Origin of the sequence: Streptococcus australis (genome assembly GCF_901543175.1) — a bacterium.
GTDB lineage: Bacteria > Bacillota > Bacilli > Lactobacillales > Streptococcaceae > Streptococcus > Streptococcus australis_A.
In genome coordinates this window covers 749731-807401 of record NZ_LR594040.1, presented here as the reverse complement: position 1 = coordinate 807401, position 57671 = coordinate 749731, and the positions used below count along the sequence as shown (strand labels likewise).

Below are 57671 nucleotides of genomic sequence, written 5' to 3'. Positions count from 1 at the left end.
TTTAGCTTTCCCATCTTTCGAATCTGGCGCCTTGGACAATTGTTCCTCAAAGAAAGCAATGTCTCGCTCATCTTGAAGATGGATGGAAACTTTTAATAGTTCATAGGTTGATATTAAAAATGTATAGTCTCTTAATCTACCCCAAATTTTTTTCAAATTATACTTGGACATAATTTCCTTGGCAGCTTGAAAATCTCCTTTTAGATAAGCCACTTGACCTTGGATAAATTGGTAATACTCTTGATATGTTGCCCTAAAGGGCTTAATAGATTTTTCTGATTGAACTCTGAACATGTCCACATAGAGCTTAAGATTAATAGAATCGTTTAACACTAGATAAATAACTTTGTTTAGGACAAAACGTAGGTATAAAACTAGACTAGCAATTAGTACTACTACTAATAATAATATTACTCCCCACTTTTTGGTATCACTTTGGAAAATTAAAAACACAGCCAACACATCCAAAACAAGTCCAATAATTGAGCTAATTTGACTAATAGTCTCTATTTGTAGAAGAATATTCTCTGTCGCCCTACTCACTATTTTTTCAATTAATTTCATATGTTACTCTCATTTCACTAATTCTAAATATTTCCTCGCTTCCTTAACATAGAAAAGCTCTGGATTTTCATGAGCAATGCTTTCAAATAAACTACGAGCACGAGTTTCATCTCCTTTTAGCTGAGCATTGAGAGCTCCGTAATATGAGAACTTGATTCGAGCTAGCTTATTTTCTGGTTCAGTTGTATCGAAGTAGTCGTTTGGTTCTTTATTAAACACAATATCTTTTATGGTTTGGGCTTGTGCAACGAATTTAGCCTTACCACCTTTACAATCTGCAGCCTTGGACAATTGTTCCTCAATGAAAGCAATACCTTGCGCATCTTGAAGATGGATAGAAGATAGAAATTCATAATATAATTTCTTAAATTCAAATATTTTTCTATTTTTTTTAGAAATATTAGAAAGATTGATATTTGAATATTGACTAAGTGCTAATAAAAAATCTCCTCTGAGGTAAGATAATTCTCCTGTGATTAATTCAAAACTTACTTCATTAAATTTCTTATTAAACTTATTGGAATGACTAACACTGTGTTCAAAGAAAGATTGATATTTCTTAAAATCAATCAAAGTCTCCTTCCAATATAGAAGAACTTTCCATGTCAATAAACTTAAAAAGATGCCAATAACTATAAATAATACCGACAAAAATAACAGATAACGTACTGCAATAATATTTTGTTTAAACAATAAAAACAAACCCAAAATTGCTATATAAACTGCAACAACTACTAAATATGAAGATAATCGAATACAAATATTATAAAGAAATTTTACATCTTTATTTGCTAATAATTTAATCAAGCTTTTCAATTTTATAAAAATCCTCCAAATAAAATTGTTTACTAAATTCTCTCAGTAAAAAATTTTCAAAATCATCTTCATCTTCAACTATTGTATACATTCCGTTGTTCACTATAAAATAGTCATTATTGATCATGTAGTGTCCATCGGAGAGTCTTGAAAAATCAATGTCATCTAACTTCAATTTGTCACGTTCACTAAGTGTTAAACGTAAACGAAGGGCTCCCTCTTTCATATAGTCTTTAAGAGAAATTGCTGCATATCCTCCAAATGCTTGTTTTTCTGGACTAGATGAGTTTTGATTTTGAACTGCTTTTTCTTTAATAAAAGAAGTGATTCTAAATGAACGTGATATTTGAAAACCTGGACTAGCTAATGGCTGATCTTCAGCATCAAATACAGATAAATCATAACCTTTCTTTTTAATAGCATCTTCCACTACTGACCTAAAATCTTTTAGAACTATTTGAGCTTCATCACTTGAAACAGCATTTTTTATAAATTCCTTTAGGCCATATTGTTCATCAATGAAAGTAACATATTTTAATTTTTGACGCGTGTACTTAGCACCCACTTTTATGGTAACTCCCTTATCGAAAACATCAAAGACACCTACATCGGAAATATTACTATCATAGTATGAAGACTTAAGTGTTAATTCGTAGTTCAAATCCCTAGAATGATAAAACTCTTGTAATTGTTGTACTTTGGTATTATTTCTCAAGTAAGTTTGAATTTCACTACCTAGAAATGGAGAAAAAATTCCCACTAATACTATAATGACTACAATTCTACTCACTTTTTGATTATACTCCCCCTTTTGATAAATCCAATCTATATACGGAAATAAAAATAAAGAAAAAATGAAACTCCAAAGATTAACATCTGTTATAAAATCAAAAGAAACTATCATCTTAAAATTTAATAAAAACATGAGAAATATTGATAAAAAAACATTGCCAATCAATAGGAATGCAATCAGACACTTCATTTGATTTTTTGCTTTTTTTACATAAGTTATACCTACAATAAGATTGGCTAGAAAGCTAAAAATATAGCCAAAAATAGTTGGAAAAAAGCCAACCACTCCAAAAAGCAAATCATATCTAGACCTTTCGTTAGAAACTGTTGAACCTTCGAAGTTCAAAAAACCGTATAAAAAATTGAGCAAAAAAACAACTAATGGTAAATAGGCAATATATATATCCGTAAATTTTAGAGGTTTTTTTATAGTCAAGTTTACTCCCCCTTCAAGGCATCAAACTTTGCTTTCATTGTTGGATTCTTCCGAGTCAATTTTTTAACGGAAACATCTTCCAACTTATTATTTGCGAGACGGAGTTGATTTTCTGATGTTGTTAGAAACTTTTTGACCTCTTCCATCCGTTTGATAGCCTTGTCGATTTCATCGATGGCTTTGCCAAAGTTAGTCGAAGCAGAGTTGTAGTTCTTGGCAAAGGCCAATTTAAAGGCATCCAAGTCTTCCTCAAAATGGGTAATATCGATATTCTGCTCACGAACAAGCGCTAACTCTTGTTTGTATTCTAGGGAATTTAATGCAGCATTTCTTAAGAGTCCAATTAACTGGATAAAGAATTGAGGACGGACGACATACATCTTTTCATACTCGTGGCTGACGTCAACAATCCCAGTGTTAAAGTAGTCATTATCGGCCTCAAGCATGGTCACCAAAACGGCATATTCACAGTTTTTCTCCCGGCGGTCCTTGTCCAACTCCTTGTAAAAATCTGCATTCTTATGCTTCTTCTCTGTTCCGTCCGCTTCATTCTTCATCTCAAACATGATGGAAATAATTTCGACACCATTCTCATCACATTCACGGAAGATAAAGTCACCCTTAGACCCACGCGCAGAAACCTTGTTATCCTTTTCAAAGTAAGCATTTGGAAAGGCAAAACTGCGGACCTTATTGAACTCACTCTCTACATACTGTTCCAAACTTTCACCGATTGCCTTGGTAGATTGTTGAGCCTTAAAATTCTTGTAAAATTCAACCTGCTCACTGGCCGCCTTGAGCTGGGCTTCGTAATTTTGCTTAACTGAAGCAAGAGAAAGTTCGTTCTCCTTTTCTTGCAATAGGAGTTGATTTTTGACCTGATCGCGCTCTTTTTCTAGGTCAGAAAGAGTTTTCTGTAGTTGATTTTCATGCTCTAAACGCAAGGTAGCCAATTGATTTTCCAAGGCCTGTACTTCCTTATCCTTTGCCAATAAAGCCTGATGACTTGTTTGTTCAACCTCTTTCTTAGCCAGTTCTTTCTCTGTATCAAAGTTTTGGATTTGACTCTGTAATTGCGCGATTTCTTGGTCTTTTTGAGCCAGTTTAGTCTGTTGTTCATTCATAGCCTTCTGCTCAGCCAAGGCCAGCTCCTGCTTCATGCGATCGTGCAATTCCTTATCAAACTCAGCCGTTCTCACTTGGGATAAAAGTTCGGCATACTGGCTCTCATTTACTGTAAAGACTTCCCCACAGTTGGGACATTTGATTTCGTTCATAACTTTCCTCTTTCTAGACTTCTTTAACCATTATATCATGCCTGAGGGAAAATCAAAAACAGCGAGTCGAAACCCACTGTTTATATCTGTTGCTTTAAATCTTTTCCAAGGCCAAGCGCAAATCTTCAATCAAATCCTCTACATTTTCAAGACCGATCGACAAGCGGATTTGGTTTGGTGTAACTCCTGCTGCTTCTAGATCTTTTTCTGACAACTGACCGTGAGTGGTTGTCGCTGGATGGACAACAAGCGATTTGGCATCTGCTACGTTTGCAAGGTCAGAGAAGATTTCCAAATTATCAATCACCTTACGAGCCTCTGTCTCTCCACCTTTAACATGGAAGGTAAAGATTGAACCAACACCTTTTGGCAAATATTTCTCAGCCAAGGCATGATATGGACTGTCAGCAAGCTTTGGATAGTTAACTTTTTCAACCTTAGGATGGTTGACAAGGAAATCAACAATTTTCTCTGCATTTTGCACATGGCGTTCCACACGAAGTGAAAGGGTTTCAAGTCCTTGGAGCAAGAGGAAGGCATTGAATGGTGACAAGGCAGCACCTGTATCACGAAGCAATTGAACACGAACAGCGATAATAAAGGCTGCTACCCCAACATCACGAGTATAACTCAAGTTATGGTAACTTGGATCTTCCTCAACAAATTGAGGGAATTTCCCTGATGCTTCCCAATCAAAACGACCACTGTCCACGATGACACCGCCAATAGTCGTACCATGTCCACCGATAAACTTAGTTGCTGAGTGAATGGCAATATCTACACCGTGAGAGAAAACGTTAATCAAATATGGTGTGGCAAAAGTATTGTCCGAAACGAGAGGAATCTGGTGTTTGTGCGCAATCTCAGCCAATTTTTCCAAGTCAGGAATGTTAATCAAGGGATTCCCTAAGGTTTCAATCAAGACAAGCTTGGTATTGTCACCGATAGCTGCTTCAACTTCCTCCAAATTATCCACATCTACAAAGGTAGTTGTGATTCCATAACGAGGAAGGGTTTCTTTCAAGAGATTGAAAGTACCACCGTAAATAGTTGACGCTGCCACCACATGGTCACCAGCGTGAGCAAGCGCCAAAATAGTGTAGGTTACAGCAGCCATACCTGATGCGGTAGCTAGTGCTCCAACGCCACCTTCAAGAGCTGCAATTCTTTCTTCAAATGCTGCTGTTGTAGGATTTGTGATACGAGTATAGATATTGCCTGGTTTTCTCAATGCAAACAGATCTGCACCTTCCTGTGTGTCATCAAAAACGAAGGATGTTGTTTGATAAATAGGTACTGCACGAGATTTGGTCGCTGGATCAACTACTTGTCCAGCATGTAATTGTAGGGTTTCAAATTTAAAATCACGAGTCATAAGACGACCTCCAAATAGCTTCATTAGGGATATTGTATCATCTTGTACCAGTCTTTTCCAATACAGTTTTTCTATATTTTGATATAAGGAACAACTATGACTAGTCTTACATCTCAAACAAAGAAGCACGATTAACTCGTGCCCGTTTTTTAATCTACATAAGTATCTTCGTTTTTGTTGAGGAAAGCGTAAGGCAAGCCCATCAAGAGACCTCCTCCGATAAAGTTCCCGACAAAGGTTACACCCCAGTGACGAAGAATATTAGGTATGTCAAAGTTTGCAATTGAATCCGCTGCAACACTGAATTTAACAATCGCGAAAGAAGCAAAGTTCGCAGCAATGTGTTCGTTTGTTAAGAATACAAACATGTAAATTGCTGATAAAACGAGCCAAAGTTTGGCGCCACCGTCTTTCACCAAAACAAATGAAAGAATGGCAATATTTACAAAAATATTGGCTAAAATACCTTCAAGCAAGACTAGCTCATTGGAACGCCCTAATTTCATCTCAACAACTCCTGAAATGAAACTATCATGTGTTAGATTTGCATAGGCTGCTGAATGGGCAAAGCCCCAACCTGCTATAAGAGCACCAATGAGGTTAAAGAAGGTACAGTATAGTAAAATCTCAGCTGTTTTTCTCCAAGAGATTTTTTTCAAGAAACTACCAGCTGTCAAAAACATCATATTTGAAGTTACTAGCTCAGCATTCAAGAAAACAATGTAGGCCAATCCCCAAGCAAAAACAAATGGGAAAAGGAAACGTCCACTACCAGGTGCGATCTTATTAATCAAGTCAGCACCAACTGCGCCCGCAGCCGTACTAAATGTTAAAAAGGCACCTGCAAACATGGAACGAATTGCATACTTAAACTTGCTTTGGCTATAAAGACTTTCTTTCTTCTTACAAGCAAATTCAATCTTTGAGATAAATTCTGAAGAGACCATAAAAAACTCCTAAAACTTTTATTTGTGAATATTATAACATAAAGCACGCATTTTGAAAAGCCTTTCTTGTATACGTTTTCTACAAAGAAAATCAATGCATTGGGGAATTCCATAAATCTCTCCTTTACCCATTAACAGAAAAACATTCCAATGTTTCAAATTGATCATCCAAAAATTCAAACTCAAATAGGTGCCAGTCATCGAAGGTTTGCTCACAATAACTAACTGTTCCTTGATTGTAGTCAATGATAGGTTTCCCCAGCTTGTTCTTCACATCTTCCTCGCTGACTTCTCCATACATTTTCTTAAGATCAGCTAGCATGAAGTTGATAATTCTATTGAGATTTTCCTGATAATTTTTTGATAACAGTTCAACTTTATCTATAAAGTCACAATCAGGCTCCTCGTCCCAAACAAAGGTCACTCCCTCATGCTCATAAGTGTATTGCTGTAAACTCTCATCAAAATTCATTGTTCACTCTCCAAATCATTATCATTTACTAAAAATTTCTTAACATTAATCAAAATGTTCAAATGATTTCATAAAAATGTCTTCCACACACGCGTACGATAAAATAACAACACTTGCAATGATTAGAAGATATCATCATAATGTTCACTCGCTTGTTTCACAAACTCGAAAATGTTCAAAGATATGGTTTTCATTTCCAATGAACCTAATGCCCCCAAATCATTCATATAAATAGTGTCGTCAGAATCTTTCTTTATAAAAAAAGCGACATCCCCATCTTGCCCAATCAGGAAAAAATCAGGTTCCCACTCTTCTATTTGGTAGGTGGAGTTTCTTTATAGCAAATCTAGTCTTGAGTATAAGGTGATGCCTGTATTCTCTATTATCAACTCTCCGGCTTTGTCGATTTTACTCAAGAATTCTGCGTATAGGTTTGGAAGTACCAAGTCAATCTGATTATTCATTCTCAACTCCTCATCTATTTTTCCTACTGCGAAAGTCCTATATCTCATCTTCACTTAGTTCTCTAAAATGTAAAATATGATATCCAAAATAAGATTTCCCCGATTTTCCTATGAAGATTCCGTGTTCAGTCATATTGGCAATTTCTCCCAAGAATATCATAGGAAGATCCTTGTCAAATGGAAAACTACTTGTTATGTCTTCTTTGAGCGTAACTAAAGACTTTTCTCTTAACTGACTCATTATCTATCCTCTCTTATGCCAAGCATTCTTCGGTTTCTTACGATAAATCTTTCAACCTACTGACCAATTTCCTTTCACATTGAAAAGATACCATTAAAGTTGAATGATCATCTTACAAGCATCATACATTATCAAGTTTTATAGTTTTCGATTTCTTCTCTACTCATTCCTACAAGTTCTGTCGTCCACAAGCCCACAATGTCCGACAAGACTGAATCACAGGTATATTCTTCTTCACCGTCTATATACTTACAGGAAAAGACAGGCTTCCTTGTCGCCGCTTGATAAAATGCCATGGCTACTTTTTCTAGTTTTTGGGGATTGAAATCAAGTGATAGTTTTTGAGCCATATTTCCTCGTACCAGATCCCAATTTTCCTGCTTAACCTGATAGCTTTCTCGTATTTTAGACACATAGCCCCTACAAAATGCTTTCAATAAGTCTGTGTTCTGATAAAGATACCGACAGCTAAAATCCGAAATACAACCTGCGTGAAGTAGGAATGTCAGTAAGTCATCCAGACTTTCTGCTACTCTCCCCACTTGGCCCTCACTTCCGATAAAGCCTATGCTGTTATCTTCGAGAAAAACATATTCTCCCCCACTACCGTCTTGAGCAAAAGCCTTACAGGCAAGAGAGTACTCCTCATTGTTCCCTGAAAACTGGACTTCACTTATCTTGTCATAAAAATAAATATCACATTCAGTCATCAGTAAGGTCCTTAACTGTTCATTTTCTCTGACTTCTTGTAGCTTATCCATGATCATTCCTTTCTTAAACTAAACACTTATCCATCTATTACAATTCTAATATGGTAGTTTTTAGTTTCATTCTTTAGATTCCTCACAAGGAGATCATTCTGTTTTGATTTGCCACAGAAAAACGATAGGGGCTTTCTGTCTTTCTGTTCAATACACACATGATACCTTGCCCCATTCAATTTGATACTTTGAACACATTTGACATCAATCCTTCTGATGTCATTCAGAGGGATGATTCGCTTTGAAAACACATAGGCATTATGGATATAAAACCTGCCTTTGGCGATATGAAATGGGGAGAAAAAATTTCCACCACTACGACGGACAATTATAAAACGACGCCAAAGGATTAGTAAAAGAATAGCTGCCAATAAATAAATGGAAAAACTAAAGACAGGATTTTTCCACAACGTTTTCATTCCAATCCAAAGATATTCGAACATGCATTATTCTCCTTTGACCGACGGTTCTATTTGACAAAAACCAGTGAAAAATACAATTCACTGGTTTTTGAGGTTAATAACGTTGTTTATATGGCTGATTAAAGGCGCTTAGGATATCATCAGATGTTTCAGAATAAGCTTTAACTTCTTTAAAATCACCTTTAACAATAATCCGCTCTGTAGCATTATAGTCCACACAAGTTACCAGCGTAATCTCCTTAACTCCTTCACGATCCTCGATTTCATCTACCCGATCGGGGGTTACGTGCTTCACTTCACGAATCTCATAGGTGTATACTTTATCTTTATCAGTCAGATAAATCTTCATCCCCGCCTTGGCATTGACCAAAGGCGAAAAGAGCATCTGACTTGCATTTTCAGCAGTAAAGATATGGTGACTCGCTAGAGAATAGTTGCCCTCTCCCATTTTCTGATTTGCTTTCATGGTTCCTGCTCCGTAGAACAAGTTTACATTATCCAAACCTTTAAAAATAGGTAGGTTGATCTCTACTTCAGGAATGGCAATCCCTCCGATAACTGGAAGTTGCTGAGCATCCCACTGGGCAGCTAACACCGCTTCCGATGAAATGGATTTGACAGAATCAAAATCGAAATTTCCCTCTGTCTCTTTATTTTCCTCAATCTTTTCCTTAGTCACCTGACTGACTTGGTATTTATTGGTATTCCAAACCATAAAGATATCACGAATTTGAGCATTAAAAATCAAGGCAAGGGATAGAAGAATTAAAAATCCAGCTAAAATATTGATTAGTATATTTTTACGGTTATTCTTCTTCATTTTTCTGTGAGACATTATGCTTCACCCTCTGTTCTCTCTTCTGTTGCTACCTCTTCTTTTTCTGCTGCGGCAACCGTTGTGAAGGTCACAATCTTAGCATCCTGGTCTAGACGCATCACCTTCACTCCCATAGTTGAGCGTCCTGTTTGTGAAATATTGGCAACGTTTGTACGAATCATGACACCTGTATCTGTAATAATCATCAGGTCTTCATCACCTTTTACAGTGAGGAGGCCTGCAAGAGGACCATTCTTCTCAGCTACATTGGCCGTCTTCATCCCTTTACCACCACGGCCTTTAGTTGGGTATTCAGTAGCAAGAGTACGTTTACCATAACCTTTTTCAGTGATGATAAGAACTTCGTCTTGGTTTGTAATCACGCTAGCACCAACTACTGTGTCACCCTCACGAAGATTGACTCCTCGGACACCCGTGGCGATACGACTCATCCCACGAACAGCTGACTGATTAAAGCGAACAGCATAACCAAACTTGGTACCAATGATAATATCCGTGTCTTCTTCTGTCAATAGAACATTAATCAACTCATCTTCATCTTTGAGATTCAAGGCTTTAAGTCCATTTTGACGAATATTGGCAAATTCTTTGACACTGGTTCTCTTCACGACACCGTGACGAGTTGTGAAGAAAAGATAAGCATCATCACTACGCTCAGACTCAACGTTGATGATGGTCTGAATACTCTCGCCTTCGTCTAACTTCAAAAGATTGACAACTGGCAAGCCCTTGGCTGTACGACCATATTCAGGAATTTCGTAGCCTTTAAGGCGATAAACACGTCCTTTATTGGTAAAGAAGAGTAGATGATCATGAGTGCTGGTTGAAACCAACTCACGAACAAAGTCATCATCCTTAACCCCAGTACCTTGGACTCCACGACCACCACGTTTTTGGGCAGTGAACTCACCTTGGTCCAGACGTTTGATGTATCCCTTGTTAGAGAGAGTAATCAAGACATCCGTCTCCTCAATCAAGTCTTCGTCCTCAAGAGTCAATACCTCTCCGACCATTAATTCAGTACGGCGCTTGTCACCAAATTTGCGTTTGACTTCATCTAATTCTTCTTTGATGATTTGAGCCACGCGCTCAGGTTTAGCAAGAATATCTGCCAAATCAGCAATCAAGGCAATCAATTCATCATATTCAGACTGAATCTTATCACGTTCCAATCCTGTCAAACGACGAAGACGCATATCAAGGATAGCTTGACTTTGACGTTCAGAAAGCTTGAACTTGCTCATCAACTCAGCTTGCGCTTCCGCATCGGTTTCACTAGCTCGAATAATTCGAATTACTTCGTCGATGTGATCTAGCGCGATTAAAAGACCTTCTAAGATATGTGCACGCGCTTCTGCTTTTTCCTTGTCAAAACGTGTACGACGAACAACTACTTCTTTTTGGTGCTCAATATAAGCATCCAGAATTTGACGAAGAGACAAGATCTTTGGCACGCCATTCTGAATCGCCAGCATATTGAAACCAAAATTGGTTTGCATCTGGGTCATCTTGAAGAGATTGTTAAGGATAACATTTGCGGAGGCATCGCGTTTGACTTCGATAACGAAACGAACCCCTTCACGGTTGGATTCATCACGGACTGCAGTAATGCCCTCAATCCGTTTTTCCTGAACCAAGCGAACAATATGCTCATGCACCTTGGTTTTATTAACCATGTAAGGAAACTCTGTTACGACAATTCGTTCACGGCCAGTCTTAGTGGTTTCAATCTCTGTACGAGAACGAAGGACAATCGAACCTTTACCAGTTTCATAGGCCTTATGAATACCTGATTTCCCCATAACAAGGGCACCAGTTGGAAAATCTGGACCAGGCAAAACTTCCATCAAGTCCTTAGTAGTCACATCTGGATTGTCCATGACTAGCTTCACAGCATCAATGGTTTCACCGAGGTTGTGAGGAGGAATGTTGGTAGCCATCCCTACGGCAATCCCAGTTGCCCCATTGACCAAAAGGTTTGGAAAACGAGCTGGCAAAACCAAGGGTTCACGTTCATTGGCATCGTAGTTGTCTACAAAATCAACTGTATTTTTATTGATATCACGAAGCATTTCAAGAGCAATCTTGCTCATACGCGCCTCAGTATACCGCTGCGCGGCAGCACCGTCTCCATCCATAGAACCAAAGTTCCCATGCCCATCGACAAGCATGTAACGGTAGCTCCACCACTGGGCCATACGGACCATGGCTTCGTAAATAGAGGAATCCCCGTGTGGGTGGTATTTACCCATAACATCCCCTGTGATACGGGCTGATTTTTTATGAGGTTTGTCTGGAGTAACACCTAGTTCATTCATTCCGTAAAGAATACGGCGGTGAACAGGCTTCAAGCCATCTCGAACATCAGGAAGAGCACGCGCTACGATAACACTCATGGCGTAATCGATAAAACTGGTCTTCATCTCCTTTGTCAGATTGACATTCACTAAATTTTTATCCTGCATTAATAAATGCCTCATTTCACTATTAGTAATTAGATATATTATACCATAAAATGTCCTTTATTTCAGGCTTCTGAAACTACTAAAACGTTTACATCTATAACCGAATAGAATATTCGTGACAAAGCTTTTTAAAAGTGATAGAATGAAAGTGTCTGGGGATTCCCCTAAAAAAAAATGAAGGAGATGTTTAGATAATGACTTCAACTAAACAACACAAAAAAGTGATCCTTGTTGGTGACGGTGCCGTAGGTTCATCTTACGCTTTCGCACTTGTTAACCAAGGAATTGCACAAGAGCTTGGAATTATCGAAATTCCACAATTACACGAAAAAGCTGTTGGTGATGCGCTTGACCTTAGTCACGCCCTTGCCTTCACTTCACCTAAAAAAATCTACGCTGCTCAATACTCTGACTGTGCAGACGCTGACCTTGTTGTTATCACTGCAGGTGCTCCTCAAAAACCAGGTGAAACTCGCCTTGACCTTGTAGGTAAAAACTTGGCTATCAACAAATCAATTGTAACACAAGTTGTTGAATCAGGTTTTGATGGTATCTTCCTTGTTGCTGCTAACCCAGTTGACGTTTTGACTTACTCAACTTGGAAATTCTCTGGATTCCCTAAAGAACGTGTTATCGGTTCAGGTACTTCACTTGACTCAGCTCGTTTCCGTCAAGCACTTGCTGAAAAATTGGATGTTGATGCTCGTTCAGTTCACGCCTACATCATGGGTGAACACGGAGATTCTGAATTTGCGGTTTGGTCACATGCCAACATCGCTGGTGTAAACCTTGAAGAATTCCTTAAAGACACTCAAAACGTTCAAGAAGCTGAATTGATTGAATTGTTCGAAGGTGTTCGTGACGCTGCCTACACAATCATCAACAAAAAAGGAGCTACATACTATGGTATCGCCGTGGCACTTGCTCGTATCACAAAAGCAATCCTTGATGACGAAAATGCAGTACTTCCACTTTCAGTCTTCCAAGAAGGTCAATACGGTGTTAAAAACGTCTTTATCGGTCAACCAGCTGTTGTTGGTGCACACGGTATTGTTCGTCCAGTAAACATCCCATTGAACGACGCTGAAACACAAAAAATGCAAGCATCTGCAAAAGAATTGCAAGCAATTATTGATGAAGCATGGAAAAACCCTGAGTTCCAAGCAGCTTCTAAAAACTAATTAAAAGAAGGTTCTCATCTCATGAGAGCCTTTTTCTTTTTGCACAGAACGATAAAATCATATTTTCCAAAACAAAAAAGCCTATCAACCAAGCAATGAAGCTTGATACAATAGGCTTTTTCTAAATTCATTATTTAACAGCGTCTTTAAGAGCTTTACCAGCTTTGAATGCTGGAACTTTAGAAGCTGCGATTTTGATTTCTTTACCAGTTTGTGGGTTGCGACCTTTACGTGCAGCACGCTCACGAACTTCAAAGTTACCGAAACCGATCAATTGAACTTTTTCACCAGCTGCAAGGTATTCAGTTACTGCTGCGAATACAGCGTCAACTGCAGCTGCTGAATCTTTCTTAGTCAATTCTGTAGCTTCTGCTACTTTAGCGATCAAATCTTGTTTGTTTGCCATGTTAATAATTCCTCCAAATAATTTCTAATTAACAAATATAATCATATCCTAAAATCGCCCACAGGTCAAGTCAAAAACGCTATTTCTACCGATTTTTCTCTATTTTTTTAGGAATGATATCGAACTAAGATAGCCCATGCATTTTCGCCCGTATGCGTCTGAATGATAGAGCCCGTTTCCAGTACTGAGATTGGTTTTTCAACATAAGTTTGTAAAAGATTCTTCATCTCATTAGCCCATTCATTGGTACCAGCGTAGGATATTCCAATTTCTGCAACGGATTTATGAGAGAGGGTCTCTGCTAGTTCATCAAGCCATTTTTTAAATGTCTTAGCACCGCGCCCCTTTACAATAGGTTGCAGTTCATGATTCTTCATTTGCATCACAACTCGAATATTCAAAAGAGAGCTCAGCAAACCTGTCACACGTCCGATACGTCCACCCTTAACTAGGTTTTCTAATGTTGAAACACCGATATAGAGTTCCGTATGATTCTTGACGTCTTCTACATGAGCTAGGATAGTTTCCAAATCTTTTCCTTCTTTAGCAAGTTTAGCAGCTTCAACAACTTGAAACTTCATCGCCTGATCTGTAAAAGAACTATCAATAACCGTTACATCAGCAGTTGAGAGACTTGCCCCTTGGCGAGCAGCTTCAACAGTTCCTGACAAGGCGTGGGACATGTGAATAGCGAGAATCTGACTACCGTCTTTACCTAGTTCTTCAAAAACCTCAGCAAAGACTCCCACTGGGGGCTGACTGGTTTTCGGCAGATTCTTACTCTCTTGCATAAGATGAAGGAACTCCCCTTCTTTCAAATCTGCGTCTGAATAAAGCACACTATCAATCATAACGGATAGTGGAACAACCGTAATATTTAACTCTTTAACTACTTCTGGTTCGATGGTGACAGAAGAATCTGTTACAATTTTTACTTGTGTCATATCTTCAATCTTTCTATTCTTCTCAATAAGATAGTGATTTATCACCTTTATTATACCAAAAAATTGCAAAAAAATCATAAGAGATCCAATTAAAACACCTGAAAATTTGGTATAATCTATCTATAGAAAAAGCGAGGGAGAATCATGATTCGAAAAGTTCAGCCTATTATCACTATCATACTTGGGGCAGCTATTTATGCCTTTGGCCTTACCTACTTTGTAGTTCCCTATCATCTATTTGAGGGTGGTGCGACAGGTATCACACTAATTACCTTCTATCTCTTTAAAATTCCAGTCTCACTGATGAACCTCTTGATCAATATTCCTTTATTTATCCTAGCCTGGAAAATATTTGGTCCTAAAACTCTCTACACCAGTCTCTTGGGGACTATCTCCCTTTCAGTATGGCTTGCTGTCTTTGAAAGAATTCCTTTACAGTTTGACCTACAAGGTGATCTCATTATCGTTTCGCTGGTTTCTGGTGTTTTACTGGGAGTCGGTCTAGGAATTATTTTTAATGCGGGAGGGACTACTGGTGGTTCTGATATTGTTGCCCGTATCCTCAACAAATACACTAATATTTCGATTGGTAAATTGCTCTTTGGGATTGACTTTTTTATCCTAATGTTGATTTTAATTATCTTCCAAGATCTTCGTCTCGTTACCTATACTCTCTTGTTTGACTTTATCATCGCTCGTGTTATCGACTTGATAGGTGAAGGGGGCTATGCTGGTAAAGGATTTATGATTATCACTCAGTATCCTGAGCAATTGGCTGATAAAATCAATGAAGAACTAGGACGTGGTGTGACCTATATCTCTGGTCAGGGCTACTACAGTAAGAAAGATTTGAAAATCATTTATTGTATCGTCGGTCGAAATGAAATCGTTAAAATGAAAGATATGATTCACCATATAGATCCTCGAGCCTTTATTACCATCACAGAAGCTCATGAAATTCTTGGTGAAGGATTCACTTTCAAAAAAGAAAATAAATAAAAGCTGGGAAATCCCAGCTTTTATTTTTCTTCAGAAAGTGTAGAATGACGATAGCCATAAGTAAAGTAAATCACTAGCCCAACCGCCAAAGCAAGGGCAAAGGCAATCCATGTTTCCTTGGTGTACTGAAGCATAAAGGAAAGACAGATAAGAATGGAAAGGATTGGCAAAAGTGGCACTAAAGGAGTTTTGAATTCTCCTTCTTTAGGCATCCCCTTATCTTTTCTGAGCTTGATAATACCGTAGGCTAGTAAGATGAGATAGGCTAGTGTACAGATATTTAGAAAGGCAGCAATACTAGCCAAGGGGAAAATACCCGCAGCAATGGCTGAGGCAACTCCTGTTAAGATGGTCGCATTCTTTGGAACTCGGCTGCTTTTACTTAGTTGTTTAAAACCTCGAGGTAATAGCCCATCACGTGCTAGGCTGTAAATCATTCGAGACAGAGCGTAGGTCATAGAAATACATACGGTTATCAAAGTTAGAATGGCTACCAGTGAAACATAGTTGGCTGCCCAGCCAATTCCGATACTACGCAATGAGAAGGCCACTGCATCGTCCACATTGAGTTGGCTATAGTGAACAACCCCAGTCAATACTAAGGTTACCAAAGCATAGAGAATAGTGACGATTGACAGAGAAAGGACAATTCCTCGAGGAACATTCTTTTGCGGACTTTGAATTTCATCAACTGCCATGGAAATCGACTCAAAACCGAGAAAACCAAAGAACATCAAAGAGGCTCCTGCCATAATCCCAGTACTTCCGCCATAAAGCTGACCAAAGCCAAAGGGCGCAAAATTTGACCAATTTTCAGGTTTGATATGCCAAATCCCAACTAGGATAAACAAAGCGAGAGCAGAGAATTTCAAGACCACTAGCAGCGAATTAAAGCGCAAGGCTGCCTTGGAATTCAATAAGACTACTCCTGTTACCAAAGCAAGCACCAAAATAGGTAAAAGGTCGATATAGGTGCCTTGTTCGGGATTAAAAGTGCCATTTAAGGCTTGGGGCATGGAGATACCATAATTACTGAGTAAGCCCTTAAAGTAAGCTGCCCAGCCAGACGCCACACCCGATATGGCTGTCATGAATTCCATGATGGTCAACCAGCCGGCAATCCAAGCTGGTAATTCTCCTAAGATCGCATAGAGATAACTATAAGCTCCTCCTGTTGCAGGCACACGAGAGGCGAATTCAGCAAAAAAGAGGGCTGATAAAGAAACACATAGGGCAGAAATCACAATGGAAATCACTAGTGATGGACCAGCTAGTGTAGCTGCTGCTGTTCCTGTAATGGTGAAAATTCCCGTTCCCACCATGGCACCAATTCCTAGTAAAATCAAATCCCATAATTTCAAATGGCGACGCATTTCCGTTCGTCCCAGACTAACATCCTTAGTTCTAAAAATATTCATCCTTCATCTCCACTAAATGTAATTGTTTTATTTTACCACATAAAAGTATTTTTGTGAATATTTATTAGGTTCTTTTTTGAAAAAAATTCTGAACAGGAAGACTTCCTGTTCAGATTCTGCATATTTTTACCCAACAGACCCTTCCATTTCATAGCTAATCAAGCGATTGAGCTCAACTGCGTATTCCATTGGAAGTTCTTTTGTGAAGGGCTCGACAAATCCCATGACAATCATCTCGGTTGCCTCAGATTCTGATAAACCACGGCTCATGAGGTAGTAGAGTTGTTCTTCTGAAATCTTAGAAACCTTGGCTTCGTGTTCCAAAGCAACTTGCGAGTTATGAATTTCATTAAATGGAATGGTATCTGACGCTGATAAGTCATCCATGATAATGGTATCACACTCGATGTGAGAAACAGATTTCTTAGAGTTCTTGTTAAAGGTTACTTGTCCACGGTAGTCTACCTTACCACCGCCTTTAGCGATAGACTTAGACACGATAGACGAGCTTGTATGTGGAGCGTTGTGGATCATCTTAGCCCCTGTGTCTTGGTGTTGCCCTGCATTGGCAAAGGCGATAGAGAGCATGGTACCGCGCGCTCCTTCTCCATCAAGATAAACAGATGGGTATTTCATGGTCGTCTTAGCACCCAAGTTTCCATCGATCCACTCAACAGTCGCATCTTTCATTGCTTTAGCACGTTTGGTTACCAAGTTATAGACGTTATCAGACCAGTTTTGGATGGTTGTATAACGCATGTAGGCTCCGTCCAAAGCAAAAATTTCTACAATGGCGGCGTGCAAGCTGTTGCTTGAGTAAGTTGGTGCTGTACATCCTTCTACATAGTGTACACTTGCTCCCTCATCAACGATAATCAAGGTACGTTCAAACTGACCTGTATTCTCGTTGTTGATACGGAAGTAAGTTTGAAGCGGAATATCAACCTTGACCCCTTTTGGTACGTAGATAAAGGTTCCACCTGACCATACTGCTGAGTTGAGGGCTGCCAACTTGTTATCAGTCGGCGGGACCAACTTAGCGAAGTATTGTTTAAACAAGTCTGGGTATTCCTTGAGGGCAGAATCTGTATCTGTAAAGATAATTCCTAACTTCTCAAACTCTTCCTTCATGTTGTGGTATACCACTTCTGACTCGTACTGGGCAGAGGCCCCTGCTAGATAAGCACGTTCAGCTTCTGGAATCCCGATACGTTCAAAGGTTTCTTTGATTTTTTCAGGAACTTCATCCCAAGAACGAGCTGGTTTGTCAGATGGTTTTTGGTAGTAGATCAAATCATCAAAGTCAATCTCTGACAAGTCTGCTCCCCAAGTTTGCATAGGCATTTTCTTGAAGGTTTCATAAGACTTCAAACGGAACTCCAACATCCACTCAGGCTCACCCTTAGCAGCAGATAATTCACGAATAACACCTTCGTTGAGTCCTTTTCCTGTCGATAGGACAGGCTCTACATCATCATGGAAACCAAATTTATATTCACCAAGGTCAATTGGTTTTGGTTCTACTCTTTCTTCAGCCATAATATCCTTTCTTTCTTCATTTCTAATGATTTATAAGACAAAAGAAACTTGTCTTATCAGTTATCTTGATTTTCAATTGTCTTCTTAAGGGCGTTCCAAGCTAGGGTTGCACACTTTATTCTTTGAGGAAATTTGGCAACACCTGATAAGAAGGCCGCGTCTCCAAGTTGGTCTTGACGTTCATCCTTTTGCCCTTGAACCATTTCAGAAAAAATAGTCGCAAGTTCTAAAATTTCTTGTTTGGTTTTTCCTAAAACGGCATCTGTCATCATACTAGCAGAGGCAGTTGAGATGGTACAACCCGAGTTTAGAAAAGCAATATCCTCTAAACGATTCTCTGCATCAAACTTGACAGAGAGGTTGATAACATCTCCACAAGTCGGATTGTTGAGACTGATTTGTTCAGCGTCTTCTAACTTCCCTTGATGATGTGGATTTTTCGAATGGTCTGCTACCACTGCCATATAAAGGCTATCTAGTTTAGAAAGTGCCATTGAAAAACTCCTTTGTCTTTTGTAAGGCATCGACTAGCTTATCGCAATCTGCCTTGGTATTGTAGATATAAAAACTTGCGCGAGCTGTTGCTGGGACTTCTAAATATTGGAGCAAGGGTTGGGCACAATGATGACCCGCACGAACAGCTACTCCTTCATAATCCAGAGCCGTAGCAAGATCGTGAGGATGGAGATCGCCTAGGTTAAAGGCAATGACACCCGAACGTTGAGCCAAGTCCTGAGAACCATAAATGTTCAAACCTTCAATTGCCTGCAGTTTTGGATAGACGTAGGCTATCAGTTCCTGTTCATGAGCTTCAATGGCATCCATACCAATGTTTTCAAGATAATCCACTGCAGCAGCAAGTCCGATGGCACCAGCCATGTTAGGAGTTCCAGCCTCGAATTTCCAAGGCAATTCCTTCCAACTAGCAGATTGTTCATAAACGAAATCAATCATTTCGCCGCCAAATTCTACTGGTGACATTTGTTCCAGATACTTCTCTTTGCCGTAAAGGACACCGATACCAGTCGGACCAGCCATCTTGTGACCTGAAAAGGCAAAGAAATCTACATCCAAGTCATGGACATCAATCTTCATATGTGGCGTAGATTGAGCACCATCCACTACCATGATAGCTCCAACTTGGTGGGCTAATTGAGTGATTTCTTTGATCGGATTGACCACACCAAGAACATTAGAGGCATGAGCTAGCGAAACAAATTTAACCTTGTCCGTCAATTTAGCCTGCAAATCCTCCATATCCAAGACACCGTCCTTGAGATAGACATAGACAAGCTCTGCTCCAGTCTTGCGGCAAGCCTCCTGCCAAGGAATGATATTGGAATGGTGTTCCATGACAGAAATCAAAACTTGATCTCCCTCAGTCAGGATTTCCTCAGCAAAGCGAGCTACCCAGTTAAGACTGGTTGTCGTTCCTCTGGTAAAGAGAACTTCCTTTGTAGAGCCTGCATTGATAAACTTACGAATGGTTTCACGCGCAGCTTCATAAGAAGCTGTTGCTCGCTCAGCCAAGGTATGAACACCACGGTGAACGTTGGCATTGTCTTTCTCATAGTAGCGGTTAATCGTTTCAAGAACTGCTAGTGGTTTTTGTGTCGTCGCAGCATTGTCCAGATAGACCAGAGGTTCATCGTTGACAATCTGGTCCAAAATTGGAAAATCCTTGCGAATCGCTTCTACATCTAACATAGGCTTCCCCTTAGCGTTTTGACAATTTTTCTTCGATAGTTGCTATCATTTCATCACGAACTTCCTTGACTGGAATCTCCACGATAACAGAGCCAAGGAAACCACGAACAACCAAGCGTTCTGCAGTTGCCTTATCCAAGCCACGGCTCATGAGGTAGTACATGTCTTCAGGATCTACCTGACCGATAGAAGCTGCGTGACCTGCAGTTACGTCATTTTCATCAATCAAAAGAATTGGGTTGGCATCTGAACGAGCTTGGTCTGAAAGCATGAGAACGCGACTTTCTTGTTGGGCATCTGCTCCTTTAGCTCCCTTGATGATGTGACCTATACCGTTGAAGGTCAAGGTTGCTTTCTCAAGAATAACCCCGTGTTGGAGAATATTTCCGATAGAGTTACAACCGTAGTTTGTTACGCGAGTGTCAATCCCTTGCACCTGACGGCCACTTGAAAGAGCTACGACCTTGAGGTCAGCATGGCTACCATTCCCAATCAAGTCGCTATCAAAGTCAGCAACGACGTTTCCTTCGTTCATGACACCAATCGCCCAGTCAATGCTTGCATCGTTGCCTAGTTTACCACGACGGCTAATGTAGGCAGTAACATTTTCTCCTAGACGGTCAATCGCAGCAAATTTCACTTGAGCGCCAGAACGTGCAATGACTTCCACTGTGATATTGGCAGTTGCTTTTGCACTACCTTCGCCACGTGACTCTAAACGTTCAAGATAGCTTATTTTAGAGTTTTTACCAGCAATGATGAGGATATGCTTGTTAAATGGCACATCGCTATCGCTATCTTGGTAGAAAATCCCTTCGATTGGCTTTGCAATCTCAACATTATCGGGAATGTAGAGAACAGCACCACTATTGAAATAAGCTGTGTGGTAGGCTGCTAATTTATCATCGTCATATTTGACAGATGACATGAAGAACTCCTCAATAAGTTCTGGAATTTCTTCTAAAGCTGAGTGAAAATCTGTAAAGACAACACCTTGTTCAGCTAACTCAACTGGGATTTGTTCAAAAACAGTTTGGGTTCCTACTTGAACCAATTTCAAGTGATTGTCTAGAGCTGTAAAATCTGGAACATTTGCTGATGGTTCACTTTCTGTAATGGTTCCATCCCCCAGATTCCAACGGTGGAATTTGACACGCTCAATAACTGGTAATTCCAAACTCTCAATCTTATCAAAAGCTTTTTGACGGAGGTCTGACAACCAGCTTGGTTCAGCGTGCATTTCTGAAAAAAGTTTAATAGTTTCTTTAGTCATTTACTTCTCCTAAAAGATACGAGGGAATTACAATTCTTCCTTGTAGTCATAGCCAAGTTCTTCAGCTAGTTTAGCGTATCCTTCACGTTCCAAACGGGCAGCCAATTCTGGGCCACCAGAAAGGACAACACGACCTTCCATCATCACGTGTACCACGTCTGGTGTGATGTAGTTCAAAAGACGTTGGTAGTGAGTGATAATCATAGCACCAAAACCTTCACCACGCATGGCATTGACACCTTTAGAGACAACTTTAAGGGCATCAATGTCAAGACCTGAGTCAATCTCATCCAAAAGGGCAAAAGTTGGTTCCAACATCAAGAGTTGAAGAATTTCATTACGTTTTTTCTCACCACCAGAGAATCCTTCGTTGAGGTAACGCTCTGCCATTTCTTCTTTCATGTTGAGCAATTCCATTTTCTCGTCTAGTTTAGTGATAAACTCACGAACTGAAATCTTTTCATCGTCTTCTTTACCAGCATTCATAGCTGCACGAAGAAATTCAGCGTTGGTAATTCCAGGGATTTCAGATGGGTATTGCATAGCAAGGAAAAGTCCCATACGTGCACGCTCGTCTACTTCCAATTCAAGGATATTTACACCGTCAAACAAGACTTCACCTTTGGTAACTTCATAGTTAGGGTTCCCCATGATAGCGGCTGAAAGAGTCGATTTACCAGTACCATTTGGTCCCATGATAGCTGCGATTTCTCCTGTTTTTAGAGTCAGGTTGACTCCTTTCAAAATTTCTTTTCCTTCAATCTCAACGTGAAGATCTTTGATCTCTAATACTGACATGATAGTTCCTTTCTTTTTCAAACATTTTGCTCAATACTTTAGGAAATTGCTTACAATCCCTAAAAAATAGGACAAAAGGTCAATAAATATACTCTACTAGTATAACAAAAAAAAGCCTAAAAGGCTTTGATTTTGTCTAGAAGCTGAGGACTAATCCTTGCGGTTTAAGTGTTGATCAATAGCGTCTACAATTTTTCCCATCACGTAACTTAACCTAAAGTTTCGAAAGAGTAAAATCGCCCAAAAAGCTGCCATAACATAGCGACCAGCCATTAAAGATTCATTGAAAAAATAGGTCTCAGCAGCCGTGAATAACGCTATTATGATAAATTGTTGTCTATTCATAAGATTATTGTATCATGAAATCCATTTTTAGTCTTCTTCGACCATGACTTTATCAGCTAGAAATTCAAATCCTTCTGGAATCAAGTTCTCTTCTTCTACCTCTTGATCTGCTTGAGAAGACTTGTTTTTAGCTGAAAATGCTGCACGAACCTCTTTCCATTCCTCAAGGGAAATTGCCAGGATTTCAGGTGAAAATCCAGCCGCCTGGCTAAGAATATTGCCAAACATGGTATTGAGGTTATCCCGTTTCATGGTTTGACCAGCATTGAAATTAGACTCAAAGGCTAAAATAGCATGGTGTTCATTAGCCGCAACTGGTTGAGAACCTACGAGAAGAGCCTTATCAGGTCCAGCTAAACTCTCAATCACTTCTCCCCACGCATTCTGGAGGCGAATTAAGTTTTGACGTGCCAAATCAGGACTTTCGACAGCTTCTTGCAGGATAGACTGAACTTTGTTGCGATCCACTCGATAGACTGTCTTGGAAGTGGCTGGACGACTAGGAACTGGCGCAACTTGTTTAGGAGCTGTGCCTACATTAGCAAGTTCTTGTTTGAGACGGGCGACTTCCTGTCTCAGTGCAGAAATTTCACTTTCAACAGCTCCTGAAATCGAAGATTCAGACTTGATTTCCGCTAAACGAATGGTCATCATCTCAGCGTAAATCTTAGGTTGCAAGCTGGCCTTCATATCTGCCAAACTCACTGTCGCTAGACGAATCATTTCAAAGAGTCTTTCCTGAGACAGAGCTAGATTGTCCATAAAAACTGAACTATGATGAGTATTTTCGCCACCTGTCTGAACAACCAGTAGATCACGCAAATACTGCAAGAGATCCGTCACAAAACGAGTCATACTCTTGCCATTTTCAAACAACATGTTCAAAGAATCAAGAGCTTTTGGTACATCCTGCTGGGATAAGGCCGCTACATAATCATCTAGAGCTGATAAACTAATAGTACCTGTAATCTCCTCAGAGATAGCTGTAGTTAAAGCATTCCCTTGTGTCAAACTCAAGGCTTGATCCAGAATAGACAAGGCATCCCGCATCCCACCTTCAGCCCGTCTAGCGATAATTTCCACAGCCTCTGGTTCAGAACTGATATTCTCTTTTTGCAAAATTGTTAGGATATGCTCTTTAATATCTTGCGTTCTAATCGATTTAAACTCAAAACGTTGGACGCGCGATAAAATAGTTGCTGGAATCTTGTGCAATTCAGTAGTCGCCAAAATAAAGACAACGTTCTGGGTTGGTTCTTCTAGGGTCTTCAAAAGCGCATTAAAGGCTCCGGTAGACAGCATATGAACCTCGTCTATGATATAGACCTTATAACGTGCTAAACTAGGAGCGTAGGTAGATTTATCACGAATTTCTCGAATTTCATCGACTCCGTTATTCGAAGCTGCATCCATTTCGATAACATCTTCTAGGCTACCTTCTGTCACTGCCTGGCAAATATAACAGTTATTACATGGTTCTCCGTCCACTTGGTTCGGGCAGTTCATGGCTTTGGCAAAAATCTTGGCTACACTGGTTTTACCAGTTCCACGAGGGCCTGAGAAAAGATAAGCATGACTAATCTTTTCCTGATCGACCGCCTGTTTTAGGGTTTTAGCCACAACCTCTTGTCCGACTAATTGTGAAAAAGTTTGGCTTCTATATTTTCGATAAAGTGCTTGATACATTAGGCTTTCTCCTCAAACATCGTAAAGTCCCATTCTGTCTTCTCAAGCAAAATAGCGACAAATTGTTCCAAGTAATCACGATCAATAGCATTGTAATCATCAATCAGAGAAGAGTCTAAATCTAATACACCGACTAATCTTCCATTCTTAAGCATAGGAACTACGATTTCACTCTTGGCATGACCATCACAAGCAATATAGTTTGGATAGGTGCTCACATCGCCAACTAAAACAGTCTCCTGAAACTCAGCAGCTTCTCCACACACGCCTTTTCCAAGCGGGATTCGAATGCAAGAAACGCCACCCTGAAAAGGACCTAAAACCAACTCACTTCCATCAAACAGATAAAAACCTGCAAATACAGTATTCGGAAAGCGAGATTTTAGAAGGGCACTAGCATTCGAAAGATTGGCAAGAACATTGCTCTCACCTTCAAGTAAATAAGAGAGTTCCTCATTTAACAATTGATATTGTGATTGTTTTTCTGAATCTAACATAGAACTATTATATCAAAAATGAGAAAGAGACAAAAGAAAAATCCCTTGTTTTAAACAAAGGATTTTATGATTATCAATTTGATTAAAGTTCGATATCACCGAACAAGTCAGCCATTGAGAATCCAGTTTGTGTTTCTGGAAGTTCGAAATCACGTTTTTCTTGACGTTTTGGACGACGTGGACGAGCAGCACGTTTTTCTTCTTTTTGTCCTTCTTCTTGAGCTGGACGTTCTTCAAGAGCTTTGATAGAAAGTGATACACGTTCTGCGTCAGCGTTAACATCAAGGACTTTAACAGTAACTTCTTGACCAACAGTAAGAGCTTCTTTTGGATTTTCAATACGTTTGTGTGAAATTTGAGATACGTGAACAAGTCCATCGATACCTGGCAATACTTCAACAAATGCACCAAAGTCAGTCAAACGTTTAACTGTTCCTTCTACTACATCACCTTTAGCCAATTTTTGCTCAACGCCATCCCATGGTCCAGGTGTTGTTGCTTTAAGTGAAAGTGATACGCGTCCTTCTTCTTCGTTAAGATCAAGGATCTTCACTTCGATTTCTTCACCAACAGTTACAACTGATTTAGGTGAAACGTTACGTTCGTGTGACAATTCAGTCAAGTGAACCAATCCGTCAACACCACCAAGGTCGATGAAAGCACCAAAGCTTGTGATACGAGCAACTTTACCAGTTACAACATCACCAACAGCCAATTTACCGAACACTTCAGCACGAGCTGCTGCAGTAGCTGCTTCAACAACTTCACGACGCGAAAGGATGAAGCGGTTTTCTTTAGGATCAACTTCTTTGATTTTAGCATCAAATTCTTGACCTACAAAACGCTCAGTGTTACGTACGAAACGAGTATCCAACATTGAAGCTGGGATGAATCCACGAACACCTTCAAATTCTACTGAAAGTCCACCTTTAACGGCACGAGTTCCTTTAACAGTAACAACTTCTTCTTCGCGTCCTACAAGTTTGTCCCATGCTTTGCGAGCTTCAAGGCGTTTTTTAGATACAAGGTATGTAACTGTATCAGTATCTTTACCAACTACTTGACGAAGTACAAGAACATCCAATACTTCTCCTACTTTCACAAAGTCATTGATATCTGCATCGCGATCGTTTGTCAATTCGCGAAGAGTCAAGACACCTTCAACACCAGTCCCAGAGATTGCAACGTTAGCTTGAGTCGCATCAACTGTCAATACTTCAGCACTAACAACATCACCAGGCTCAACTTGGCTAACGCTATTTAGCAAATCTTCAAATTCGTTCATCTAAAAAATCCTCCAACAATCAAGTCTTTTCCAAAACTTGACATACTTATAATTTTTTTCCTAAGCACCCGCAAGAACATGTTCATATCGTTCACGTCTTTCAATATAAAAATAAAATACCCTAAGATATTTTCTTTTTATCTTGAATTTATTACCTAAGAACTGGGGTAGCTGGATTCGAACCAACGCATGAGGGAGTCAAAGTCCCTTGCCTTACCGCTTGGCTATACCCCATTGATGAATGGAGAGAGAGGGATTCGAACCCCCGAACCCGAAGGAGCGGATTTACAGTCCGCCGCGTTTAGCCTCTTCGCTATCTCTCCAATGTTTAACGATAACTATTATATCATGAAATTTTCAATAAAACAAGTATTATTTTGTCAAATTATAGTTTTCAATCAAAATTTCCACAGCTTTTTCAAGTTTTTTATAAAAACTATCGACATTTCCATTCTTTATGATGGCAAATTGACTATCTAATTCGGCAATTTCACCGATAGCCTTTTTCCCGATCGTCAAAACGTAACCTTCATAACTGTCTTTTCCAACAGTCACTTTTGCATCTGTTAATTGAATTTCAATTTTCTTATCTTTTTTACTCATACTTTACCTCTTTTCACTTTTTCTATTGTACAGGAAAATGCTCAAACTAGCAAGAAAAAACTCCATTTCAGCCCTTACAACTGTATGGAGTTTCTCTTTACTTTGTGTCGTTTAGTCTACTTTGACAATCCATCCCTCTGGTGCTTCAACATCACCGAATTGGATACCAGTCAATTCGTCATAGAGTTTACGTGTAACAGGACCTACTTCTGTTTCACTATAGAAAACATGGAATTCATCATCATGTTGGATGCCCCCAATTGGAGAGATAACTGCTGCTGTTCCACAAGCACCTGCCTCTACAAACCGATCCAAATTGTCAATCGGAACATCACCTTCAATTGGTGTCAAGCCCAAGCGGTGTTCTGCCAAGTAAAGCAATGAGTACTTGGTAATAGATGGCAAGATAGAAGGGCTTAATGGCGTTACAAATTCGTTGTCGGCTGTAATTCCAAAGAAATTGGCTGATCCGACTTCCTCAATCTTGGTGTGGGTAGCTGGATCTAGGTAGATAACATCTGAAAAATTACGTGATTTTGCCATTTTACCTGGTAGAAGACTGGCAGCATAGTTTCCTCCAACCTTAGCCGCACCTGTACCATTTGGCGCTGCACGGTCGTATTCATCTTGAATCAAGAAATTAGTTGGAACCAAGCCACCTTTAAAGTAATTTCCGACTGGCATGGCAAAGATCGTGAAAATATACTCCTCTGCAGGTTTTACCCCGATGATGTCTCCAACACCAATCAAAAGCGGACGGAGATAGAGGGTTCCACCCGTTCCGTATGGTGGTACGTATTCTTCATTCGCACGAACAACTGCCTTACAAGCTTCCACAAACATCTCAGTTGGGACTTGAGGCATCAAAAGACGGTCGCAAGTACGTTGCAAACGCTTGGCATTTTCGTCAGGACGGAACAGTTGAACACTGCCATCCTTGGTACGATAGGCTTTCAAACCTTCAAACGCTTGTTGTCCATAGTGGAGACTTGGAGACGACTCTGAAATATGCAAGGTTGCATCCTCTGTCAATTCTCCTTGATCCCATTGACCATTTTTGTAGTGAGCGATATAACGGTAAGGTAATTTCATATAAGCAAATCCAAGGTTTTCCCAATCAATTGCAACTGTCATGTGTTTCTCCTTTATACTATTCAAACTATGTGTTCTATTCTACACTTTTCTAGTAAAATTTCAAGTATTATTTGTAATTTTCTGAAAATTTTTTCAACACAAAGAAATCAGCCCTCTGGACTGATTCTTTTTATGGATTGTCTTTACCTTCTTTATAGACTTCTTTGAGGTAAGCATCGAAAACTTCTTCATCTGAAATGGTGTCTGATATAAAGCTTCCATTGCTAGTGCGTTCTGACAAGTTCAAATCTTGCAATCGGCTTTCATAGATTGTCCCCTTGTTAGATTGGACAAGCAGAGTTTGGTCGTTTTCTTCTACTTCTGTACTAAAGAGATCACCAATGAAGCCTTGTTCTGCAACTGCTCCTGCCAAGAAGACACGATGTGGTTTGTTTTTTAACTCACGCAAGACTTGTAGTCCTCGTTTGGCACGGCTGGTTGCTGGAATTTCGTCAATAGAAACACGTTTTAAACTACCACGTTGGGTCAAGAGGTAGAAGGATGAGGTGTTACAGATAAAGGCAGCCTGAAGCACATCATCTGCTTTCAGGTTCATGGCCTTGACACCCGCAGCCTTGGCACCGACAACCGGAACCTCTTCGATATTGAAACGAAGGGCATAACCGTTTTGACTAATCAAGAGAACATCATCTAGTTTAATCGGAGCTACTGCTACAATCTGGTCTGTCTCGTCTTTGAGCTTAGCATACTTGACAGACTTAGACTTATAGGTTCTCCATGGAGAGAATTCTTTGCGTTCTACTCTCTTGATTTGACCAAGACGAGTTGCAGCAAAGTAGGTGGTCGCATCTTCAAACTGATCTACCACTTCTGCATAAAGGATTTCTTCGTTAGTTTCAACGTTGGTAATAGACTGGCTCAGATGCTCTCCGATATCCTTCCAGCGAATATCTGCCAATTCGTGGATTGGTCGATAGATGACATTCCCAAGAGTTGTAAACATCAAGAGGTGCTGGGTTGTCTTGGCAGATTGTACAAAAATTAAACGATCATCATCACGTTTGCCAATTTCTTCCAGCGTTGAAGCTGCGAAGGAACGTGGGCTGGTACGTTTGATATAGCCAGCCTTGGTCACACTAACGTAGGTATCTTCCTCAGCAATCAAACTAGCTGTATCAATCTCAATTACATTTGCTGTATCTTCTAAAGCACTCAAACGTGGAGTCGCAAATTTCTTCTTGACCTCACGGAGTTCTTTCTTCATGAGATTGTACATAGTCCGTTCATCACCGATAATGGCCGCAAGCATGGCAATTTTTTCACGAAGTTCTGCTTCTTCTTCCTGCAAGACAACCACGTCTGTATTGGTCAAACGGTACAGTTGCAAGGTAACGATGGCCTCAGCCTGCTCTTCTGTAAAATCATAGCTAACCTTGAGGTTTTCCTTAGCGTCAGCCTTATTCTCAGAAGCTCGGATAAGGGCAATGACTTCATCTAAAATAGAGATGACACGAATCAAACCTTCCACGATATGGAGACGTTTTTCAGCCTTTTCCTTGTCAAAGCGGGAACGCGCCAAAATCACTTCACGGCGGTGGGCAATGTAGCTAGACAAGATTGGAACAATCCCGACCTGACGAGGTGTGAAATTGTCAATCGCCACCATGTTAAAGTTGTAGTTGATTTGCAGGTCAGTGTATTTGAAGAGATAGTTAAGAACCAGCTCGGTATTAGCGTCTTTCTTGAGTTCGATAGCAATGCGAAGACCGTCACGGTCAGATTCATCACGAACTTCGGCAATCCCAGCAACCTTGTTATTGACACGAACATCATCAATTTTCTTGACCAGATTGGCCTTATTGATTTCATAAGGAATCTCAGTGATAACGATTTGCTCCTTACCACCTTTTAACTTTTCAATCTCCGTCTTAGAACGAACGACCACGCGCCCTTTCCCAGTTTCATAGGCCTTCTTGATTTCGTCTCGCCCTTGGATGATTCCTCCCGTTGGGAAGTCTGGTCCAGGCAAGAATTCCATGAGTTTATCAACCTTGGCAGTCGGATGGTCAATCATATAGACTGTGGCATCAATAACCTCAGCCAAATTATGGGGTGGAATATCTGTGGCATATCCAGCCGAAATCCCAGTTGAACCATTGACCAGAAGGTTTGGAAATGCTGCTGGTAAGACAGTTGGCTCTTTCTCGGTATCGTCAAAGTTCCAAGCAAAGGGAACTGTCTTTTTCTCGATATCTTGAAGAAGGTAACCAGCAATCTCAGACAAACGCGCCTCGGTATAACGCATTGCCGCAGGCGGATCTCCATCCATAGAACCGTTATTACCGTGCATTTCAACTAGAATCTCACGGTTCTTCCAGTCCTGTGACATACGAACCATGGCATCATAGATAGAACTATCACCGTGTGGGTGGAAATTCCCCATGATGTTCCCGACAGACTTGGCAGACTTACGGTAACTCTTGTCAAAAGTATTGCCATCCTTATTCATCGAATAAAGAATGCGACGCTGAACCGGCTTCAATCCATCACGAATATCTGGCAAAGCCCGATCTTGAATGATGTACTTGGAGTAGCGACCAAAGCGCTCTCCCATGATGTCCTCCAGGGACATGTTTTGGATATTACTCATATAAGATACAAAGGGACGATTCGGCGTGCCGAAAATTTCTGTAGAAAAATAGGAAATCGATGCAGGGTTCGATGACCCCAAAGCGATTTATCTTTTTTCCTAAGTCTTAGTCCCATGTTCAGTTACCTCTAGTAACCAAACTATCCTTTCTGTAGTTTAAAGTTTTGAATTGTGTTCTTTATTTAGAAGTTTTTCCTTAGCATATATCATCATCTTCTCAGCCACTTCTTTTTCATACTTAAAGCCCATCTTTTGAGCAAGATATTGAGCTTCTTGATGGAAAAGTTGCATGGTAGCAAATAAAGACTGAGTGATTTTGTCTAAACTTGATAAAGCAAGCAGATTTGAGAATTCCTTCTCCTTCTCAGAAGGCAAGTAGTTAAAGAGGTACTTGTAGTTCTTACCGATGTCGACTACTCCTCTATCTCTTGCGACCTGCCAAGCCAATACTTTTAACAATTCTTGCTGACAAATACCGTAGAGATGGTCAGTCGCATAGATGATTTGCTTGCGACAAATTCCTTTGACCACGTAGGCAGACACCCACCAAAATTCATTGCAGGCATTTTCAAAATCTATCGCGCTAGCTGGGCTTGTCCAAAAACGTTGAGGACTCTGTGAATAAGGCTCAAACAAACCCTTAGGATCTTCCAAAACAGCGAATCCTGCTTCACTATCTACCCACTCTTGAGTATGATCTTTGGGGCAAAGGGTCAAATCGACTCGATTGCCATCTTCAAAGAGCATAAGATACAGATGGCGATGGTCAAGTACGTTATGCTGCTCAATGATGCGCTTGCCAAAGGGATCCAACCAAGAAAGGTCACTCGTCAGATTATCTAAATCGTCCACGACATAGACCACGTCGTAATCCTGAAACTCATCTTTTGGCGCTTTTGTATCAGTCCGTGAACCAGACATAGCAACAGCCTCGACTTGTAAAGTTTTGGCAGTCTGTAAAATCACATCGAGTATTTCTGTTTCTGTTCTCATTTGTTTCCCCCTCTTTTTCTACAAGGTAACAGATTTATTATATCGAACAGTTTCTTAAGATTTAAAAAGTTAGAAAAACTATACAAGCTCTATAAAACTAAATTATCTAAATATTTTCAATTATATACAAAAACAAGTAATTCTTCTCTAGCTATCTTTATTCTTAAAAAATCATCAATTATAAAATTAGTACATTGAACATCATCAAAGTTTGTCGAAAAATATTTTGATAAAGAGTTTACTGCTCTTAATAGTTTGTTAAAATAAGCTAGAGCCTACGGCGGAACTTCTTCAGTATTCAGATGATTAATTTCTGATTCAATTAAATCCTCAATTGCTGCGAATATTTCACCTATTTCATCTTCAATATTAGAAGATAAATTCTTTTTAGAATTAAAAGCATTAATAGAATTCAAAAGTTTGTTATATTCCCATTCAAAATCATCTAGTGCTCTATAGAATATTGGAAAATCACTTTGTAATTTTAATAGATTTGACTTCCTTGATTGTCGAGCCATTTCTTTAAGTTCTCTTAAACTCTCTTCAACCTTTTTTTGAGTTTCAGATAGTTGATTTTGTTGAGTTGTCAGTTCTACTATATTTTTCGCGATTGAAGATTGAATAATTTCTAGCTTTCGTTGTCGTTCATCAATTTCTTTAGTATCTTTTTTTGAAATCCAAGTTGCGTAAATTATTGGTATTAGAATTGAAAAACCACCTATACCTATTTGAATCCAATTGGAAATCCAATCAGTTGAATCAATGGCTTTAATCAATTCCTCAAACATTTCAACATTCATATTATAATCCTTGTGAATACTATGATTAAATTTAAAATATGGTTCATCGATAACCGAGTTGTTTAATTATAGAAATTGACTTTATATATTTCTTGCTCTAATCGCTTTATAAAGTTTATAGTCATCATAATTTTTTAAATCTTTTAATGACTTTAGTTCATTTTCAACAATAATAACCAAAAATTTCTCCATACTCAACAACTTCTCTTTATATTTCTCACCACCATAATAATAACATTCTACTAGCCTATTGTAATCAATACCATCTTCATTTTTAAGAAACTGCTCTTGAATAATATTTTGTGCTTTTTCATACATTTTTGAAAGTAGATACGAATAAAAAACTTCAAAAAAAGCTGTCTGAATAACTAATATTAAGCAAAGAATACCAATTAGCTTAACTTTATCTATATCAATACCGATTATAAATGTTACTATCGCAAGACTACTAAGAAGTAAACGATTTTCTTTCCCCATAAATTCTAGTTCAAAAACATCTTGAGTCTTTAATACAAGATAAAGAGATATGTAGGAACTAGCTGTCATTAAAGTAAAAATTAGCCAAAATAACCATATGTCATTACCAAAAGCTATTTGCAACTTGTATTCCGTAAATAAATTTTCGAAAAAGTTTAATATTCTATTGGAAATATTTGTATTTGAGATGCTTGCAATTATTATATCTCCCAAAATAAATATATTTATAAACGTTAAAATCGAAAATAAAATTTTTCGTAAGTATCTATTAAGTGACAACAAACTCACTATAAATGAATTGTAAGTATAAGACAGTGACAACGATAATATAAAAATGGAACAAATTCCAATCAATAAATTATTAGGTGCATTCAGAGATAAAATTATGGGAAATAAAACCACCATTATAACTGTCGCAAAAAAAGCTCTTTTAAGATAATTATTCTGTTTTGTTTTAGAGCTAACATTTTTAAAAATGTATTCTTTGGTCTCTAGAATTTTCAAAGCATCGAGTCTTTCTTGAGCTTTCTTCTTTTGATTTTTATCATAGTCTAAATATAAAGTATTACATTTTTTTGTGAATCTGTTTAGTAGGTCTAATAGTTTTTTAATAATCCACATTTGAAAACACCATCTCCCCACTCTCTTCCAGCGTAAACTTGACATTATCTTCAATCCACTTACGGCGTGGTTCGACCTTGTCTCCCATGAGGACATTGACGCGACGTTCAGCGCGTGCTAAGTCTTCGATCGTGACACGGATGAGGGTACGAGTTTCTGGATTCATGGTGGTCTCCCAGAGCTGGTCCGCATTCATCTCACCTAGACCTTTATATCGTTGGAGTGTTGCGCCTTTACCAAACTGCTTGCGGAGTTCTTCTAGCTCTCCGTCAGTCCAAGCATAGGCCACTTCTTCTTTCTTGCCTTTCCCTTTGGACATCTTGTAAAGAGGCGGAAGGGCGATATAGACATGTCCTGCCTCAACTAGCGGACGCATATAACGGTAGAAAAATGTCAGGAGCAAGGTCTGGATATGGGCGCCGTCGGTATCGGCATCGGTCATAATAATGATCTTGTCATAGTTGGCATCCTCAATAGAAAAGTCTGCTCCGACACCTGCACCAATAGTATAAATCATGGTGTTGATTTCCTCATTTTTAAGGATATCCGCCATCTTAGCCTTGGCTGTATTGATAACCTTACCACGAAGAGGCAAAATAGCTTGGAATTTACGGTCACGACCTTGTTTGGCAGATCCACCGGCAGAGTCTCCCTCGACCAGGTAGAGTTCATTCTTGGCAGGATTTTTAGACTGGGCTGGCGTTAATTTACCCGACAACAAGCCCTTGTCTTTTTTATTTTTTTTGCCATTTCTGCTCTCATCACGCGCCTTACGTGCTGCTTCACGAGCGTCACGAGCCTTGATAGCCTTGCGGATGAGATTGGAAGCTAGTTCTCCATTTTCCATGAGGAAGAAAGTTAATTTTTCTGCGACAATGCTATCAACAATCGGGCGAGCCAATGGACTGCCTAGTTTGTCCTTAGTCTGTCCTTCAAACTGGAGGTGTTCTTCCGGAACCAGAATAGAAAGAACAGCCGCTAGTCCTTCACGATAGTCTGAGCCTTCAAGGTTTTTATCTTTTTCCTTGAGAAGACCTGTCTTACGCGCGTAGTCATTCATAACCTTGGTAATAGCAGACTTGAGCCCTGTCTCGTGCGTTCCACCATCTTTGGTACGAACATTATTAACAAAGGACAAGATGTTATCTGAAAATCCATCATTGTACTGGAGAGCTACTTCCACTTGGAAACCATTGTCTTCGCCTTCAAAGTATAGAACTGGCGTCAAGGTTTCCTTATCTTCGTTGAGATAAGAAACAAAGTCCTGAACTCCGTTCTCATAGTGAAACTCGATTGCTTCTTCTGTTCGTTTGTCAGTCAGAGACAAGGTCACATTTTTTAAGAGAAAAGCTGACTCATTGAGGCGTTCTGAGATAGTATTGTACTTGAAGTCTGTCGTAGAAAAGATAGTCGCATCAGGCATAAAGGTAACCTTGGTACCTGTCTTAGACTTGGGTGCTGTACCAATTTTCTTCAAGGTTGTGACGGGTTTCCCACCATTTTCAAAACGTTGCTTGTAGACTGCACCATCACGGGTGATTTCAACTTCCAACCAGCTTGATAGGGCATTAACGACTGAAGATCCCACTCCGTGGAGACCACCAGATGTCTTATAACCCCCTTGACCGAATTTCCCTCCGGCGTGGAGAATGGTAAAGATAACCTCAACGGTTGGAATTCCCATGGCGTGCATCCCAGTCGGCATCCCTCGACCATGGTCTTGAACGGTTAAACTTCCGTCTTTATTGATAGTCACATCAATGCGATCACCAAATCCAGATAAGGCTTCATCGACTGCATTGTCCACAATTTCCCAGACCAGATGATGGAGACCAGCACCGTCGGTCGATCCGATATACATCCCCGGACGTTTACGGACCGCATCCAACCCTTCTAGCACCTGAATGGCATCATCATTGTAGTTGTTAATATTGATTTCCTTTTTTGACACAAGGAACCTCCTATTTGTTCATCTTTTCTATTTTACAGGTTTTCTAGGGATTTTGCAAAATTTTTCCCATTCAGCTGTCACAATTTCACAAGATATTCTCAGCCTTTCTACACCATTTCATGGTATAATAGACACATGATGACATTTGTATTATTAATACTAGCTTATTTGCTAGGTTCGATTCCGTCTGGTCTATGGATTGGACAAGTTTTCTTTCAAACAAATCTGCGTGAACATGGTTCTGGAAATACTGGAACAACCAATACTTTCCGTATTTTGGGTAAGAAAGCGGGTATGGCAACCTTTGTGATTGACTTCTTTAAAGGGACCTTGGCCACTCTACTTCCTATTCTTTTCCACCAACAAGGTCTATCACCTCTCGTCTTTGGACTTTTAGCTGTAATTGGACATACCTTTCCTATCTTTGCAGGATTTAAAGGGGGCAAGGCTGTCGCAACTAGCGCAGGAGTTGTTTTTGGATTTGCGCCTGTCTTCTGTCTCTATCTAGCGATTGTATTTTTTGGAACCCTCTATCTAGGTAGTATGATTTCACTGTCTAGCGTTACTGCTTCTATCGCAGCCGTTATCGGAGTTCTACTATTTCCACTATTTGGATTTATCCTAGACAACTATGACCCTCTCTTCATTCTGATTATCCTAGCACTTGCTAGCTTGATTATCATTCGTCACAAGGATAATATCACACGTATCAAAAATAAAACTGAAAATCTTGTCCCTTGGGGACTAAACTTGACACATCAAAATCCTAAAAAATAAAACGCCAGTTTAAACTGGCGTTTTTTTGTATGCTTATTTTGACTTGATGTAGTTGATACCATCTGCTTTTGGCGCAACTGCTTTTCCAAAGAAGGCTGCCAAGACAAGAATGGTCAAAACATAAGGTGCGATTTGAAGGTAAACCGCTGGCACTCCTTGTAGGAATGGCAATTGAGAGCCGATAACAGCCAAACTTTGTGAAAGTCCAAAGAAGAGACTGGATAGCATGGCTCCGATTGGATTCCATTTACCAAAGATCATCGCAGCAAGAGCGATAAATCCAGGTCCAACAATAGTTGTCACTGAGAAGTTAACTGAAATGGATTGAGCATAAATCGCTCCCCCAATTCCCCCTAGGAAACCTGATATGATAACCCCTAAATATCTCATCTTGTAGACATTGATTCCCAAAGTGTCCGCTGCTTGAGGGTGTTCACCGACAGAGCGAAGGCGAAGACCAAAGCGGGTCTTGAAGAGGATAAACCAAGCAAAGAATGAGAAGGTAATCGCGATATAACCTAGCAAACTTGTTGACTTGAAGAAGATATCTCCAATCACTGGGATATTAGCCAAAACTGGAAAATCAAAACGTCCAAAGGTCTGACTTAAGTTATCCGTTTGTCCTTTGTTATAAAGAACCTTAACCAAGAAAACTGCTAGGGCAGGAGCCATCAAGTTCAATACTGTACCACTGACAACATGGTCCGCACGGAAATGAACTGTAGCGACTGCATGAATGAGGGAGAAAATAGCTCCCACGACACCAGCAACTAACAAGGAAATCCAAGGAGTCGCTGCTCCAAGTTGTTCTGCAAACTCAAGGTTAAAGACAACCCCAGAAAAGGCTCCCATAACCATAATTCCTTCAAGACCGACGTTAACGACACCACCACGTTCAGAGAAGACTCCTCCAATACTCGTAAAAATAAGTGGTGCTGAGTAAATCAGCATAGAAGAGACCAAGAGGGTGAGTAATGTTGTAATAGACATCCTTACTTACCTCCTTTAACTTGTTTTTTTGGTTTGACAAAATGTTCGATAATATAGTGAACACTGACAAAGAAGATAATGGACGCTGTTACAATGCTGACAAGTTCAGACGGAACTTGCGCAGCATTCATACCTGGCGCACCTACCTGCAGAACACCAAATAAGAAGGCCGCAAAGAGAATTCCAATTGGTGAATTTCCAGCAAGCAAACTAACTGCCATCCCGTTAAATCCGATAGCTAATGATGAGCCCTGAACGTAAACGTTTTGGAAAGTTCCAAGACCTTCGACAGCTCCACCAAGACCAGCCAAAGCACCAGAGATAATCATTGATAGGATGATTGTACGTTTTGCTGAAATACCAGCGTACTCTGAGGCATGGGGATTAAGACCAACTGCACGAATTTCAAAACCGAGAGTCGTTTTCTTGAGCAAGAACCAAATCACACCAACAGCAATGATGGCAAAGAAGATTCCGATATTCATACGAGAATTGCCAGTTAACTCAGATAACCATGGTGTTTGATAAGTGGCATTGGCACTCACACGAATCGTTGAGTCTGTACTTTGCATAAAGTCTTTCGGGAAAGAATGAATAAAGGCATTCCCTACGTACAAAACAATATAGTTCATCATAATGGTTACGATAACCTCTGATGTACCTAAATAAGCTCTGAGAATACCTGGAATAGCACCTACAATCCCACCTGCAATCAAAGCAATTACTACGGTCGCTAAAATCAACATTGGGCGTGGCATGTCCGGATGCGACAAAGCAAACCAACCACTAAGAATCCAACCCGCTAGTGCCTGACCAGGAAGTCCAACGTTAAAGAAACCTGCACGGCTGGCAACTGCAAACCCCAGACCAATCAAGATAAGAGGACCCATGGCACGGAAAATTTCACCAATCCCACGGAGACTACCAAAAGCTGTATAGAACAACTCCTCATAACCCCAGATAGCATCGTAGCCGAAAATCCACATGACAATGGCTCCGAGCAAGATTCCTAAGAATACGGAAATCAAGGGAACCGAAATTTGTTGTAACTTTTTAGACATCATCCTTCTCCTTTCCCAAGTTTCCACCTGCCATCAAGATACCAAGTTCTTGTTTGTTAGTCGTTTCTGGCGACACAATACCTTGAATCTTCCCATCATGAATAACAGCAATTCGGTCTGAAACATTTAAAATCTCATCCAATTCAAAGCTGACAACAAGCACAGCTTTTCCGTTATCACGTTCTTCAATCAAGCGTTTGTGGATATATTCAATGGCACCGACATCCAAACCACGAGTTGGTTGGCTGACGATAAGGAGATCAGGATCACGATCAATCTCACGAGCGATAATCGCTTTTTGTTGATTTCCCCCTGAAAGAGCTGCTGCTGGGACAAATTCGCTTGCCGCACGGACGTCAAATTCTTCCATTAATTTTTTAGCATGCGAAGTGATATTGGCATAGTTTAAGATACCATTCTTGCTGAGTGGTTCTTTGTAGTAGGTTTGGAGAGCGATATTTTCTGAAATCATCATCTCCAAAATCAAACCATCACGGTGGCGGTCTTCAGGAACATGCCCCACACTGAGTTCCGTAATTTGTCGAGGGTGCATCCCTACGATTGATTTGCCTTTTAATTCAATACTACCAGACTCAACCTTACGAAGACCCGTAATGGCTTGAATGAGTTCAGACTGACCATTGCCATCAATACCTGCAATACCAACAATTTCACCAGCACGAACATCCAAAGAAAGATTCTTCACAGCTGGTACACCGCGGTTTTCATTGACAACCAAGTCTTTGATAGACAAGACTACTTCTTTTGGTTGTGGTGCCTGTTTCTCCGTTTTGAAGGAGACAGAACGTCCCACCATCATCTCAGCCAAGTCCGCATTGGTTGCCCCTGCAATCTCCACCGTCTGGATTGATTTCCCACGACGAATAACCGTCACTCGATTGGATACCGCACGAATTTCATCCAGTTTATGGGTAATCAAAATAATGGATTTTCCTTCTTTAACAAGGTTTTTCATGATAGCCATCAACTCATCAATCTCTGAAGGAGTCAATACTGCCGTAGGTTCGTCAAAGATGAGGATATCAGCACCACGGTAAAGTGTCTTCAAGATTTCTACACGTTGTTGAGCACCAACAGAAATATCTGCCACCTTGGCAGCAGGATCCACTGCCAAACCATAACGTTCAGAAAGAGCTTTGATTTCTTTAGTAGCTTCAGCTATATCTAGCACACCATTTTTAGTGATTTCACTCCCCAAAATGATATTTTCAGCTACTGTAAAAGCCTCAACCAACATAAAATGTTGGTGAACCATCCCAATTCCTAGACTAGCGGCTTTAGAAGGTGAATCTAGTTTGACAACTTGACCATTCACCGCAATTTCACCACTAGTTGGCTCGAGAAGTCCTGCCAGCATATTCATCAGAGTGGATTTACCCGCTCCATTTTCTCCTAAAAGTGCATGGATTTCACCTTCTCGCAGTTGCAAGTTGATCTTGTCGTTTGCTACAAATTCACCAAACACCTTGGTAATATCCCGCATCTCAATGACATTTTCGTGTGCCATATGCTTTTCCTTTCCGAGGTTTATTTTGTTTCAATAAAACCTGCTAATCGTGTTAACAAGTTCTATTGAGACAAAAAATTGCCTCAATTCTTAAAGAAGCGACCGATGGTCGCTTCCTAAGAAATGACTTTTATCCATTATTTTTCAGGAACTTTTACGCTTCCGTCAAGGATTTTAGCTTTTGCGTCTTCAACAGCTTTTTTACCTTCTTCTGAAAGGTTTGTTACTGCCAAGTCAACCCCTTTATCCTTCAATGAGTAGACAATAACTTGTCCGCCAGGGAATTCACCTTTTTCTGTTTTGTTGGCAATATCTTTTACAGTTGTACCAACTTGTTTCAATGTAGATACAAGAACAAAGTTTGATTCTTTACCATCTTTAGAAGTGTATTTACCTTCTGCTGCTTGGTCACGGTCTACACCAATAACCCAAACTTTTTCGTCTTCATTTTTACTTTCGTTCAAAGATTTTGCTTCAGCAAAGACACCAGCACCTGTACCACCAGCTGCTTGGTAGACAACGTCTGCACCTGCAGCGTATTGAGCTGCTGCAATTGTTTTACCTTTGGCAGCATCACCAAATGAACCAGCGTAGTCAACTTGTACTTTGATAGATGGGTCTACTGACTCAACACCAGCCTTAAATCCAGCAGCGAAACGTGAAATAACTTCAGATTCGATACCACCTACAAAACCAACTTGTTTTGTTTTAGTTGTTTTAGCTGCTGCAACACCAGCAAGGTAAGCTGCTTCGTTATCTGCAAATGTTACGCTCGCAACATTCTTTTGATCTTTGATCACATCATCAATCAAGACATAGTTTAAGTCAGAGTGGTCTTTTGCTGCCTCTTCAACTGCATTGTGAAGGGCAAAACCAACACCGAAGATCAGGTTGTAACTTCCAGCCGCTTGTTGCAAGTGGTTAGCATAGTCTGCTTCGCTTGTTGATTGGAAGTAAGTGTAACCGTTATCTTTAGAAAGGTTGTGTTCTTTACCCCAGTCTTGCAAACCTTCCCAAGCTGATTGGTTAAATGATTTATCATCAACACCACCAGTATCTGTTACGATTGCTGCTTTGGTCTTCATTTCAGATGAAGATGAAGCTGCGTTACGAGAAGAGCGGTTACCACATGCAGCAAGTCCAACTGCTGCTACTGCAACTAGACCAAGGCCTAGCCATTGTTTCTTGTTCATTACTGAACCTCCTAAATAAGATGTGCAACGATGTTGCAAGTATGGATTGGTTGGCCACAAGGACCGCGTCACTCAAAGAGTGACTCAGACTAGTTTAAGTCTGTAAAAGAGTATGGAAGCAACTCCCCGACCGTCATCTCGACCGTCGATTTATCTTTAGCGACAAGGGTCACTTTTAGATCTTTTTCAAAAAATTCAGCCATCACTTGGCGACAAGCGCCACATGGTGATATAGGTCTTTCAGTCTGTCCATAGACAATCAACTCTGAAAACTCTCTTTGGCCTTCGGAAACTGCTTTGAAAATCGCTGTACGCTCTCCACAGTTCGTCAAAGAATAGCTAGCATTCTCGATGTTCACACCCGTATAAATACTACCACCCTTGGCTACTAAAACAGCTCCAATAGGAAAATGAGAATAGGGTACATAGGCTCTCTTGCTGGTTTCAATTGCTAGTTCAATCAACTCAGTAGTCGCCATCTGCTAATTCTCCTTTTAAAATTGCCACACCAGCTGATGTTCCAACACGGGTAGCGCCCGCTTCCACAAAAGCAACAGCATCTGCATATGAGCGAGCGCCACCAGCAGCCTTAACTCCCATATCTGGCCCAACTGTTTTACGCATCAACTGAACATCCTCTATAGTGGCACCACCAGTTGAAAATCCAGTTGATGTTTTGACAAAGTCAGCACCTGCTTTCTGGGATAATTGGCAAGCCACATCCTTTTCATCGTCTGTCAACAAGCAAGCTTCAATAATGACCTTAACCAACTTGTCACCACTTGCTTCTACGACAGCACGGATGTCCGATTCAACCAAATCAAGATTACCTGATTTGAGGGCACCAACATTGATAACCATATCAATCTCATCTGCACCGTTTTGGACAGCTTCTTTTGTTTCAAAAGCTTTCACAGCTGAAGTTGTTGCTCCCAAGGGGAAACCAACTACTGTACAAACCTTTACATCTGAACCATCAAGTCCTGCCTTTGAATGAGCGACCCAGCTGGGATTAACACAAACGCTGGCAAAGTCATACTCACGCGCTTCAGATAGCAAACGATCAATTTGTTCTTGACTTGCATCTTGTTTTAAAAGCGTATGATCAATGTATTTGTTTAATTTCATATTCGGATTCCTCTCTTTTTCATGAGATGATTTCAATTATTTCCTGCAAACGTTTCACACTATCATTTATTTTAACATATTTTTGGAATTCTGTAACTAGTTGAGGGGAAATTTTTCCATTTGTATAAACTTTTGCGACAATTTCTCCCTTTTGAACGGAGTCACCAACCTTCTTCTCAAAAACGATTCCAGTTTCATAGTCTAAATCATCAGACTTGACTGCACGACCAGCTCCCAATCTCATGGCATAGAGACCAAATTCCATCGCTGGAAGGGCTGAAATGACACCTGACTCTTGAGCCGGGATATCTACTACATGCGCCACCTTGACTGGGCGATAAAGATCTTCTAAATCACCGCCTTGAGCCGCCACCATTTCTTCAAACTTAGCCAGCGCTTGGCCGTTTTCAAGATGTTGACGTACTTCTTCAACTGTCTTCTCAACATTTGCCAAACCAAGCATAATCTGAGCTAGTTCACAAATAAAGTGACTAATATCTTCTCGACCCTTTCCTTGAAGAATTTCAATTGCTTCTAGGATTTCGAGACGATTGCCAATAGCTCGACCCAAGGGTTGACTCATATCGGTAATGACTGCTACTGTCTTTCGTCCAACTGCCTTACCGAGATCAACCATGGTTTGAGCCAATTCACGCGCCTCCTCAACAGTCTTCATAAAGGCACCCTCACCGACAGTCACATCTAGCAAGATGGCATCTGCCCCAGCAGCGATTTTCTTACTCATGACAGAACTAGCAATCAAAGGAATGGTATCGACAGTCGCTGTCACATCACGGAGGGCATAGAGAAGTTTGTCTGCTTTAACCAGCTGGTCAGATTGACCAATGACAGATACACCAATATCTTGAACCTGTTTGATGAAATCCTCTTGACTGCGCTCCACTTGGTAACCCTTGATCGCTTCTAACTTATCTAAGGTTCCGCCAGTGTGTCCTAGTCCACGACCACTCATCTTGGCTACTGGCACTCCAAAACTTGCTACTAAAGGTGCTAAAATCAAGGTCACCTTATCACCAACACCACCTGTCGAGTGTTTATCTACTTTGATACCCTCTATGGCTGACAAATCAAACTCTTGCCCCGTCTTAACCATATTCATCGTCAGGTCAGAAATCTCACGTGTAGTCATTCCTTTGAAATAAACCGCCATAGCAAAGGCAGACATTTGATAGTCTGGGACAGTTCCAGCAACATAGCCTTCTACCAACCATTCGATCTCACTTGAAGACAGTTCTTGACCATCTCGTTTCTTTTGGATTAAATCAACTGCTCTCATGATTTCACACTTCTAAGGATATAATAACCCTTGTCCTTCTTTATGATTTCACAATTTCCAAAAACGTCTTCCATCTTGCTTTTGGCACTAGGAGCACCCTGTTTTTTCTGAATAACAATTGTTAAATCTCCACCGTCTTCCAGAAAGTCCATGCTCTTTTCGATAATCTCATGAACAACTTGCTTGCCCGCACGAATCGGCGGATTGGAAATGACATGGTCAAATTTCCCTTCAACTTGTTCATAGATGTTGGATTGGAAAATAGTTGCTGAAACTTGGTTTCTCTCAGCATTTTTTCGCGCCAAGTCCAGAGCACGATTATTGATATCAACCATGGTTGCTTGAACTCCGTAAGCCTTGACCAAAGAAATCCCTAGGGGACCGTACCCACAGCCAACATCTAGCACTCGCTCGCCTTTTTCAACCTCTAGACACTTCAGTAAAAGCTGACTACCAAAGTCAATCATCTTTTTACTAAAGACACCTGCATCCGTTAAAAAGGTCATTTTATATCCTAGCAACTCTACTCTCAATTCATGAATATCGTGAGCTGCATCTGGATTTTCTGCATAATACATTTTACTCATGAAACTATTTTAGCATATTTTAAGGTTTTTTAACACCGTTTACAAAACTAAAATTCAACAAACAAACTAAATCTGTTATGATAATAATTAAAGAATTTTCTTGTTATTTCCTCTATTTTTGACCTTTTAGAGCAACTTATAGCAACTTTCAAGAATCAGAATGAGAAATATCGAATTTCATTCTCTCTTTAGATGAGAAATATGATATACTAAGATATCGAACGAGGAAAAAATATGACCAACGAATTTTTACATTTTGAAAGAATCAGCCGTGAAACCTGGCAGTCCTTGCACCGCAAGTCAACCCCTCCCTTGACGGAAGAAGAACTAGACTCAATCAAGAGTTTTAACGACCAAATCAGCCTACAAGATGTGACAGATATTTATTTACCTTTGGCCCATCTCATCCAAATTTACAAACGCACCAAAGAGGATTTAGCCTTTTCTAAGGGAATTTTTCTCCAAAGAGAGAGTAAATCTCAGCCCTTCATCATCGGTGTTTCAGGAAGTGTTGCTGTCGGAAAGTCAACAACTAGCCGACTTCTGCAAATCCTTCTGTCTCGTACAGTGACTGACGCTACTGTGGAGTTAGTGACGACTGATGGTTTTCTCTATCCCAATCAAACGTTAATAGACCAAGGAATCTTAAATCGCAAAGGCTTTCCAGAGAGTTATGACATGGAAGCCTTACTGAATTTTCTTGATCGCTTAAAAAATGGACAGGATGTTGATATCCCCGTCTATTCTCACGAGGTTTATGATATTGTTCCTGGGGAGAAACAACGTGTTAAGGCTGCAGATTTTGTGATTGTTGAAGGAATCAATGTTTTTCAAAATCCTCAAAATGAGCGTCTTTACATCACCGACTTCTTTGATTTTTCCATCTATGTAGACGCTGCTGTCGAGGACATTGAAAGCTGGTATTTAGATCGATTTTTAAAACTCCTCAGCTTTGCACAAAACGATCCAGATAGCTACTACCACCGCTTTACGCAAATGCCAATAGGGGAAGTAGAGTCTTTTGCCCACCAGGTATGGAGTGATATCAACCTTACAAATCTACAAAACTATATTGAACCAACAAGGAATCGAGCCGAGGTTATTCTCCATAAGACTAAAAATCATGAAATCGATGAAATTTACCTAAAAAAATAATTTCCCCTTGTCAAAACTTAAGTTTTCAGATATAATAGTATAGTTAGTAAATATGGAGGTAAGAACATTGGCAAACATTAAATCAGCTATCAAACGCGCTGAATTGAACGTGAAACAAAACGAAAAAAACTCAGCTCAAAAATCAGCTATGCGTACTGCTATCAAAGCTTTCGAAGCAAACCCTTCTGAAGAACTTTTCCGTGCTGCTAGCTCAGCTATCGACAAAGCAGAAACTAAAGGTTTGATTCATAAAAACAAAGCAAGCCGCGATAAAGCTCGTCTTTCAGCTAAACTTGCTAAATAAGAAACAGTCCACCGAGGCTGTTTTTTTGTCCTCCATTACGAAAAGGTAGAAAATGAAAATCGCAATTATCGGTTATTCTGGTGCTGGTAAGTCAACTCTAGCAGAAAAGTTATCTAACTACTACTCCATTCCCAAACTGCATATGGACACCCTCCAATTTCAACCAGATTGGCAAGACAGTGACCGTGATTGGATGAAATCCGAGATGAAAAGCTTTCTAAACAATCACTCAGACTGGGTCATCGATGGCAACTACTCTTGGTGTTATTACGAGGAAAGAATGCTAAAAGCTGACCAAATCATCTTTCTTAATTTTTCCCCATTGACCTGTCTCTTTCGAGCTTTTAAACGCTATTTCACATATCGCGGTAAGGTCAGAGAAAGCATGGCGGCTGGCTGTAAAGAGCAATTTAACTGGGAATTTATCAGATGGATTCTCTGGGATGGGCGGAGCAAATCCGCTAAGGAACGTTATCAGCGGGTTCAAGAAACCTATCCAGAGAAAATAATTGTTCTCAGGTCGCAAAAGGAGATAGACAACTTCTTAGAAAATCTCACACATAACAAGAAAAACCAACGTGCCTAACGTTGGTTTTTTGCTTTTACCCAATCACACTTCCGTTTGGTACAGCTGGATCAACTGTGAGAAGGGTTAATTTGCCATCATGTTCAGCTGAGAGAATCATCCCTTGGCTGACATATTTTTTCATCATCTTGCGTGGTTTGAGGTTGGCAACGATTTGGACTTTCTTGCCGACCAATTCTTGTTCGTTTGGATAGTATTTTGCAATTCCTGAGAGGATTTGACGATCTTCACCATCACCAGCATCCAAGCGGAATTGAAGCAACTTATCAGAACCTTCTACTTTAGAAACTTCTTTGACTTCTGCGACACGGATTTCAACCTTGTCGAAGTCTTCAAACTTGATTTCTTCCTTGTTTAGTTTGAGTTCGACTTCATCTGGATTCCATTCCTTTTCGACTGCTGGTTTATTACCTTCCATTTGTTCCTTGATATAGGCGATTTCTTCTTCCATATCCAGACGTGGGAAGATTGGGGTTCCTTTGGCAACTACTGTCACACCTGCAGGAAAGTCAGCCAAGTTCAAGTTCTCAAGGCTAGAAACTTCTGCTAGACCAAGTTGAGTCAAGACAGCACGACTGGTTTCCATCATAAAGGGCTCAATCAAGTGAGCGACAACACGAAGGCTAGCTACCAAGTGGCTCATAACACTTGCCAATTGGTCACGAAGAGCTTCATCCTTAGCCAAGACCCATGGAGCAGTCTCATCGATGTATTTGTTAGTACGAGAGATAAGAGTCCAGACCGCTTCAAGCGCACGTGGGTAGTCAACTGCTTCCATGTGTGTATGGTAGTCTGCGATAGATTGTTCTGCAACGTCAGCAAGCGCATTGTCAAACTCTGTCACACCCTCTACATAGGCAGGGATTTGCCCATCAAAGTACTTGTTAATCATAGAAACCGTACGGTTGAGGAGGTTCCCAAGATCATTAGCCAATTCGTAGTTGATACGGCCTACATAGTCTTCAGGAGTGAAGGTTCCGTCCGAACCAACCGGAAGGCTACGCATGAGGTAGTAACGAAGTGGATCTAGTCCATAACGCTCTACCAACATCTCAGGGTAAACCACGTTTCCTTTAGACTTAGACATCTTGCCGTCTTTCATGACAAACCAACCGTGGGCAATCAAGCGGTCTGGCAATTTAACATCCAACATCATAAGAAGGATAGGCCAATAGATGGAGTGGAAACGAAGGATATCTTTTCCAACCATGTGGAAGACTGTTCCATTCCAGAACTTATCAAAATTACCGTGTTCATCTTGACCATAGCCAAGAGCCGTCGCATAGTTAAGAAGAGCATCAATCCATACATAGACAACGTGTTTCGGATTTGATGGGACTGGTACACCCCAAGTAAAGGTTGTACGAGAAACTGCCAAATCTTCCAAACCTGGCTCGATGAAGTTGCGAAGCATTTCATTAAGGCGACCATCAGGAGTGATGAAGTCAGGGTGAGATTTGAAAAATTCAACCAAGCGATCTTGGTATTTGCTGAGGCGAAGGAAGTATGACTCTTCAGAAACCCATTCGACCTCGTGACCTGATGGAGCGATACCCCCAGTTACATTTCCAGCTTCGTCACGGAAAACTTCTGCAAGCTGGCTTTCTGTAAAGAATTCTTCATCTGAGACCGAATACCAGCCAGAATATTCACCTAAATAGATATCATCCTGAGCAAGTAAGCGTTCAAAGACTTGAGCCACTACTTTTTCATGGTAGTCATCAGTCGTACGGATGAATTTATCGTATGAGATATCTAGTAATTGCCAGAGTTCTTTGACTCCAACTGCCATGCCATCAACATAGGCTTGAGGTGTAATGCCAGCCTCTTCTGCTTTTTGTTGAATCTTTTGACCATGCTCATCTAAACCTGTCAGATAAAAAACATCGCAGCCCATAAGGCGTTTGTAACGCGCTAGGACATCACAGGCGATGGTTGTATAGGCAGAACCGATATGGAGTTTACCAGATGGATAGTAAATCGGTGTTGTAATATAAAAATTCTTTTCAGACATAATTTTTCCTTTCCAGGCTAATGAAACCTGTTTTTCTAACACTTCATTATATCATATTTTTAGTGATTTTCGATAGGGAAATCCATACAAAAAAAACAAGATAGACTAATATCCATCTTGTTTTACTTCTTGTTTATATTACTCATAGCGAAGGGCTTCAATTGGATCAAGTTTAGACGCTTTATTGGCTGGCAAGACTCCGAAAATCATACCAACGCTGGCCGAAACAGCCAAGCTAAAGAGAGCGATCGGTAGCGAGACTCCAACTTCTATTCCTTCCATCATATTTTTTAACAAGGCACCTGCTAGCGTGGTCAAGCCCGCTGCACTAACAAGACCGATGACTCCACCTAATAAGGTCAAAATCATGGACTCAATCAAAAACTGAACCAAGATATTAGCCCGTGTAGCTCCCAATGCTTTACGAAGACCAATCTCACGAGTACGCTCCGTTACAGAAACCAGCATGATATTCATAACTCCAGTCCCTCCTACAAAGAGAGAGATTCCTGCGATAGCACTAATAATAGCGGTCATAAAACCAAAAATTTGCTGAACTTCTGCAAAAGCGGCAGTTTCGTCTACAACCTGATATTCTCCCTGCTGCACTCCTGCAATTTCTGTCATTTTGCGTGCGAGTTCTGGCCCCAAAGTCGGAGTTAGACTCGTATCATTCACACGGAAGACAATATTAGAAATTTCCTCCACATTAAAATTAGCTGCTACAGAAGCATTGGTTGTAATCGGTAAACCACCTACACCAAACATCTTAGCACTTTTAACAGCAGGACTAGAGTAAACACCAATCACGCGATAGCTATATCCATTGGCTGAAATGATTTGATTGAGTGCTGCCTGAGGAGATTCAAAAAGACTTTTAGCGAGTTCTTCATCTAGCAAAATCACACTTGCAAAATCTCGGTAGTCTTGTTCTCTCAGATCCCTACCTGCAATAATTTTATTTTCCACAGCAGACATATAAGTAATATTTCCACCTGTCAGACTTGCTTTCTCTACCTTTTTATCCTTATAGGTCAAAGTAACATTTGCACTATTAGTCACATAATAGCCATCTACGCCTTTTAGTTTGGCAGTTTCCTTAACCCACGATTCCTGTGTTTTAGGCGGTTCTACGTGAACATCTTCTTTACCAGATAGTGTCAGTGCAGATTGCTTTTGTGTGAAGGAACCATCCTTACTTTTAATTGGCGAGAAAAATACCTGAATATTTTTCTGAGATTTTGTCATATTTTTATTGACCTGACGAGACATCGAGTCCCCTAAAGCCATGATGACAACTACTGAAGAGACTCCGATGATAATGCCAATCATGGTCAAAAAGGAGCGCATCTTGTGTGCCATAATAGATAAAAAGGCAAATTTCAGATTTTGCATCTTAGTTCTCCTTTCCTTCCAAACAAGCGCTATCAGACGAAATAACTCCATCACGTATTACAATCTGGCGTTTTGCATAGGCTGCAATTTCGGGCTCGTGCGTTACCATAATAATAGTCTTGCCTTCTTCATTTAACTCAACCAAGAGTTCCATGATTTGACTTCCTGTTTTCGTATCCAAGGCACCTGTCGGTTCATCAGCTAAGATGATTGAGGGATCGTTAACAAGAGCACGCGCAATGGCCACCCGTTGTTTTTGACCGCCAGACAACTCCGAAGGAAGGTGATGAATACGATCAGTCAACTCTACTTTACTCAGATATTCCTCTGCCAACTTGCGACGTTGGGCAGCTGGAACTCCTGCATAAATCAAGGGCAACTCAACATTTTGAACAGCATCCATCTTTGACAAAAGAAAGAACTGTTGAAAGACAAAACCAATTTGTTTGTTACGTACCTGTGCCAACTGCTTTTCACCTAGACGAGCCACTTCTTGACCTTCTAGATAGTATTCACCGCTAGTCGGGGTGTCCAGCATTCCGATGGTATTCATCAGAGTAGATTTACCCGAACCAGACGGTCCCATAATGGCAACAAATTCCCCTTCGCTAATCTCCAGATTAATATTTTTCAAGACCTGCAGTTCCTGTTCACCATTTCGATAGCTCCGGCAGATGTTTTTTAGACTAATTAGTTGTTTCATCAGCCTTCACCTCTTTTCCTTCTTCTAAGGAAGTCGTTGGATTACTGATGACTTTGGTTCCGTCTGTCAAACCAGACGTGATCTCTTGGTTTTCTGCGTCAGCATTTCCTAGGCTAACTTCGATTTTCTTAGCCTTATTCTCTTCGTCAACCACCCAAACATAATTTTTCCCGTCTTCAGTAACGACACTGGTTAAGGGGACGAGGATTGATTTCTTATCACTTTTAACCTCAACACTAACGGTGAAACCTGGTCTTAAATCACCAATCTCACTCGTCACTTCAATCGTATAAGGATATTTAGAACCAGTATTCCCCCCAGTTATAGCATTCGTTCCTTCTCCACTATTTTTAGGGTAAGCTGAAATATAGCTGATCTTCCCTGTCCAAGTTTTATCTTGGTAAACTTTAGAAGAGAAGGTCACTTCTTGGTCAACAGAAAGATTGGCAAGATTGTACTCAGAAAGTTCTCCCTTGACTTGTAGATTGTCGTTACTTACTACATGAACCATCACTTGATTTGCAGCACTTGTGGACTTCGATACATTGCGATTAACTTCTACAACTGTACCTCCTAGCGTACTCAGAACCTTTGTTGCGTCCAATTGAGCTTGCGCCTTTTTAAGTTGTGCCTCTGCATCAGCACGACTATCACGAGCATCACTAATCTGAGAATCTATGGAAGAGACTGAAGATCCCTGCGCTCCATCATATTCTTCCGAATCAGCTAGAGTGTTGTTTCGTGATTCCTTCAAGTCCTTGATACGACGATCAGCCTTGGCTATGGCACGGTTAGCCGCATCATAAGCAGATTGCGCTTCTGTACTGTTGTATTTTACGAGCGCTTGTCCCTTGTCAACCTTATCTCCAACAGAAACCAAGATTTCATCTACCTCACCCTTACTTGCATCCAAATAAACATATTGTTCATTTTTTGCGGTGACAGTACCAGATAAAAGAACAGAGGAGGCAACTGTTCCTTCCTTTGCGACTACAAGATGCGATGTGTCATCCTTACCAGCAGCCTGCGAGGGCTGTCTAAATAGCAAAATACCCGCTGCACTGATTATAATAATACTTGCAGCACCAATAGCTGTGTATAGTTGCCATTTTTTAGTTTTCTTATTCCCCTTCATCACAAAACTCCTATTTTATTTTCAATACAAAGACCATTATAGCAAATTTATCTACTCTAAACAATGATTGTTCAGAGAGAAAAAAGAACAATTCAGGAAACATGCCTTGTTCCCATTTGATTTATACGAAATTGTACTAGTAATATCATACACCTTATTTCTATATTTAGCAAGTGATTTCTGCTATTTCTTTAGGGCGTAGCAGATTTTTGCATTCAAAAAGTAAAAAGGATAGAATATGACTATCAAAGCTATAAGGAGTTTTCTATGAGAGAATATGATATCATCGCCATTGGTGGAGGGAGCGGCGGCATCGCTACTATGAACCGAGCTGGTGAACACGGCGCCAAGGCAGCTGTTATCGAAGAGAAAAAATTGGGTGGAACCTGTGTAAACCTTGGTTGTGTTCCTAAGAAAATCATGTGGTATGGAGCGCAGATTGCTGAAAGCTTCCACCACTATGGCCCCGACTATGGTTTTACGAGTTCAGATGTTCAATTTGATTTCGCAAAACTTCGTCAAAACCGTGAAGCCTACATCGATCGCGCTCGCTCATCTTATGATGGAAGTTTCAAACGCAACGGGGTTGATTTGATTGAGGGGCGTGCTCATTTTGTTGATTCCCACACCGTCAGCGTCAATGGTGAATTGATTCGTGCCAAGCACATCGTGATTGCGACTGGCGCTCGTCCAAGCATCCCAAACATTTCTGGAGCTGAACTTGGTGGTAGCTCAGACGATGTCTTTGCTTGGGAGCAACTTCCTGAATCCGTTGCTATCCTAGGAGCTGGCTATATTGCAGTTGAGCTAGCTGGTGTTCTCCATGCACTCGGTGTAAAAACTGATTTGTTCGTCCGCCGCGATCGTCCTTTGCGTGGTTTTGATAGCTACATCGTGGAAGGTCTCGTCAACGAAATGGAAAAAACTGGCCTACCTTTGCACACTCATAAGGTACCCGTCAAACTAGAAGAATCAGTGCAAGGCATTACGATTCATTTCGAAGACGGTTCCAGTCACACTGCAAGCCAAGTTATCTGGGCTACTGGTCGCCGTCCAAATGTAGACGCGTTGGAGTTAGAAAAGGCTGGAGTTACACTCAACGAACGTGGATTTATCCAAGTGGATGAGTATCAAAATACAGTTGTAGATGGTATCTATGCCCTTGGAGACGTTACGGGTGAGAAGGAACTAACTCCAGTAGCCATCAAGGCTGGACGAACCCTATCTGAACGTCTCTTTAATGGGAAAACAAGTGCTAAGATGGACTACACGACTATCCCCACTGTTGTCTTCTCCCACCCTGCAATCGGAACCGTCGGTTTGACCGAGGAAGAAGCTATAAAAGAATACGGCCAAGACCACATTAAAGTCCACAAATCAAGTTTTGCATCTATGTACTCTGCCGTTACAGACCATCGTCAGGAATCTCGCTTCAAACTCATCACCGCTGGTATTGATGAAAAAGTTATTGGCCTTCACGGACTCGGTTACGGAGTGGATGAGATGATTCAAGGATTCGCTGTTGCCATCAAGATGGGAGCAACCAAGGCGGACTTTGATGCTACAGTAGCTATCCACCCAACTGCCTCAGAAGAATTTGTAACCATGCGCTAATTATCAAAAGAGGCCTCCCGAGGTCTCTTTTTACATGCAAAATCGGCTGTCACAAAATTGTTACCTTAATTTAAAAAATAGGTTGACTTTTCTTTCTGGATTAGTATAATAGTTACTATAATTTTGAAAAGAGGTTAACAGTTTTGAAAAAAGCTTATATCTATGCCATTCCTGCTATCGGTGCTGCTCTCATCGCCGTATTGGCACAAATCAGTCTCCCTATCGGTCCCGTCCCCTTCACTTTGCAAAACTTTGCGATCGGTCTGATTGCTACTGTTTTTAGACCCAGGGAAGCCGTTCTATCTGTAGCTTTCTATCTCCTAATGGGTGTCATTGGTTTACCTGTTTTTGCAGGTGGAGGAGCTGGATTTCACGTTTTAGTTGGTCCAAGTGCAGGCTATCTTTGGTTCGACCTTGTCTATGCTGGACTTACATCTTATCTCATCCATCAAAATAGTGGCCATATACGCATTTTCCTAGCCAACCTCTTGGGCGATTCCCTCGTCTTTGTCGGAGGTATTCTCAGCCTCCACTTCCTTGCTGGTATGCCATTCGATAAGGCACTAGCAGTTGGTGTCCTTCCTTTTATCCTCCCTGATCTTGGCAAGATCATTGCGATTAGTTTCATTGGTCGCCTACTATTACAACGACTTAGGGGACAAGCATACTTCTCAATTTAACCCAAAAAGGATACTGAATCAAAAACTCAATATCCTTTTATTGATTTCCTTTAAAAGCATCCACCATTACTTGAAATTCTTCGTTTGTAAGAGTGATTCCTTTTCCCATTTTGGTATGATCAGGGCTCCAAGTTCGAATATCAAACTTTGCTGGTGCGCCATTAAAGCTGACTCTATTTAGTTCTTTTGTCCATCCTTTTTCATTTTCAGACAAGGTCAGTAGGTGTTCTTCGATTTCAAATGTAAATTCTGCCATTTTAACTCCTTTTTGTGATATGCTTTCTCTAGTCTATTCGTAAAAATCTTGTAGTTTTTAGGAAAATTTTATATAATGTGGATATATAAGAAGGGAGACGCCTATGACGTACACATTCAAGCAAGTCTTAGATAAGATACAAGACTTTCTCAGTGGACATAATGAACAAGATTATTCTGAAAACGACTCCCTTATTAACACAATTGAACAGGCCATCCAGAAAAAAACGGCTGTTCATGTCATACTAGCTGAAACAAGCTTCACTGGTGATATTGTCAAATATGATACCAGTCGTCAACAGATTGTTGTTAAAAATTTTACAAAAAATGTGACACGTATCATCCGAATCACTGATATCAAAAGGCTACGTTTTGTCCCATCTACTGTCCAGAGAGCTCAAAAAAATAGATTTAAGAAAGAGTGAGATATTTTTCATCCCACTCTTTTTCTTAACGAATTTGTTCAAAATGCAGGTGGACTGCGATGTGGTCACCGTAACCACTTCTCTCCAAGTCACGTTGCAAGCGATAAGAGATATAGTGCTCTGCAATGGTGATATAACCTGCTCCCAGCAAACGATTTTCAACCATTGATTGGATCATACTGATGGTTGCACGTTCTACTTTTGCTTCTTCCAAGTCCAAGACTACTTTTTTAGTGACTTGAGCTAAGTTTTGACGTAGGTCATCTGTCAAAACATAAACAGTCTGCGCTGCTTTTAGGACAGCTTGGTAAATTTTATCTGGATCAAAGTCGGCAACTTCTCCGTTACGTTTGATTACTTGCATAAGGTTCTCCTTTATTCTTTGTTTTCTTTGATTTCTGCCAGCATTTTTTCTTCTTCTGCTGTTGGTTGATAGTTTTCTAGCAAATCAGGTCTGCGCTCGTAGGTCTTCTTTAGACTTTCGTAAAGCCGCCACTGGCGAATCTTTTCATGATGACCACTCATGAGCACATCTGGCACCACCATGCCACGATAGTCATAAGGACGTGTGTATTGGGGATATTCGAGGAGCCCTGAAGAGAAACTATCATCTTGATGACTAGACTCCTTGCCAATCACTGCTGGAATCAAGCGAACCGTTGCATCAATCATGGTCATAGCAGCCAACTCACCACCAGTCAGGACATAATCTCCTAGGGAAATTTCATCAGTTACCAAGGTCTTGATGCGCTCGTCATACCCTTCATAGTGACCGCAGATAAAAATCAGTTCCTCTTCTTGAGCTAAATCTTCAGCGTAGGCTTGATCGAACTGTTTCCCAGCAGGATCAAGAAGAATGACGCGGGGATTTTTCTTTTCAATAGCATCAAAAGCATCGAAAATAGGTTGGGCACGGAGCAACATCCCCTGACCGCCTCCGTAGGGCTCATCGTCAACATGACGGGCCTTTTCAGCGTATTCTCTGAAATTATGGTACTGGATATCCAGGAGGCCTTTTTCTTGAGCCTTTCCAACGATTGAGTGCTCCAGCGGAGAAAACATCTCAGGAAAGAGGGTTAAAATATCAATCTTCATCATCTAGTCCTTCTAAGATTTCCACTTGGACCCGCTTGTTTGGAATATCAACATTGAGAACTACTGGCGGAATGTAAGGTAAAAGCAAATCACGCTTGCCTTTTCGCTTGACCACCCAGACATCATTGGCTCCTGGTTGTAGAATCTCCTTGATGGTTCCAATCAAGTTGTCTCCCTCGTAAACTTCCAAACCGATAATCTCGTGATAGTAAAATTCCCCATCTTCTAAGTCATTTAGGTCTTCTTCAGCAACCTTGAGATTGTAACCCTTGTACTTTTCAATCGCATTGATATGGTACATATCTTTGAATTTGATAATGTCAAAATTCTTATGCTTACGGTGGCTGGCGATGGTCACTGTTTGAACAAACTGGTCTTTTTCATCAAATAAAGCCAGCTCTGCGCCTTTTTTAAACCGTTCTTCAGCAAAATCCGTCACAGACAAGACTCGCATCTCACCCTGTAACCCTTGCGTATTGACGATTTTCCCAACATTAAAGTAGTTCATCTTGTCTCCTGTATCTATTTCTATCCTTTATTTTATCACGTTCCAGGGATTTTCACAAGTTGGATAGATACTATCTTAGGGGCCTACTACTTCTTCAAAAAATTCACCAATAAGCTGATTAAACTCTTCAGGATGGTCATTCATAGGTTGGTGTTTGCTATCTAAAATCGTTACTTGACGCGCATTGGGATTTAGAGCAATGATACCATCGTAGATAATTTTTAGGTGTTTGGGAAAATCGTTTTCGCCTCTTACTAATAGCATAGGAGGATTTCCATGGTAACCTTCTATCTCATGGACAGCCAAAAAACCGGTGATTCCAAGGTTCAAAAAAACATCTCGCCCAGTTTCTATAATTGCTGTCTTGACTAATTCTCTTGTGATAGGATTATCTGTACACATTTTTGAGTTCTTATCTGCAATCACCTTCCAAGGAATCGTTTTATACATAAGAGAACTATATTTTATGCGATTTCTCTCTTTATCTGATAAGTAACGATGCTGTCCCCAACTATCTACCATGACCAAGGCTAGAACTCGATCTGGATGACGATAGGTGTACTCTTGAAGTGGATTTCCTCCCCAAGAATGTCCGACCAATATCACCTCATCTAGCTGGAAATAAGTCAAAATAGCATCTACATCTTGAACAGCACCTTCTAAGTCAGGTAGACCAACTTTCATAGGTGATTCACCCTGTCCTCTAACATTGACAAAGTAGAGGTCAAATCCTTCAAAGGCATCATACTGGTGGGCTCACATCTGACTACGGCCACAAGCTCCATGATAAAAAATAATGTGACCCTTACTTGAGCTTCCAGGGCGATGATAAACAGCCAAATCACAATCTAAGACTGGTATAATGTGACGTACCAAAGTCTCGGGTTTTCTGTTATAAAAAGCAATAGCTTTAGCTATATCATTTTGCTTCATTTCTACACTCTCTCCTCTTTATTCTAGTATCATTCTTTTATCTATTTTATCATGCTAAATTAAAATCATCGTTTTCTAAACTTTATTTCATTAAATATTTTGAATTTTCTGAATCATCTAGATAAAGAAAAAGACTGCTAAGCAATCTTTACTATTTTCTCATCAGATTCATGCCTAAAATTCCAGCAATAATCAAAGTAGCTCCAATCACATGATAACTAAAAATTGGTTCGTGGAGGATAAGGGCTCCGGCTAGAATGGTCAAAACTGTTCCAAGATTACCAAAGACACTGACGGTTGATGCTCCGAGGCGAACAATAGCATAGATAGAGAGACTACCTGTCACGATAGACGCTAGAATTCCCAAATAGAGGATAGCAAGCAGATAGGGTAGCTGCCCAAGAGGCGCAACGTAGGCGAATATGTTGCCATTTAGATAGTGCGAGGTCAGGCTTAGCATATTAAAGGTGATGAAGCCAACAAATATCACAACAGCTGTCATATCCATAGCTCGATAGCGTCCTCCTTTGGATTTGCTGAGGATATTGTTTATTGCATTGGCGAGAACAGACCCCAACATCAAGAGAAAGCCCAAGCTAGCAGTCTCTGTACCAAAGTTCGCTCCTTTACTAAGGAAGATGAAAACTACTCCTGCTACTGATAAAAGTAAAAAGAACTTTTGAAGCCAGCTTGTCTTTTCCTTGAGAAAGATTGATGCTAAAAGGAGCGTAAAAATTGGGACAAGAGCCTGTAAAATTCCAGCTTCAGAAGACGATATATACTGTAAAGCAAAGGATTGAAAAATAAAAAAGAGAAGTGGGTAGAAAAGACTCATAGGAAGAATAGAAAGAATATCTTTTCTACTTAAACTCACTTTGATAAGTTTGGTTTGATAAAGGACGACCAATACCAAAGCTGCGATTGTATAGCGATGCGCTAAGTTCGTAAGAGGACTGGCATAGCCTAAAGCAATCTTAGTAAATAAAAAAGAAAATCCAATGATTGCTGAAAAGGATATGGCTGCTAGGTAAGCTTTCGTTTTCTCGTTCATAAATGGTTACTCCCTTTAAAAAAGCTATTCTCAAGATTGATTGACTAAAATTCTTTGAGACTGTCTTTCCATTTTAGCATAAGTAGAATCCTAGATGCTATTTCTAGGATTAGTATTTT

The 57671-nt window shown here is 40.3% G+C and carries 57 protein-coding genes, 2 tRNA genes and 2 pseudogenes (1 of these 61 running past the window's edge); 9 read left to right on the top strand and 52 right to left on the bottom strand.

Features of this window, described 5'->3' with window-relative positions:
* The 13 genes and pseudogenes from FGK98_RS03965 to gyrA all read right to left on the bottom strand — a co-directional run.
* Nucleotides 1–564, bottom strand: the 5' portion of a protein-coding gene (locus FGK98_RS03965) for a hypothetical protein (protein ID WP_138100127.1). It extends 237 nt beyond the left edge of the window; only the first 564 of its 801 coding nucleotides appear in the window; its start codon is at nt 562–564; the stop codon falls past the left edge of the window.
* A gap of 9 nt (nt 565–573) precedes the next feature.
* Nucleotides 574–1371 carry a hypothetical protein gene (locus tag FGK98_RS03960; RefSeq protein WP_138101030.1) on the bottom strand — a complete coding sequence of 266 codons (798 nt, stop codon included), beginning with the start codon at nt 1369–1371 and terminating at the stop codon, nt 574–576.
* Nucleotides 1364–2608, bottom strand: a complete 1245-nt coding sequence (locus tag FGK98_RS03955; RefSeq protein ID WP_241993323.1) for a glutamyl-tRNA amidotransferase — start codon at nt 2606–2608, stop codon at nt 1364–1366. Before FGK98_RS03955 ends, FGK98_RS03960 begins: the two co-directional genes overlap by 8 nt.
* Nucleotides 2609–2610: 2 nt before the next feature.
* Nucleotides 2611–3885, bottom strand: coding sequence for a DUF2130 domain-containing protein (locus FGK98_RS03950; protein WP_138100125.1), 1275 nt, complete (start codon nt 3883–3885; stop codon nt 2611–2613).
* 94 nt (nt 3886–3979) lie between these two features.
* Entirely contained in the window at nt 3980–5260 is a 1281-nt protein-coding gene (locus FGK98_RS03945; RefSeq protein ID WP_138101029.1) for an O-acetylhomoserine aminocarboxypropyltransferase/cysteine synthase family protein, read from the bottom strand.
* 149 nt (nt 5261–5409) lie between these two features.
* On the bottom strand, nt 5410–6207 hold the full coding sequence (locus FGK98_RS03940) for a formate/nitrite transporter family protein (RefSeq protein ID WP_049478154.1): 798 nt from the start codon (nt 6205–6207) through the stop codon (nt 5410–5412).
* A gap of 124 nt (nt 6208–6331) precedes the next feature.
* Complete coding sequence (locus FGK98_RS03935; RefSeq protein ID WP_138100123.1) at nt 6332–6679, bottom strand: hypothetical protein; 348 nt, start codon at nt 6677–6679, stop codon at nt 6332–6334.
* Between the two features lie 122 nt (nt 6680–6801).
* Nucleotides 6802–7143 (bottom strand): annotated as a pseudogene (locus FGK98_RS10045) (hypothetical protein).
* Between the two features lie 37 nt (nt 7144–7180).
* The gene (locus tag FGK98_RS03925) at nt 7181–7384 is read right to left on the bottom strand and encodes a hypothetical protein (RefSeq protein ID WP_138100121.1); all 204 of its coding nucleotides are present in this window, start codon (nt 7382–7384) and stop codon (nt 7181–7183) included.
* Between the two features lie 131 nt (nt 7385–7515).
* Entirely contained in the window at nt 7516–8145 is a 630-nt protein-coding gene (locus FGK98_RS03920) for a hypothetical protein (protein WP_138100118.1), read from the bottom strand.
* A 26-nt stretch (nt 8146–8171) separates the two neighbouring features.
* Nucleotides 8172–8588 (bottom strand): hypothetical protein, encoded by a 417-nt coding sequence (locus FGK98_RS03915; protein ID WP_138100117.1) that lies wholly within the window; start codon nt 8586–8588, stop codon nt 8172–8174.
* A 73-nt stretch (nt 8589–8661) separates the two neighbouring features.
* Nucleotides 8662–9402 carry a class A sortase gene (locus tag FGK98_RS03910; RefSeq protein WP_138100115.1) on the bottom strand — a complete coding sequence of 247 codons (741 nt, stop codon included), beginning with the start codon at nt 9400–9402 and terminating at the stop codon, nt 8662–8664.
* Nucleotides 9402–11870 carry a DNA gyrase subunit A gene (gyrA, locus tag FGK98_RS03905; RefSeq protein WP_138100114.1) on the bottom strand — a complete coding sequence of 823 codons (2469 nt, stop codon included), beginning with the start codon at nt 11868–11870 and terminating at the stop codon, nt 9402–9404. Before gyrA ends, FGK98_RS03910 begins: the two co-directional genes overlap by 1 nt.
* A 194-nt stretch (nt 11871–12064) precedes the next feature.
* On the opposite strand from gyrA, the gene FGK98_RS03900 reads away from it, so the two are divergent.
* A complete protein-coding gene (locus tag FGK98_RS03900; protein WP_000204722.1) occupies nt 12065–13051 on the top strand; it encodes an L-lactate dehydrogenase in 987 nt (328 codons plus the stop codon).
* 130 nt (nt 13052–13181) lie between these two features.
* On the opposite strand, the gene FGK98_RS03895 is transcribed toward FGK98_RS03900, so the two are convergent.
* Nucleotides 13182–13457, bottom strand: a complete 276-nt coding sequence (locus tag FGK98_RS03895; RefSeq protein WP_001284636.1) for an HU family DNA-binding protein — start codon at nt 13455–13457, stop codon at nt 13182–13184.
* 107 nt (nt 13458–13564) lie between these two features.
* Nucleotides 13565–14401, bottom strand: a complete 837-nt coding sequence (locus tag FGK98_RS03890; protein WP_138100112.1) for a DegV family protein — start codon at nt 14399–14401, stop codon at nt 13565–13567.
* 144 nt (nt 14402–14545) lie between these two features.
* Here FGK98_RS03890 and FGK98_RS03885 point away from each other — a divergent pair, with 144 nt between their 5' ends.
* A complete protein-coding gene (locus FGK98_RS03885; RefSeq protein WP_138100110.1) occupies nt 14546–15400 on the top strand; it encodes a YitT family protein in 855 nt (284 codons plus the stop codon).
* Between the two features lie 20 nt (nt 15401–15420).
* Here FGK98_RS03885 and FGK98_RS03880 read toward each other — a convergent pair whose 3' ends face one another.
* The 19 genes from FGK98_RS03880 to parE form a co-directional block, all read right to left on the bottom strand.
* Entirely contained in the window at nt 15421–16818 is a 1398-nt protein-coding gene (locus FGK98_RS03880; RefSeq protein ID WP_138100109.1) for an APC family permease, read from the bottom strand.
* A gap of 126 nt (nt 16819–16944) precedes the next feature.
* A complete protein-coding gene (gene sufB / locus FGK98_RS03875; RefSeq protein ID WP_138100107.1) occupies nt 16945–18357 on the bottom strand; it encodes a Fe-S cluster assembly protein SufB in 1413 nt (470 codons plus the stop codon).
* Nucleotides 18358–18413: 56 nt separating this feature from the next.
* Nucleotides 18414–18851 (bottom strand): Fe-S cluster assembly sulfur transfer protein SufU, encoded by a 438-nt coding sequence (sufU, locus tag FGK98_RS03870; RefSeq protein WP_138100105.1) that lies wholly within the window; start codon nt 18849–18851, stop codon nt 18414–18416.
* A complete protein-coding gene (locus FGK98_RS03865) occupies nt 18838–20064 on the bottom strand; it encodes a cysteine desulfurase (protein ID WP_138100103.1) in 1227 nt (408 codons plus the stop codon). The genes sufU and FGK98_RS03865 overlap by 14 nt, the downstream gene beginning before the upstream one ends.
* A 10-nt stretch (nt 20065–20074) precedes the next feature.
* Nucleotides 20075–21337 (bottom strand): Fe-S cluster assembly protein SufD, encoded by a 1263-nt coding sequence (gene sufD, locus FGK98_RS03860; protein WP_138100101.1) that lies wholly within the window; start codon nt 21335–21337, stop codon nt 20075–20077.
* Nucleotides 21338–21364: 27 nt separating this feature from the next.
* Nucleotides 21365–22135: a Fe-S cluster assembly ATPase SufC gene (sufC, locus tag FGK98_RS03855; protein WP_000114489.1), complete on the bottom strand. Its 771-nt coding sequence runs from the start codon at nt 22133–22135 to the stop codon at nt 21365–21367.
* A 150-nt stretch (nt 22136–22285) separates the two neighbouring features.
* Nucleotides 22286–22480 carry a DUF3272 family protein gene (locus FGK98_RS03850; RefSeq protein ID WP_138100099.1) on the bottom strand — a complete coding sequence of 65 codons (195 nt, stop codon included), beginning with the start codon at nt 22478–22480 and terminating at the stop codon, nt 22286–22288.
* A 27-nt stretch (nt 22481–22507) separates the two neighbouring features.
* On the bottom strand, nt 22508–24166 hold the full coding sequence (gene dnaX / locus FGK98_RS03845) for a DNA polymerase III subunit gamma/tau (RefSeq protein ID WP_138100097.1): 1659 nt from the start codon (nt 24164–24166) through the stop codon (nt 22508–22510).
* Complete coding sequence (locus FGK98_RS03840) at nt 24166–24663, bottom strand: GAF domain-containing protein (RefSeq protein ID WP_084937677.1); 498 nt, start codon at nt 24661–24663, stop codon at nt 24166–24168. The genes dnaX and FGK98_RS03840 overlap by 1 nt, the downstream gene beginning before the upstream one ends.
* 82 nt (nt 24664–24745) lie before the next feature.
* The gene (gene rpsA, locus FGK98_RS03835; RefSeq protein ID WP_001001617.1) at nt 24746–25948 is read right to left on the bottom strand and encodes a 30S ribosomal protein S1; all 1203 of its coding nucleotides are present in this window, start codon (nt 25946–25948) and stop codon (nt 24746–24748) included.
* 162 nt (nt 25949–26110) lie between these two features.
* Nucleotides 26111–26182, bottom strand: a tRNA-Gln gene (locus tag FGK98_RS03830).
* A gap of 8 nt (nt 26183–26190) precedes the next feature.
* Nucleotides 26191–26271 (bottom strand) — tRNA-Tyr (locus tag FGK98_RS03825).
* A 49-nt stretch (nt 26272–26320) separates the two neighbouring features.
* Nucleotides 26321–26551, bottom strand: coding sequence for a DUF2969 domain-containing protein (locus FGK98_RS03820; RefSeq protein WP_138100095.1), 231 nt, complete (start codon nt 26549–26551; stop codon nt 26321–26323).
* A gap of 111 nt (nt 26552–26662) precedes the next feature.
* Nucleotides 26663–27700 carry a branched-chain amino acid aminotransferase gene (locus FGK98_RS03815; RefSeq protein ID WP_347233054.1) on the bottom strand — a complete coding sequence of 346 codons (1038 nt, stop codon included), beginning with the start codon at nt 27698–27700 and terminating at the stop codon, nt 26663–26665.
* A gap of 115 nt (nt 27701–27815) precedes the next feature.
* Complete coding sequence (gene parC, locus FGK98_RS03810) at nt 27816–30296, bottom strand: DNA topoisomerase IV subunit A (protein WP_138100092.1); 2481 nt, start codon at nt 30294–30296, stop codon at nt 27816–27818.
* 156 nt (nt 30297–30452) lie between these two features.
* Entirely contained in the window at nt 30453–31289 is an 837-nt protein-coding gene (locus FGK98_RS03805) for an aminoglycoside 6-adenylyltransferase (protein ID WP_138100090.1), read from the bottom strand.
* A gap of 275 nt (nt 31290–31564) precedes the next feature.
* The gene (locus tag FGK98_RS03800; protein ID WP_241993322.1) at nt 31565–32089 is read right to left on the bottom strand and encodes a hypothetical protein; all 525 of its coding nucleotides are present in this window, start codon (nt 32087–32089) and stop codon (nt 31565–31567) included.
* An 81-nt stretch (nt 32090–32170) separates the two neighbouring features.
* On the bottom strand, nt 32171–33187 hold the full coding sequence (locus FGK98_RS03795) for a beta-carotene 15,15'-monooxygenase (protein ID WP_138100088.1): 1017 nt from the start codon (nt 33185–33187) through the stop codon (nt 32171–32173).
* On the bottom strand, nt 33174–35138 hold the full coding sequence (parE, locus tag FGK98_RS03790) for a DNA topoisomerase IV subunit B (RefSeq protein WP_138100086.1): 1965 nt from the start codon (nt 35136–35138) through the stop codon (nt 33174–33176). Before parE ends, FGK98_RS03795 begins: the two co-directional genes overlap by 14 nt.
* Before the next feature lie 135 nt (nt 35139–35273).
* Here parE and plsY point away from each other — a divergent pair, with 135 nt between their 5' ends.
* Nucleotides 35274–35915, top strand: coding sequence for a glycerol-3-phosphate 1-O-acyltransferase PlsY (gene plsY / locus FGK98_RS03785; protein ID WP_138100084.1), 642 nt, complete (start codon nt 35274–35276; stop codon nt 35913–35915).
* A gap of 33 nt (nt 35916–35948) precedes the next feature.
* Here plsY and FGK98_RS03780 read toward each other — a convergent pair whose 3' ends face one another.
* From FGK98_RS03780 to FGK98_RS03745, 8 genes are all read right to left on the bottom strand, one after another.
* Nucleotides 35949–36905 (bottom strand): ABC transporter permease, encoded by a 957-nt coding sequence (locus FGK98_RS03780; protein WP_025169599.1) that lies wholly within the window; start codon nt 36903–36905, stop codon nt 35949–35951.
* A gap of 2 nt (nt 36906–36907) precedes the next feature.
* Nucleotides 36908–37966, bottom strand: coding sequence for an ABC transporter permease (locus tag FGK98_RS03775; protein ID WP_000038645.1), 1059 nt, complete (start codon nt 37964–37966; stop codon nt 36908–36910).
* Nucleotides 37959–39494 (bottom strand): ABC transporter ATP-binding protein, encoded by a 1536-nt coding sequence (locus tag FGK98_RS03770; protein WP_138100082.1) that lies wholly within the window; start codon nt 39492–39494, stop codon nt 37959–37961. Before FGK98_RS03770 ends, FGK98_RS03775 begins: the two co-directional genes overlap by 8 nt.
* A 137-nt stretch (nt 39495–39631) precedes the next feature.
* Nucleotides 39632–40687 (bottom strand): BMP family lipoprotein, encoded by a 1056-nt coding sequence (locus FGK98_RS03765; protein ID WP_061598272.1) that lies wholly within the window; start codon nt 40685–40687, stop codon nt 39632–39634.
* An 89-nt stretch (nt 40688–40776) separates the two neighbouring features.
* Nucleotides 40777–41166: a cytidine deaminase gene (locus tag FGK98_RS03760; RefSeq protein ID WP_138100080.1), complete on the bottom strand. Its 390-nt coding sequence runs from the start codon at nt 41164–41166 to the stop codon at nt 40777–40779.
* On the bottom strand, nt 41153–41815 hold the full coding sequence (gene deoC, locus FGK98_RS03755) for a deoxyribose-phosphate aldolase (protein WP_138100078.1): 663 nt from the start codon (nt 41813–41815) through the stop codon (nt 41153–41155). Before deoC ends, FGK98_RS03760 begins: the two co-directional genes overlap by 14 nt.
* A gap of 19 nt (nt 41816–41834) precedes the next feature.
* Entirely contained in the window at nt 41835–43112 is a 1278-nt protein-coding gene (locus FGK98_RS03750) for a pyrimidine-nucleoside phosphorylase (protein ID WP_138100077.1), read from the bottom strand.
* The gene (locus tag FGK98_RS03745) at nt 43109–43699 is read right to left on the bottom strand and encodes a class I SAM-dependent methyltransferase (RefSeq protein ID WP_138100076.1); all 591 of its coding nucleotides are present in this window, start codon (nt 43697–43699) and stop codon (nt 43109–43111) included. The genes FGK98_RS03750 and FGK98_RS03745 overlap by 4 nt, the downstream gene beginning before the upstream one ends.
* Before the next feature lie 234 nt (nt 43700–43933).
* Between FGK98_RS03745 and coaA the strand changes: the two genes are divergently transcribed.
* The 3 genes from coaA (at nt 43934) to FGK98_RS03730 (ending at nt 45744) form a co-directional block, all read left to right on the top strand.
* Complete coding sequence (gene coaA, locus FGK98_RS03740) at nt 43934–44854, top strand: type I pantothenate kinase (protein ID WP_138100075.1); 921 nt, start codon at nt 43934–43936, stop codon at nt 44852–44854.
* A gap of 67 nt (nt 44855–44921) precedes the next feature.
* Complete coding sequence (gene rpsT / locus FGK98_RS03735) at nt 44922–45158, top strand: 30S ribosomal protein S20 (protein ID WP_001274000.1); 237 nt, start codon at nt 44922–44924, stop codon at nt 45156–45158.
* Nucleotides 45159–45210: 52 nt separating this feature from the next.
* Nucleotides 45211–45744, top strand: a complete 534-nt coding sequence (locus tag FGK98_RS03730; protein WP_138100074.1) for a DNA topology modulation protein — start codon at nt 45211–45213, stop codon at nt 45742–45744.
* 16 nt (nt 45745–45760) lie between these two features.
* Here the strand turns inward: FGK98_RS03730 and metG are convergent, their stop codons facing one another.
* The 4 genes from metG to FGK98_RS03710 all read right to left on the bottom strand — a co-directional run bounded on the left by metG (nt 45761) and on the right by FGK98_RS03710 (nt 50991).
* Entirely contained in the window at nt 45761–47758 is a 1998-nt protein-coding gene (gene metG / locus FGK98_RS03725; protein WP_138100073.1) for a methionine--tRNA ligase, read from the bottom strand.
* 138 nt (nt 47759–47896) lie between these two features.
* Nucleotides 47897–49153, bottom strand: coding sequence for an ABC transporter permease (locus tag FGK98_RS03720; protein ID WP_138100072.1), 1257 nt, complete (start codon nt 49151–49153; stop codon nt 47897–47899).
* 1 nt (nt 49154) lies between these two features.
* Nucleotides 49155–49856: an ABC transporter ATP-binding protein gene (locus tag FGK98_RS03715; protein ID WP_138100071.1), complete on the bottom strand. Its 702-nt coding sequence runs from the start codon at nt 49854–49856 to the stop codon at nt 49155–49157.
* The gene (locus tag FGK98_RS03710; protein WP_138100070.1) at nt 49840–50991 is read right to left on the bottom strand and encodes an efflux RND transporter periplasmic adaptor subunit; all 1152 of its coding nucleotides are present in this window, start codon (nt 50989–50991) and stop codon (nt 49840–49842) included. The genes FGK98_RS03715 and FGK98_RS03710 overlap by 17 nt, the downstream gene beginning before the upstream one ends.
* Before the next feature lie 267 nt (nt 50992–51258).
* Between FGK98_RS03710 and gor the strand changes: the two genes are divergently transcribed.
* A complete protein-coding gene (gene gor, locus FGK98_RS03705; RefSeq protein ID WP_138100069.1) occupies nt 51259–52605 on the top strand; it encodes a glutathione-disulfide reductase in 1347 nt (448 codons plus the stop codon).
* 143 nt (nt 52606–52748) lie between these two features.
* Nucleotides 52749–53285 (top strand): biotin transporter BioY, encoded by a 537-nt coding sequence (locus FGK98_RS03700; RefSeq protein WP_138100068.1) that lies wholly within the window; start codon nt 52749–52751, stop codon nt 53283–53285.
* A 37-nt stretch (nt 53286–53322) separates the two neighbouring features.
* Here FGK98_RS03700 and FGK98_RS03695 read toward each other — a convergent pair whose 3' ends face one another.
* Complete coding sequence (locus FGK98_RS03695) at nt 53323–53541, bottom strand: YdbC family protein (RefSeq protein ID WP_000807436.1); 219 nt, start codon at nt 53539–53541, stop codon at nt 53323–53325.
* Nucleotides 53542–53644: 103 nt separating this feature from the next.
* Here FGK98_RS03695 and FGK98_RS03690 point away from each other — a divergent pair, with 103 nt between their 5' ends.
* On the top strand, nt 53645–53965 hold the full coding sequence (locus FGK98_RS03690) for a hypothetical protein (RefSeq protein WP_138100067.1): 321 nt from the start codon (nt 53645–53647) through the stop codon (nt 53963–53965).
* Nucleotides 53966–53990: 25 nt separating this feature from the next.
* On the opposite strand, the gene FGK98_RS03685 is transcribed toward FGK98_RS03690, so the two are convergent.
* The 5 genes and pseudogenes from FGK98_RS03685 to FGK98_RS03665 form a co-directional block, all read right to left on the bottom strand.
* Complete coding sequence (locus FGK98_RS03685) at nt 53991–54329, bottom strand: ATP cone domain-containing protein (RefSeq protein ID WP_001196053.1); 339 nt, start codon at nt 54327–54329, stop codon at nt 53991–53993.
* 11 nt (nt 54330–54340) lie between these two features.
* Nucleotides 54341–55060 carry a tRNA (guanosine(37)-N1)-methyltransferase TrmD gene (gene trmD / locus FGK98_RS03680; RefSeq protein ID WP_138101028.1) on the bottom strand — a complete coding sequence of 240 codons (720 nt, stop codon included), beginning with the start codon at nt 55058–55060 and terminating at the stop codon, nt 54341–54343.
* Complete coding sequence (gene rimM / locus FGK98_RS03675) at nt 55050–55568, bottom strand: ribosome maturation factor RimM (RefSeq protein ID WP_138100066.1); 519 nt, start codon at nt 55566–55568, stop codon at nt 55050–55052. The genes trmD and rimM overlap by 11 nt, the downstream gene beginning before the upstream one ends.
* Nucleotides 55569–55643: 75 nt before the next feature.
* Nucleotides 55644–56501 (bottom strand): annotated as a pseudogene (locus FGK98_RS03670) (alpha/beta fold hydrolase).
* Nucleotides 56502–56652: 151 nt separating this feature from the next.
* Nucleotides 56653–57552 carry a DMT family transporter gene (locus tag FGK98_RS03665; RefSeq protein ID WP_138100065.1) on the bottom strand — a complete coding sequence of 300 codons (900 nt, stop codon included), beginning with the start codon at nt 57550–57552 and terminating at the stop codon, nt 56653–56655.
* Between the last annotated feature and the right edge of the window lie 119 nt (nt 57553–57671).

What these genes read in the sequence shown, in the direction of transcription:
- gyrA (WP_138100114.1), bottom strand. Translation starts at nt 11,870, where the DNA reads ATGCAGGATAAAAATTTAGTGAATGTCAATCTGACAAAGGAGATGAAG.
- FGK98_RS03715 (WP_138100071.1), bottom strand. Translation starts at nt 49,856, where the DNA reads ATGAAACAACTAATTAGTCTAAAAAACATCTGCCGGAGCTATCGAAAT.
- FGK98_RS03925 (WP_138100121.1), bottom strand. Translation starts at nt 7,384, where the DNA reads ATGAGTCAGTTAAGAGAAAAGTCTTTAGTTACGCTCAAAGAAGACATA.
- FGK98_RS03945 (WP_138101029.1), bottom strand. Translation starts at nt 5,260, where the DNA reads ATGACTCGTGATTTTAAATTTGAAACCCTACAATTACATGCTGGACAA.
- metG (WP_138100073.1), bottom strand. Translation starts at nt 47,758, where the DNA reads ATGTCTGAAAAGAATTTTTATATTACAACACCGATTTACTATCCATCT.
- FGK98_RS03805 (WP_138100090.1), bottom strand. Translation starts at nt 31,289, where the DNA reads ATGAGAACAGAAACAGAAATACTCGATGTGATTTTACAGACTGCCAAA.
- FGK98_RS03890 (WP_138100112.1), bottom strand. Translation starts at nt 14,401, where the DNA reads ATGACACAAGTAAAAATTGTAACAGATTCTTCTGTCACCATCGAACCA.
- FGK98_RS03820 (WP_138100095.1), bottom strand. Translation starts at nt 26,551, where the DNA reads ATGAGTAAAAAAGATAAGAAAATTGAAATTCAATTAACAGATGCAAAA.
- FGK98_RS03920 (WP_138100118.1), bottom strand. Translation starts at nt 8,145, where the DNA reads ATGGATAAGCTACAAGAAGTCAGAGAAAATGAACAGTTAAGGACCTTA.
- trmD (WP_138101028.1), bottom strand. Translation starts at nt 55,060, where the DNA reads ATGAAGATTGATATTTTAACCCTCTTTCCTGAGATGTTTTCTCCGCTG.
- FGK98_RS03950 (WP_138100125.1), bottom strand. Translation starts at nt 3,885, where the DNA reads ATGAACGAAATCAAATGTCCCAACTGTGGGGAAGTCTTTACAGTAAAT.
- FGK98_RS03915 (WP_138100117.1), bottom strand. Translation starts at nt 8,588, where the DNA reads ATGTTCGAATATCTTTGGATTGGAATGAAAACGTTGTGGAAAAATCCT.
- FGK98_RS03770 (WP_138100082.1), bottom strand. Translation starts at nt 39,494, where the DNA reads ATGGCACACGAAAATGTCATTGAGATGCGGGATATTACCAAGGTGTTT.
- coaA (WP_138100075.1), top strand. Translation starts at nt 43,934, where the DNA reads ATGACCAACGAATTTTTACATTTTGAAAGAATCAGCCGTGAAACCTGG.
- FGK98_RS03685 (WP_001196053.1), bottom strand. Translation starts at nt 54,329, where the DNA reads ATGCAAGTAATCAAACGTAACGGAGAAGTTGCCGACTTTGATCCAGAT.
- plsY (WP_138100084.1), top strand. Translation starts at nt 35,274, where the DNA reads ATGATGACATTTGTATTATTAATACTAGCTTATTTGCTAGGTTCGATT.
- deoC (WP_138100078.1), bottom strand. Translation starts at nt 41,815, where the DNA reads ATGAAATTAAACAAATACATTGATCATACGCTTTTAAAACAAGATGCA.
- parC (WP_138100092.1), bottom strand. Translation starts at nt 30,296, where the DNA reads ATGAGTAATATCCAAAACATGTCCCTGGAGGACATCATGGGAGAGCGC.
- FGK98_RS03885 (WP_138100110.1), top strand. Translation starts at nt 14,546, where the DNA reads ATGATTCGAAAAGTTCAGCCTATTATCACTATCATACTTGGGGCAGCT.
- sufB (WP_138100107.1), bottom strand. Translation starts at nt 18,357, where the DNA reads ATGGCTGAAGAAAGAGTAGAACCAAAACCAATTGACCTTGGTGAATAT.
- FGK98_RS03665 (WP_138100065.1), bottom strand. Translation starts at nt 57,552, where the DNA reads ATGAACGAGAAAACGAAAGCTTACCTAGCAGCCATATCCTTTTCAGCA.
- FGK98_RS03800 (WP_241993322.1), bottom strand. Translation starts at nt 32,089, where the DNA reads ATGAATGTTGAAATGTTTGAGGAATTGATTAAAGCCATTGATTCAACT.
- FGK98_RS03745 (WP_138100076.1), bottom strand. Translation starts at nt 43,699, where the DNA reads ATGAGTAAAATGTATTATGCAGAAAATCCAGATGCAGCTCACGATATT.
- sufD (WP_138100101.1), bottom strand. Translation starts at nt 21,337, where the DNA reads ATGACTAAAGAAACTATTAAACTTTTTTCAGAAATGCACGCTGAACCA.
- FGK98_RS03865 (WP_138100103.1), bottom strand. Translation starts at nt 20,064, where the DNA reads ATGTTAGATGTAGAAGCGATTCGCAAGGATTTTCCAATTTTGGACCAG.
- rimM (WP_138100066.1), bottom strand. Translation starts at nt 55,568, where the DNA reads ATGAACTACTTTAATGTTGGGAAAATCGTCAATACGCAAGGGTTACAG.
- FGK98_RS03775 (WP_000038645.1), bottom strand. Translation starts at nt 37,966, where the DNA reads ATGTCTAAAAAGTTACAACAAATTTCGGTTCCCTTGATTTCCGTATTC.
- FGK98_RS03690 (WP_138100067.1), top strand. Translation starts at nt 53,645, where the DNA reads ATGACGTACACATTCAAGCAAGTCTTAGATAAGATACAAGACTTTCTC.
- FGK98_RS03780 (WP_025169599.1), bottom strand. Translation starts at nt 36,905, where the DNA reads ATGTCTATTACAACATTACTCACCCTCTTGGTCTCTTCTATGCTGATT.
- FGK98_RS03910 (WP_138100115.1), bottom strand. Translation starts at nt 9,402, where the DNA reads ATGTCTCACAGAAAAATGAAGAAGAATAACCGTAAAAATATACTAATC.
- FGK98_RS03880 (WP_138100109.1), bottom strand. Translation starts at nt 16,818, where the DNA reads ATGAATATTTTTAGAACTAAGGATGTTAGTCTGGGACGAACGGAAATG.
- FGK98_RS03695 (WP_000807436.1), bottom strand. Translation starts at nt 53,541, where the DNA reads ATGGCAGAATTTACATTTGAAATCGAAGAACACCTACTGACCTTGTCT.
- FGK98_RS03730 (WP_138100074.1), top strand. Translation starts at nt 45,211, where the DNA reads ATGAAAATCGCAATTATCGGTTATTCTGGTGCTGGTAAGTCAACTCTA.
- FGK98_RS03935 (WP_138100123.1), bottom strand. Translation starts at nt 6,679, where the DNA reads ATGAATTTTGATGAGAGTTTACAGCAATACACTTATGAGCATGAGGGA.
- FGK98_RS03720 (WP_138100072.1), bottom strand. Translation starts at nt 49,153, where the DNA reads ATGCAAAATCTGAAATTTGCCTTTTTATCTATTATGGCACACAAGATG.
- FGK98_RS03795 (WP_138100088.1), bottom strand. Translation starts at nt 33,187, where the DNA reads ATGTGGATTATTAAAAAACTATTAGACCTACTAAACAGATTCACAAAA.
- sufC (WP_000114489.1), bottom strand. Translation starts at nt 22,135, where the DNA reads ATGTCAGTATTAGAGATCAAAGATCTTCACGTTGAGATTGAAGGAAAA.
- FGK98_RS03895 (WP_001284636.1), bottom strand. Translation starts at nt 13,457, where the DNA reads ATGGCAAACAAACAAGATTTGATCGCTAAAGTAGCAGAAGCTACAGAA.
- dnaX (WP_138100097.1), bottom strand. Translation starts at nt 24,166, where the DNA reads ATGTATCAAGCACTTTATCGAAAATATAGAAGCCAAACTTTTTCACAA.
- FGK98_RS03765 (WP_061598272.1), bottom strand. Translation starts at nt 40,687, where the DNA reads ATGAACAAGAAACAATGGCTAGGCCTTGGTCTAGTTGCAGTAGCAGCA.
- rpsA (WP_001001617.1), bottom strand. Translation starts at nt 25,948, where the DNA reads ATGAACGAATTTGAAGATTTGCTAAATAGCGTTAGCCAAGTTGAGCCT.
- FGK98_RS03840 (WP_084937677.1), bottom strand. Translation starts at nt 24,663, where the DNA reads ATGTTAGATTCAGAAAAACAATCACAATATCAATTGTTAAATGAGGAA.
- sufU (WP_138100105.1), bottom strand. Translation starts at nt 18,851, where the DNA reads ATGGCACTTTCTAAACTAGATAGCCTTTATATGGCAGTGGTAGCAGAC.
- FGK98_RS03900 (WP_000204722.1), top strand. Translation starts at nt 12,065, where the DNA reads ATGACTTCAACTAAACAACACAAAAAAGTGATCCTTGTTGGTGACGGT.
- FGK98_RS03850 (WP_138100099.1), bottom strand. Translation starts at nt 22,480, where the DNA reads ATGAATAGACAACAATTTATCATAATAGCGTTATTCACGGCTGCTGAG.
- gor (WP_138100069.1), top strand. Translation starts at nt 51,259, where the DNA reads ATGAGAGAATATGATATCATCGCCATTGGTGGAGGGAGCGGCGGCATC.
- FGK98_RS03940 (WP_049478154.1), bottom strand. Translation starts at nt 6,207, where the DNA reads ATGGTCTCTTCAGAATTTATCTCAAAGATTGAATTTGCTTGTAAGAAG.
- FGK98_RS03710 (WP_138100070.1), bottom strand. Translation starts at nt 50,991, where the DNA reads ATGAAGGGGAATAAGAAAACTAAAAAATGGCAACTATACACAGCTATT.
- FGK98_RS03750 (WP_138100077.1), bottom strand. Translation starts at nt 43,112, where the DNA reads ATGAGAGCAGTTGATTTAATCCAAAAGAAACGAGATGGTCAAGAACTG.
- FGK98_RS03760 (WP_138100080.1), bottom strand. Translation starts at nt 41,166, where the DNA reads ATGGCGACTACTGAGTTGATTGAACTAGCAATTGAAACCAGCAAGAGA.